This is a genomic window from Polaribacter sp. L3A8 (assembly GCF_009796785.1).
Classification (GTDB): domain Bacteria; phylum Bacteroidota; class Bacteroidia; order Flavobacteriales; family Flavobacteriaceae; genus Polaribacter.
On the sequence record NZ_CP047026.1, the window covers coordinates 3,615,933 to 3,673,603 of the forward strand.

The 57,671-nt window shown below is 30.7% G+C and carries 47 protein-coding genes and 1 tRNA gene (2 of these 48 cut by a window edge); 18 read left to right on the forward strand and 30 right to left on the reverse strand.

The window, feature by feature from the left end; all coding sequences use genetic code 11:
• On the reverse strand, positions 1–13 hold the 5' portion of the coding sequence (locus tag GQR92_RS14975) for a sensor histidine kinase (protein ID WP_158840920.1). It extends 1,199 nt beyond the left edge of the window; only the first 13 of its 1,212 coding nucleotides appear in the window; its start codon is at positions 11–13; its stop codon lies beyond the left edge, outside the window.
• 289 nt (positions 14–302) lie between these two features.
• Complete coding sequence (dnaK, locus tag GQR92_RS14980; protein ID WP_158840922.1) at positions 303–2,198, reverse strand: molecular chaperone DnaK; 1,896 nt, start codon at positions 2,196–2,198, stop codon at positions 303–305.
• A 249-nt stretch (positions 2,199–2,447) separates the two neighbouring features.
• Between dnaK and GQR92_RS14985 the strand changes: the two genes are divergently transcribed.
• Positions 2,448–2,786, forward strand: a complete 339-nt coding sequence (locus tag GQR92_RS14985; protein WP_105047671.1) for a DUF2853 family protein — start codon at positions 2,448–2,450, stop codon at positions 2,784–2,786.
• 85 nt (positions 2,787–2,871) lie between these two features.
• Positions 2,872–4,296 carry an L-serine ammonia-lyase gene (locus tag GQR92_RS14990; protein ID WP_158840924.1) on the forward strand — a complete coding sequence of 475 codons (1,425 nt, stop codon included), beginning with the start codon at positions 2,872–2,874 and terminating at the stop codon, positions 4,294–4,296.
• Between the two features lie 71 nt (positions 4,297–4,367).
• Here GQR92_RS14990 and yaaA read toward each other — a convergent pair whose 3' ends face one another.
• The 9 genes from yaaA to GQR92_RS15035 form a co-directional block, all read right to left on the reverse strand.
• Positions 4,368–5,126 (reverse strand): peroxide stress protein YaaA, encoded by a 759-nt coding sequence (gene yaaA, locus GQR92_RS14995; RefSeq protein ID WP_158840926.1) that lies wholly within the window; start codon positions 5,124–5,126, stop codon positions 4,368–4,370.
• Positions 5,127–5,373: 247 nt separating this feature from the next.
• Entirely contained in the window at positions 5,374–6,186 is an 813-nt protein-coding gene (locus tag GQR92_RS15000; protein WP_199269146.1) for an HAD family hydrolase, read from the reverse strand.
• 23 nt (positions 6,187–6,209) lie between these two features.
• On the reverse strand, positions 6,210–7,238 hold the full coding sequence (locus tag GQR92_RS15005; protein ID WP_158840928.1) for a LacI family DNA-binding transcriptional regulator: 1,029 nt from the start codon (positions 7,236–7,238) through the stop codon (positions 6,210–6,212).
• A gap of 62 nt (positions 7,239–7,300) precedes the next feature.
• Positions 7,301–8,698, reverse strand: a complete 1,398-nt coding sequence (locus GQR92_RS15010) for a mannosyltransferase (protein WP_158840930.1) — start codon at positions 8,696–8,698, stop codon at positions 7,301–7,303.
• Complete coding sequence (locus tag GQR92_RS15015) at positions 8,698–10,131, reverse strand: cellulose synthase family protein (RefSeq protein ID WP_441339131.1); 1,434 nt, start codon at positions 10,129–10,131, stop codon at positions 8,698–8,700. Before GQR92_RS15015 ends, GQR92_RS15010 begins: the two co-directional genes overlap by 1 nt.
• Before the next feature lie 56 nt (positions 10,132–10,187).
• Positions 10,188–10,883, reverse strand: coding sequence for a glycosyltransferase family 2 protein (locus GQR92_RS15020; protein ID WP_158840934.1), 696 nt, complete (start codon positions 10,881–10,883; stop codon positions 10,188–10,190).
• The gene (locus GQR92_RS15025) at positions 10,880–11,356 is read right to left on the reverse strand and encodes a toxin-antitoxin system YwqK family antitoxin (RefSeq protein WP_158840936.1); all 477 of its coding nucleotides are present in this window, start codon (positions 11,354–11,356) and stop codon (positions 10,880–10,882) included. The genes GQR92_RS15020 and GQR92_RS15025 overlap by 4 nt, the downstream gene beginning before the upstream one ends.
• Positions 11,357–11,449: 93 nt before the next feature.
• A complete protein-coding gene (locus tag GQR92_RS15030; protein ID WP_158840938.1) occupies positions 11,450–13,072 on the reverse strand; it encodes a 4Fe-4S binding protein in 1,623 nt (540 codons plus the stop codon).
• Positions 13,073–13,132: 60 nt separating this feature from the next.
• A complete protein-coding gene (locus tag GQR92_RS15035; protein WP_158840940.1) occupies positions 13,133–14,479 on the reverse strand; it encodes an NAD(P)/FAD-dependent oxidoreductase in 1,347 nt (448 codons plus the stop codon).
• A gap of 168 nt (positions 14,480–14,647) precedes the next feature.
• Between GQR92_RS15035 and GQR92_RS15040 the strand changes: the two genes are divergently transcribed.
• From GQR92_RS15040 to GQR92_RS15065, 6 genes are all read left to right on the forward strand, one after another.
• The gene (locus GQR92_RS15040; RefSeq protein WP_158840942.1) at positions 14,648–15,526 is read left to right on the forward strand and encodes a hypothetical protein; all 879 of its coding nucleotides are present in this window, start codon (positions 14,648–14,650) and stop codon (positions 15,524–15,526) included.
• A 23-nt stretch (positions 15,527–15,549) separates the two neighbouring features.
• Entirely contained in the window at positions 15,550–16,554 is a 1,005-nt protein-coding gene (locus GQR92_RS15045; RefSeq protein WP_199269147.1) for a glycoside hydrolase family 113, read from the forward strand.
• Positions 16,555–16,633: 79 nt separating this feature from the next.
• The gene (locus tag GQR92_RS15050) at positions 16,634–17,467 is read left to right on the forward strand and encodes a universal stress protein (RefSeq protein ID WP_158840944.1); all 834 of its coding nucleotides are present in this window, start codon (positions 16,634–16,636) and stop codon (positions 17,465–17,467) included.
• A 6-nt stretch (positions 17,468–17,473) separates the two neighbouring features.
• Positions 17,474–18,877: a hypothetical protein gene (locus GQR92_RS15055; RefSeq protein ID WP_158840946.1), complete on the forward strand. Its 1,404-nt coding sequence runs from the start codon at positions 17,474–17,476 to the stop codon at positions 18,875–18,877.
• Between the two features lie 47 nt (positions 18,878–18,924).
• Entirely contained in the window at positions 18,925–20,154 is a 1,230-nt protein-coding gene (locus GQR92_RS15060; RefSeq protein ID WP_368074163.1) for an outer membrane protein assembly factor, read from the forward strand.
• 69 nt (positions 20,155–20,223) lie between these two features.
• On the forward strand, positions 20,224–20,955 hold the full coding sequence (locus tag GQR92_RS15065) for a metallophosphoesterase family protein (RefSeq protein ID WP_158840948.1): 732 nt from the start codon (positions 20,224–20,226) through the stop codon (positions 20,953–20,955).
• Positions 20,956–21,044: 89 nt separating this feature from the next.
• On the opposite strand, the gene GQR92_RS15070 is transcribed toward GQR92_RS15065, so the two are convergent.
• From GQR92_RS15070 to GQR92_RS15155, 18 genes are all read right to left on the reverse strand, one after another.
• Positions 21,045–24,497: a pyruvate carboxylase gene (locus GQR92_RS15070; protein ID WP_158840950.1), complete on the reverse strand. Its 3,453-nt coding sequence runs from the start codon at positions 24,495–24,497 to the stop codon at positions 21,045–21,047.
• A 203-nt stretch (positions 24,498–24,700) separates the two neighbouring features.
• Entirely contained in the window at positions 24,701–26,794 is a 2,094-nt protein-coding gene (locus GQR92_RS15075; RefSeq protein WP_158840952.1) for a S46 family peptidase, read from the reverse strand.
• A gap of 38 nt (positions 26,795–26,832) precedes the next feature.
• The gene (locus GQR92_RS15080) at positions 26,833–27,717 is read right to left on the reverse strand and encodes a sterol desaturase family protein (RefSeq protein WP_158840954.1); all 885 of its coding nucleotides are present in this window, start codon (positions 27,715–27,717) and stop codon (positions 26,833–26,835) included.
• Positions 27,718–27,782: 65 nt separating this feature from the next.
• Positions 27,783–28,346, reverse strand: a complete 564-nt coding sequence (locus GQR92_RS15085; RefSeq protein ID WP_158840956.1) for a transposase — start codon at positions 28,344–28,346, stop codon at positions 27,783–27,785.
• Between the two features lie 113 nt (positions 28,347–28,459).
• Positions 28,460–29,275: a purine-nucleoside phosphorylase gene (locus GQR92_RS15090; RefSeq protein ID WP_158840958.1), complete on the reverse strand. Its 816-nt coding sequence runs from the start codon at positions 29,273–29,275 to the stop codon at positions 28,460–28,462.
• Between the two features lie 77 nt (positions 29,276–29,352).
• Complete coding sequence (locus GQR92_RS15095; protein ID WP_158840960.1) at positions 29,353–29,955, reverse strand: TIGR04282 family arsenosugar biosynthesis glycosyltransferase; 603 nt, start codon at positions 29,953–29,955, stop codon at positions 29,353–29,355.
• A 141-nt stretch (positions 29,956–30,096) separates the two neighbouring features.
• On the reverse strand, positions 30,097–30,582 hold the full coding sequence (locus GQR92_RS15100; protein WP_158840962.1) for a rhodanese-like domain-containing protein: 486 nt from the start codon (positions 30,580–30,582) through the stop codon (positions 30,097–30,099).
• Positions 30,583–30,674: 92 nt separating this feature from the next.
• Positions 30,675–31,643, reverse strand: coding sequence for an arsenosugar biosynthesis arsenite methyltransferase ArsM (arsM, locus tag GQR92_RS15105; RefSeq protein ID WP_158840964.1), 969 nt, complete (start codon positions 31,641–31,643; stop codon positions 30,675–30,677).
• Between the two features lie 13 nt (positions 31,644–31,656).
• A complete protein-coding gene (locus GQR92_RS15110) occupies positions 31,657–32,484 on the reverse strand; it encodes a metallophosphoesterase family protein (protein ID WP_158840966.1) in 828 nt (275 codons plus the stop codon).
• On the reverse strand, positions 32,469–33,803 hold the full coding sequence (locus tag GQR92_RS15115) for a sodium:solute symporter (RefSeq protein ID WP_158840968.1): 1,335 nt from the start codon (positions 33,801–33,803) through the stop codon (positions 32,469–32,471). Before GQR92_RS15115 ends, GQR92_RS15110 begins: the two co-directional genes overlap by 16 nt.
• A 6-nt stretch (positions 33,804–33,809) precedes the next feature.
• Positions 33,810–35,249 (reverse strand): SusD/RagB family nutrient-binding outer membrane lipoprotein, encoded by a 1,440-nt coding sequence (locus tag GQR92_RS15120; RefSeq protein WP_158840970.1) that lies wholly within the window; start codon positions 35,247–35,249, stop codon positions 33,810–33,812.
• A 10-nt stretch (positions 35,250–35,259) separates the two neighbouring features.
• Entirely contained in the window at positions 35,260–38,454 is a 3,195-nt protein-coding gene (locus GQR92_RS15125) for a SusC/RagA family TonB-linked outer membrane protein (RefSeq protein WP_158840973.1), read from the reverse strand.
• A gap of 143 nt (positions 38,455–38,597) precedes the next feature.
• The gene (locus GQR92_RS15130; protein ID WP_158840975.1) at positions 38,598–39,275 is read right to left on the reverse strand and encodes a DUF2064 domain-containing protein; all 678 of its coding nucleotides are present in this window, start codon (positions 39,273–39,275) and stop codon (positions 38,598–38,600) included.
• Positions 39,276–39,278: 3 nt separating this feature from the next.
• On the reverse strand, positions 39,279–40,334 hold the full coding sequence (arsS, locus tag GQR92_RS15135) for an arsenosugar biosynthesis radical SAM (seleno)protein ArsS (RefSeq protein WP_158840977.1): 1,056 nt from the start codon (positions 40,332–40,334) through the stop codon (positions 39,279–39,281).
• Positions 40,335–40,526: 192 nt separating this feature from the next.
• The gene (locus GQR92_RS15140; protein WP_158840979.1) at positions 40,527–40,862 is read right to left on the reverse strand and encodes an arsenosugar biosynthesis-associated peroxidase-like protein; all 336 of its coding nucleotides are present in this window, start codon (positions 40,860–40,862) and stop codon (positions 40,527–40,529) included.
• A 34-nt stretch (positions 40,863–40,896) separates the two neighbouring features.
• Positions 40,897–41,607: a DUF547 domain-containing protein gene (locus GQR92_RS15145; RefSeq protein WP_158840981.1), complete on the reverse strand. Its 711-nt coding sequence runs from the start codon at positions 41,605–41,607 to the stop codon at positions 40,897–40,899.
• Positions 41,608–41,920: 313 nt separating this feature from the next.
• The gene (gene folP, locus GQR92_RS15150; protein WP_158840983.1) at positions 41,921–42,742 is read right to left on the reverse strand and encodes a dihydropteroate synthase; all 822 of its coding nucleotides are present in this window, start codon (positions 42,740–42,742) and stop codon (positions 41,921–41,923) included.
• 1 nt (position 42,743) lies between these two features.
• Positions 42,744–43,325, reverse strand: coding sequence for a TIGR00730 family Rossman fold protein (locus tag GQR92_RS15155; protein WP_158840985.1), 582 nt, complete (start codon positions 43,323–43,325; stop codon positions 42,744–42,746).
• An 89-nt stretch (positions 43,326–43,414) separates the two neighbouring features.
• Here GQR92_RS15155 and GQR92_RS15160 point away from each other — a divergent pair, with 89 nt between their 5' ends.
• The 3 genes from GQR92_RS15160 (at position 43,415) to GQR92_RS15170 (ending at position 45,643) form a co-directional block, all read left to right on the forward strand.
• Positions 43,415–43,951 (forward strand): DUF1599 domain-containing protein, encoded by a 537-nt coding sequence (locus tag GQR92_RS15160; RefSeq protein WP_158840987.1) that lies wholly within the window; start codon positions 43,415–43,417, stop codon positions 43,949–43,951.
• A gap of 91 nt (positions 43,952–44,042) precedes the next feature.
• Positions 44,043–44,678, forward strand: a complete 636-nt coding sequence (locus tag GQR92_RS15165; RefSeq protein ID WP_158840989.1) for a hypothetical protein — start codon at positions 44,043–44,045, stop codon at positions 44,676–44,678.
• The gene (locus GQR92_RS15170) at positions 44,675–45,643 is read left to right on the forward strand and encodes a DoxX family protein (RefSeq protein WP_158840991.1); all 969 of its coding nucleotides are present in this window, start codon (positions 44,675–44,677) and stop codon (positions 45,641–45,643) included. The genes GQR92_RS15165 and GQR92_RS15170 overlap by 4 nt, the downstream gene beginning before the upstream one ends.
• 30 nt (positions 45,644–45,673) lie before the next feature.
• Here GQR92_RS15170 and GQR92_RS15175 read toward each other — a convergent pair whose 3' ends face one another.
• Positions 45,674–46,975: a voltage-gated chloride channel family protein gene (locus GQR92_RS15175; RefSeq protein WP_158840993.1), complete on the reverse strand. Its 1,302-nt coding sequence runs from the start codon at positions 46,973–46,975 to the stop codon at positions 45,674–45,676.
• Positions 46,976–47,310: 335 nt separating this feature from the next.
• On the opposite strand from GQR92_RS15175, the gene GQR92_RS15180 reads away from it, so the two are divergent.
• The 7 genes from GQR92_RS15180 to GQR92_RS15210 form a co-directional block, all read left to right on the forward strand.
• Positions 47,311–47,853: a 30S ribosomal protein S16 gene (locus GQR92_RS15180; RefSeq protein ID WP_158840995.1), complete on the forward strand. Its 543-nt coding sequence runs from the start codon at positions 47,311–47,313 to the stop codon at positions 47,851–47,853.
• A gap of 19 nt (positions 47,854–47,872) precedes the next feature.
• Positions 47,873–48,397, forward strand: coding sequence for a ribosome maturation factor RimM (gene rimM, locus GQR92_RS15185; RefSeq protein ID WP_158840997.1), 525 nt, complete (start codon positions 47,873–47,875; stop codon positions 48,395–48,397).
• A 54-nt stretch (positions 48,398–48,451) separates the two neighbouring features.
• Positions 48,452–48,538: transfer RNA gene (locus GQR92_RS15190), tRNA-Ser, on the forward strand.
• Between the two features lie 200 nt (positions 48,539–48,738).
• Entirely contained in the window at positions 48,739–51,762 is a 3,024-nt protein-coding gene (locus GQR92_RS15195) for a histidine kinase dimerization/phosphoacceptor domain -containing protein (protein ID WP_158840999.1), read from the forward strand.
• A gap of 2 nt (positions 51,763–51,764) precedes the next feature.
• Positions 51,765–52,436 (forward strand): LytR/AlgR family response regulator transcription factor, encoded by a 672-nt coding sequence (locus tag GQR92_RS15200; RefSeq protein ID WP_158841001.1) that lies wholly within the window; start codon positions 51,765–51,767, stop codon positions 52,434–52,436.
• 198 nt (positions 52,437–52,634) lie between these two features.
• On the forward strand, positions 52,635–53,663 hold the full coding sequence (locus GQR92_RS15205) for a phage tail protein (RefSeq protein ID WP_158841003.1): 1,029 nt from the start codon (positions 52,635–52,637) through the stop codon (positions 53,661–53,663).
• A gap of 33 nt (positions 53,664–53,696) precedes the next feature.
• Positions 53,697–57,671, forward strand: partial view of a LamG-like jellyroll fold domain-containing protein gene (locus GQR92_RS15210; protein WP_158841005.1) — the 5' portion only. It continues 4,635 nt past the right edge of the window; the window shows 3,975 of its 8,610 coding nt (coding positions 1–3,975); its start codon is at positions 53,697–53,699; its stop codon lies off the right edge, out of view.

The following is a 57,671-nucleotide window of genomic DNA, read 5'->3' on the forward strand; positions in this document are numbered from 1 at the left end:
TTTTTTTAAACATTTATTAGTTTTATATGTAAACCCCAATTTCTTTTTTATTTGTTGAAGTATTTAGATTTGTTTCCCAATGTAATGATATTATTTCCAAACAAAAAAAACGCAATCAAATGAATGATTGCGTTTTTATTATGTATAGAAAAGATGTTTTTTCTTTTTAGTATAAATCTCAAATCAAGTTTAGAAAACTTTTATGAGATCCCAATGAATATTCGGGGATTTCTTTATGAAGATCCCTCTTTCATCGGGATAAGCGATTCACTCAATTTTGTATTACAAAATTGGTTCTCTACTTACTTTACTTCTTCAAAATCTACATCTTCTACATTGTCTCCCTGAGCATCCGCTTCTGGTTGCGCTTGTTGTGCACCAGCATCAGCTCCAGCACCACTTTGTGCAGCCATTTCTTCAGATGCAGCTTGCCAAGATTCGTTAATTTTTGCTAAAGCAGTATCAATTAAAGTTAAGTCTTGAGATGCGTGAGCAGCTTTTAATTCAACTAAAGCAGCTTCAATTGGAGCTTTTTTATCATCAGATAATTTACCTCCAAATTCTTTTAATTGCTTTTCTGTTTGAAAAATCATAGAATCTGCTTCGTTGATTTTTTCTGCAGTTTCTTTTGCTTTTTTATCAGCATCAGCATTTTCTTCTGCGTCTTTCTTCATTTTTTCGATTTCTTCTTCAGATAAACCAGAAGAAGCTTCGATTCTAATCTCGTGAGATTTGTTTGTTCCTTTGTCTAAAGCAGAAACTTTAATAATACCATTTGCATCAATGTCAAAAGTTACTTCTACTTGAGGTACACCTCTTTGTGCAGGAGGTAAACCATCTAAATGGAAACGACCAATAGTATTGTTATCTGCAGCCATAGCTCTTTCACCTTGTAATACGTGAATTTCTACTGATGGTTGATTGTCTACTGCTGTAGAAAATACTTGAGATTTTTTTGTAGGAATAGTAGTATTTGCATCAATTAATTTTGTGAAAACATTACCCATTGTTTCAATACCTAAAGATAAAGGTGTAACGTCTAATAACAATACATCTTTAACATCTCCAGATAAAACTCCACCTTGAATAGCAGCTCCTAAAGCAACAACTTCATCAGGGTTTACACCTTTACTTGGCGCTTTTTTAAAGAATTTTTCAACAGCTTCTTGTACAGCAGGTATTCTTGTAGAACCACCAACTAAAATAACTTCATCTATTTCATCAATAGATAAATCTGCATTTTTTAAAGCAGTTTGACAAGGCTCTATTGTTCTTTTTACTAAATCGTCTATTAATTGTTCAAATTTAGATCTAGATAAAGTTCTTACTAAGTGTTTTGGTCCACTAGCAGTAGCAGTAACATAAGGTAAGTTAATTTCTGTAGATGCAGAAGAAGATAATTCAATCTTTGCTTTTTCTGCAGCTTCTTTTAAACGTTGTAAAGACATTGGGTCTTTACGTAAATCTAAATCTTCATCAGCTTTAAACTCTTCTGCTAACCAGTTAATTATTTTTTCATCAACATCATCACCACCTAAATGTGTATCTCCAGCTGTAGCTAATACTTCAAAAACACCATCTCCTAATTCTAAGATAGAAACATCATGTGTTCCACCACCAAAATCAAAAACAGCAATTTTTTTATCGTCGTTAGATTTGTCTAAACCATAAGCTAATGCAGCAGCTGTTGGTTCGTTTATCATTCTTTTTACTGTTAAACCTGCAATTTCACCAGCTTCTTTTGTAGCTTGTCTTTGTGCATCGTTAAAGTATGCTGGTACAGTAATTACTGCTTCAGTAACCTCAGTTCCTAAATAATCTTCAGCAGTTTTTTTCATTTTCTGTAACACCATTGCAGAAATTTCTTGAGGCGTATATAAACGACCATCGATATCTACTCTAGGTGTATCATTATCTCCTCTTACTACTTTATAAGGAACTCTTCCAGCTTCTTTAGTAGATTCAGAAAATTTGTTACCCATAAAACGTTTAATAGAATAAACAGTTTTTGTTGGGTTTGTTACAGCTTGTCTTTTAGCTGGGTCTCCAATTTTACGTTCTCCTCCTTCAACAAAGGCAACAATAGATGGTGTTGTTCTTTTTCCTTCAGCGTTAGGAATTACAACTGGCTCATTACCTTCCATTACGGAAACACAAGAGTTTGTTGTACCTAAATCAATTCCAATTATTTTACTCATGATAATCTATTTATATTAGTATTTTAAATTCAATTTTACATTTTACTATTAGTCAAATGGTGTGCCAACTGCTTTTTGACTAGGAAATGTCAGTTATTTTTTAAAAACTTTTTAAATTGATGTGACATTATGACATAAAATGTATCTAATATATTGAATAGGAAGAATATTAGAAATGATTTTTTATTTTCTTATATTTGGATAGTTCTATTCTAAATGAAATAAATTTAATATATTAAAAAAAAAATTATGAGTAAATTTGACGAGAAAGTAGCACAGTATTCTAAGTTTATGGATGAGAAAGGTTTAAAATACGATTCAGACTTATTAAAAGCGGTAACAAAAGGATTGGGGCCGTCTATTTATAAAAAAGATGCAGAAACGGTATCTGGTTCAGATGCAAAAGAATTGGCAACAGTTAAAAATAATTTTTTAATTAAAAAATTAGGTTTAGCAGACGGACCAAAATTAGATGAAGCAATAGATAAAGTGGTTACAGCAATCGGTAAATCTGAAAGAAATAAATATAGAGCTGTAGTATATTATATGCTTGCTGTTGAATTTGGTAAAGAATCTATATACAAATAAGATATCTATTATATTTTTCATAAAAAATCCAGCTCATTCAGTTGGATTTTTTACATTTACAGCTATTCTTAATTAAATCTTACGGATGTCGCAATTTATTAGTGTTTTTGATATGCTCAAAATAGGGGTTGGTCCCTCAAGTTCTCATACGCTTGGACCTTGGCGCGCAGCCGAACAATGGATACGTCAATTAAAAGAAAATAAAAAATTTCATTTAGTTGATGCTATTCGGGTTGATTTATATGGCTCTCTTTCTTTAACTGGGAAAGGACATGCAACCGATTTGGCAATTCAGTTAGGATTAACGGGTGCAGATCCAGAATATGTGCCTATTGAAACTATTGGAGGGATTATTAATGACATTAAAAATAATGAGTTCCTTAATTTTAATGGAGAAAGAAATGTATCCTTTCAGAAATCTTCTATCGTTTTTAATAGAGAGTTTTTACCTTTTCATGCAAACGGAATTACTTTTCGTGGTTTTTTAAAAGGCGAAGAAATATCTACTCAAACTTATTTTTCTATTGGAGGAGGTTTTATTGTGCAAGAAAATGATCATTTAGAAGAAGAAATAGAAATCAATAAAAAGAATTTTCCTTTTCCTATTAATAGAGCTATTCAATTAGAGGAATATTGTGAAAAAGAAAATTTATTAATTTCTGATATTGTTCTTTTAAATGAATTAGAATTAAACTCTGCAGAACATATAGATAAAGAATTACATAGAATTTGGGATACCATGTTAGAATGTATGTATACAGGCTGTCATACCAAAGGGATTCTTCCTGGTGGTTTAAATGTAAAAAGACGTGCTTTTGATACTCATCAAAAATTAATAAAAGATACCAGTTATACAAATCCAAAAGAGTGGCTTACTGCTATAAGAAGTACAGAAGTTAAGTTTAGAGAGATTTTAAAATGGGTAAGTTGTTTTGCCCTTTCTGTAAATGAAGTAAATGCAGCTTTGGGTAGAGTAGTGACCGCACCAACAAACGGAAGTGCAGGGGTAATTCCTGCAGTTTTAATGTATTATATGGTGATAGAAAACCATGAGGCAGATTTTAATCATGTTAAAAAATTCTTATTAACGGCGGGAGAAATTGGTAGTATTTTTAAGAAAAATGCCACAATTTCTGCAGCAATGGGAGGTTGTCAGGCAGAAATAGGTGTTTCTTCTGCAATGGCAGCAGCGGCTTTAACAGAGTTGTTGGGGGGGTCTGCAGCGCAGTGTTTATCTGCCGCAGAAATAGCAATGGAGCACCATTTGGGTTTAACCTGTGATCCTATTGGAGGCTTGGTGCAAGTACCTTGTATAGAAAGAAATTCTATGGGTGCCATAAAAGCGATTCATGCCGCAGAAATGGCGCTAGAAACAAATCCTAAAGAAGCTTTGGTACATTTAGATAGCGTAATTGATACCATGTGGGAAACCGCTAAAGACATGAACAAAAATTATAAAGAAACTTCCGAAGGTGGTTTAGCAGTTACAGTTAGAATTGTAGATTGTTAATCATATAGTTAGCAGTGTTCAGTAACAGTTAGTATGCAACTGTTTATTGTTACTGAACACTGCCAACTTTTTTACCTTGTAAAAACCAAATTATTTTCAGAAGATAATTCTTCAGAAAAACGATATTTATCAACATTAAAGCCTTTTAAATCTTCAATGGTTTTTACGTTATTCTCAATTATATAGCGTACCATAAGTCCACGTGCTATTTTAGCATAGGTCATTACAATTTTATATTCTCCGTTTTTAAAATCTTTAAAAATAGGAGTAATCATTGGTACTTTTAAAACCTTTTTAGGAATCACTTTAAAGTATTCTGTACTTGCTAAATTAACTAGTAATTCACCATCTTCTAATTCTTCGTTTAATGCATGTGCAACTGTGTTGTCCCAGAATTTGTACAGGTTTTCTGTTTTACCAACTTTTAATTTGGTTCCCATTTCTAATCGGTAAGGCTGAATTAAATCTAAAGGTTTTAACAAACCGTACAACCCAGATAAAATTCTTAAATTATTTTGTAGTAATGGTAGTTTTTCTTCTGCTATAGAGTTTACGTCAATTCCTTTAAAAACGGCTCCGGTAAATGCATAAATAGCTTGTTTTGCATTTTCGGTTGTAAAAGGCGTTTTCCAGGTTTGATTTCTATCATAATTTAAGGCAGATAAATCATCAGAAATTTTCATTAAATCAGATAAATTTTTCTTAGAAAGTGTTTTTAGCTTTTTATTTAGTTTTTCCGACTGTTCTAAAAAACGAGGTTGTGTATGTAAACTTGTTGCTACTTTACTTTCAAAATCTAAAGATTTTGCTGGAGATATAATGATTTTCATGTCTTGTTATTCAGAGATAATTAAAGTATAAATTTACAAATCATTTTGGCTGTTTAAAATATATTTTAAAAGTTATATGTAATACTACTATAAAAAATTATAATAGAATGTATGTAATTACTAATACCTTTTAGGTGTTTATTAAACGTGTTTAATTTGTTTTTAAAACAAAAAAAGAAGAGGCTAAATAATTATCTGTTTTATATAAAAAAGATAAAATTTCAGTATAAATAGTGTATCTAATAGATTATTTAGATTTGCTTTTTATCAAAAGAGATAATATCTTTTCTACGCCAAAATTATCGTTACTTTCTGTAGAATAATTCGCTATTTTTAGAATGTCTTTATGAGCATTTTTCATTGCAAAGCTAAAGGCTGCTTCCTTTAACATTTCAATATCATTATGGTAGTCTCCAAAAACAAGTGTTTGTTCTTTAGTGATGTTTAGTAGTCTTTGTACTTCTCTTAAAGCTGTACCTTTATTTGCTTTTTTGTCTGAAACATCTAACCAGTTTTTACCAGAAATTTTAACTAACATTTCGTCCTCAAAAGATTTTACTTTAGGGTAAATATAGTCTTCGGAAGAAGTAAAATGATATGTGGCAATTTTTAAAAATTCTTCAGAATCTGCAATGGCCATTAAATCGTCTACAACTTTATAACTACTATAATATTCTTGAAACAGTGTTATAAATTCTGTGTTTTTAGATTCGATAAAAGCACAATCTTTTCCGCATAAAACAATATTAGCACCTTCTATTGTTCTTAAAACAGGAATTAAGGTTTTTACTTTATCAGTAGAAAGTGAGTTTAAAACCAATACCTTGTCTCTTTTTTTTGCAATACCTCCGTTTTCTGCAATTACAAAAATTTCATCTTTTATGGGCGCTAGTTTGTGTACAATACTATTGTATTGTCTTCCGCTTGCTGCACAAAAAATAATGTCTTGTTTTTTTAATTGTTCAAATAGATCGAAGAATAAGTTGCTTACTTTTCCTTGAGAATTTAGTAGCGTTCCGTCCATGTCAGAAACTACTAATTTTACATTAGATAAATTCATTGTACTCTAAATATATTTGAAATTTATAAGATTTTTTTAGTAGAATTTCTTTCGACCAAATCAGTTTTAATTATGATGGTTTCGTGTTTTTTCTTAATTTTAGACTTATCTTCTAATCGGTTAATTAGCATTTCTGCAGCTGTTGCTCCCATAATTTCTCCATGTTGACTTACGGTTGTCATTCTTGGGCTAGAATGTCTTGCTAAAATTCCGTTAGAAAAAGAAATTACAGAAAAGTTTTCGGGTATTCTATGTCCTTTTTTAATAGCTATTTTCATAGCTGCAATAGCAGAAGATTCATCTGTAGCAATAACACTATCTATGTTGTTGTTTTTAAAGATTGGTTCTAAAATGGTCTCATAATTTTTATAGTTGTCATCTATGTTTATGATTAGATTTTTTTCAACTTTAATATTAAAATCTTCTAGACCTTTTAAATATCCTAATTGTCTTCTTCTTCCAGTTTCTAAATTATTCATGGTAGATATAAAGGCAATGTTTTCATGGCCAGATTTTACTAAATAAGATACGGTACTTCTAGCACTGTCAAAGTTATCAGTTACTACTTTGTCGCACTTTAATTTATCAGCAACTCTATCAAACATTACAATTGGCGTATCATTATCTAAGACTTCTTGAAAATGACTAAAATCTCCTTTAGAAATAGTTTCTTCTGCAAGAGATAAAATAAAACCATCTATACTTCCGTTAGAAAGCATTTCAATAGTTTCTACTTCTTTTTTAAAAGACTCATTAGAAATACATGAAATTATTTTATACCCTCTATCATTTGCTACTTTCTCTATTCCGTTAAAAACTTGGGCAAAGAAATAATTTAACATATTCGGTATTATAATTCCGATTGTTTTTGTTTGCCTATTTTTTAAGCTAAGTGCATTAAAATTAGGTTTGTAATTTTTTTCTTTAGCATATTTTTGAATTTTTTCTTTTGTACTTACACTGATTTCATAACTGTCATTTAGGGCTTTAGATACGGTAGAAATAGAAACATTAAATTCTTTTGCAATGTCTTTTATGGTAAGTCTTTTCATCTTTAAGTCAAAAATTAAACACTAAAGTACAAAATCCCCTCCATAGTAGAGTTATAAAATTATTATTTTACAATTTTATAATATTGAAAATTTTTACGAAGTTCATAAAAGAGGAATCCATAAAGGATAAAGTACTCTAAAGCAACAAACCACAAATTTTCTTTCCATGGATTGTTTGCATACGCTTGATAACTAAAAATAATTACAAGTGTCCAAATAATTGGGAAACGGTATTTTGTAAATACGGATAAAATTAAAGGAGTTGCCAAATACCAAGGATGTATTGTTGTTGATGTAAAATAATAAAAACACAAACCAAATAACAATGCTGTAATTAATTGAACCATTGATTTATTTTTTCTAAAAAAGGTGATAATTACCAAAAATAGAATTGTTAAAATAGGAACTATTTTGCCGATAATAGCAATTTCATTATAGCCTCTAAATTGGTAACCAATTTCTCTAAAAATGTAATAAAAACTGGCGTTAAATTCAAAATTTCGAAACCATAAACCTACCGAATTTGCATAATTTTCTATAAATTCTGATGAATAAAAAGGAAGAAATAAAATGATTATTGTTGCTAAAGTAATTGCATAAAATGCGATTAATTTAGCGAGTTTTTTAGGCTGTAATTTTAAACCGATCCATTTTAGTTTATTGGTACTGTTATTACTGATAGGTTGTATAAACCACTGAAAAAATAAGGGTAAAAACAGTAACGGAATTAACTTTACAGAAACAGAACATGCTAATAAAATTGCTGCCCAAGCCCATTTTTGTTGCTGTAGTTTGTAAAGACTCCAAATTAAGAAAAATAACATTACAGGTTCAAAGTGTAGATTGCCTGTCATTTCTATAATTATAAAAGGATTTAAAGCGTACCAAAAAATATTTTTTATAGGTAAGTTTAATTGTTCTAATAATTTTTTTCCAAAATAAAGAATACCAATATCAGCCAAAATAATAATGCTTCTTAATACAATCACAGATCCAAAGACACTTTTACTAGCAAATAATGCAGCAATTAAAAAACAAAGCTGGTTTATAGGTGGGTAATTGGTGTAATGACTTCCGTTCATTTCTCCCATACCGTTATACAAGTTGTTGGCATCTGCTATAGGATGAAGCCCTTGTTGAATAAAAGTTTCAGGTAGTGATAAATAAGGGTTGAGTCCTTCTAGAATCATACGTCCATCCCAAATAAATCTGTAAAAATCTTGAGATAAATTAGGGATAGCGAATAGAAAAATTAACCTAAAAAGGATCACTAATCCAATTAAAGTAGAGTTTTGTATGGTTTTGCTTTTTATCAAAAAATAAGAACAACCAAAAAGAGCAAACCATAAAAATAGTAGTTTGTTAAATTCTGTTCTCTCTAAAAAATAAGCAAAAATAAAATAGGCTATTGTACTAAGTAAAATTAGTAAAACGTCTTTATATTTTTTAAAAAATAACATTAAGCTTTAGAAAATATTGATTTAAAAAACACATAACTAAAACCAATAAAAAGCATAAAGTGAAAAGGGAATAAACCAAAATCTCCTCCTTGATTTCCAACAATAAATGCACTGTACATTCCAAATATAAAGTAAATTGCTAATAGGCCTTCTAAAATAACATGAAAAGATGGTTTTTTCTTAATGTATTTGTTGGTTTTCCAACCATCTTTTAGACCATTGATGTTAAATTTTGGCGTACGAACAAATTCGCTTTTCTTTCCAAAATGGCCTTCTAAAACAGCAATTGTATTGTGTAGCGAAAAGCCCATCGCAATAGAAAAAAAGGTAAAAAAGGATCCAATATATTTTATAAATCGTACAAATCCACCTCCGTAAATGTTTTTAAACATGTACCAATAACAAACAAAAAATATTAATGAACTAATTACAAAAAAGCTCATTACATAGAAGTATATTTTTAAGTGCTCGTATTCGTTTTTAATGTATAACATAGGGACGCTTAAAACTGCTACCAAAAATATACACGTAAACATAGAGCTGTTTAAAAGATGTAATAAACTATGAATCTTTGTTTTAAAAGAAACGTTTTTACTTGTAATAACGCGTCTCATCATTTTTTGAAAATTCTCAGCACCTCCTTTATTCCATCTAAATTGTTGAGATCTTGCAGCACTAATTACTACAGGTAACTCTGCAGGAGTAACAACTTTTTCTAAGTATTTAAATTTCCAATTTTTTAACTGTGCTCTATAACTTAAATCTAAATCTTCTGTAAGGGTATCACCTTCCCAATTCCCAGCATCATAAATACATTCTTTTCTCCAAACACCAGCGGTTCCATTAAAATTGATAAAATGACCTTGACTATTTCTCCCCACTTGTTCTAATGTAAAGTGTGCGTCTAAAGCAAAGGCTTGAATTTTTGTAAGTGTAGAATAATTTCTGTTGATATGCCCCCAGCGGGTTTGAACCACACCAATTTCTGAATCTTTAAAATACGGCACAGTTTGGTACAGCCAATCTTTTTGAGGTAAAAAATCTGCATCAAAAATAGCTATAAACTCTCCTTTTGCAATTTTTAAACCTTCTTTTAATGCACCAGCTTTAAAGCCTTGTCTATTGGTTCTTTTAATGTGTTGAATATCGAGTCCTTCTGCCTGAATTTCTTTAACGAGGTTTGCTGTCATTTCTACAGATTCATCTGTAGAGTCATCTAACACCTGAATTTCTAATTTCTCTCTCGGGTATTCTAATTTAGCAATGTTTTTTAACAAACGTTCCATCACATACAATTCGTTATAAACCGGTAATTGTATCGTTATAAAAGGAATTTCTTTTGTATTAGAGAAATCAAATTTCTCTGAATTATCAACTTTTTTTCTTGCTTTTAAATAGTTAAAAAGTAAGTTTAATTGTGCTAATGCATACATAAAAATGAGCAATAACGATAAAGAGTAAATTAATATAATTATGTATTCTATAACCACTACTTAAAACTGTATTTAAAAATCCAACCTAATATTTTTATTCCTGCAAAGATACTGCCTTTTACGGTACCAGATACTTTAGAAACGCCTATTCTATTTCTATATTTTACAGGTATTTCTATATAACTAAACTTTTGTTTTAATGCTTTTAATTGCATTTCTACGGTCCAACCATACGTCTTGTCTTCCATATTTAAGGCTAACAATTTATTGTATTTGATAGCTCTAAACGGTCCCAAATCTGTAAATTTTGCTCCAAAAAAAAGTTTCATTAAAAAAGTAGCCAACCAATTTCCAAAAACTTGTTGCGGAGTCATAGAGCCATTTTCTCTTAATTCCTTAACACGGGCACCAATTACAAAATCGATATTATCATTTAAAATAGGATGAATAAGTGCTGTTAATTGTTCTGGATAATCAGAATAATCGCCATCTAAAAAAACAATAATTTCTGGTGTTGTTTTTTGTTTACTAATGTAATCCATTCCTTTTAAACAAGCGTAACCATAGCCTTTACGATGTTCTTTAAGAACAGTTGCTCCTGCTTTTTTTGCATTAATTTCTGTATTGTCTGTAGAGTTGTTACTGATAACAATAATTTCATCAACAATTTTAGGAATATCATTAATAACATTCGCTATAGAATCTTGCTCATTATATGCAGGAATAATAACTTTTATAATCGGTTTCGTCATCTTAAATCATTTAGACTATTTTCACTTCTAAACGATGAAAAGTCTGTCCATTCTTTTATTTTTTTACCTTCTTTATATTTGGAAGCTTTTATCAACTTTTTATTCTTGTAAATTAAGCAATAGCCATTTTTTAGATTGTTTTCTAATTGACATTTATGGTTTACAAGCCCATTATTATCATAAAATAACCACCAATCATTTTTAATTCCGTTTTTAAAATGGCCTTCTTTCTCTTTAATTAAATTTGGGGTGTAAAAATACCAATATTTAGTCTCTAAACCATCTTTAAAATAGCCTTCTTTTTTGATGTTTCCATTTTTATAATAAAATTTCCAAAAGGCTGTTTTTTTATCATTTAAAATCCAGCCTCCATTTTTTAGTTGCCCATTTTTATAATATTCTTTATGATATTCTTTTTGACTGAATGACATCAAAGTAAGAAAGAGGAAAGAAATAATAAGGAGTTTTTTCATTGTTTAATTTTATACTTTAACAGGCACAGCATGACATTTATATTTTAACCTATAGTAAGTTTTAAACTGCCAACTGAAACTGTAAACTGAATACTACTTCTTATTCACTAAATCCATTAAATCTACATCATTACCTAATAAAATATCTGTAGGATTGATACGTCCGTCTTCTGGTCCGTTTTCTAATTTTAAAACTCCTCTTGGGCAAACTGCAGAACAAACTCCACAACCAACACAACTAGAACGTACAATGTTTTCTCCTTTTTGTGCGTATGCTCTAACATCAATTCCTTGTTCACAATAGGTAGAACAGTTTCCACAAGAAATACATTGACCACCATTTGTAGTAATTCTAAATCTAGATTTAAAACGTTGAATAAATCCTAAATAAGCAGCTAATGGACAGCCGAATCTACACCAAACTCTGTTACCAAAAATAGGATAGAATCCTGTACCAATTACACCTGCAAAAATAGCACCTATTAAGAAACCATAAATATCTTGTATGGTTTGTGTTTGAATACCTAAAACTTGACTCTCTTGCGTAAAGAAGGTGTACAAAGCAAAACCTGTCATTACTAGCACAAAAACTAAAACAGAATGAATTATAATACGTTCTGCTCTCCAAGAAAGTAACGTTTTACTAGAGTTTTGTCTGTATGGGTCTCCCAAAGTTTCTGCTAAACCACCACAACCACAAACCCAAGAACAATACCATCTTTTTCCGAAGAAATACACCATTACTGGTACAATAACAATTGTTAAAACAACTCCCCAAACCAAAATAAATAATCCAAAACCACCACTTGCAAGTAACTCATCTAAATTCCATCTAAAGAAGAAATCGTAATCTAACGGAAACGCATTTTTAAAATCGTACCAAGGTTTTTCGAAACGAACTAAAATTTCTGGAATTAAAAAAGCAAATACAATTTGAAAGAATAATACAGAAGTAGTTCTTAATATTTGGTATTTATTATGACGGTATTTTATATACATTCTTACTGCCATAACCGTCATAACAACACAGTATAAGAAACCATATAAAAACCATTGACCTGCTGGGTTTCCGCTAAGAGATTTACTAATTGGATCTACTAAATACACCCAGTTTACAATAAAATCTGGATAAAAGTAAAGTAGAATATAAAAAGTAACTAAAAAGATAAATGTAAACCAACCAATCCAACCACGGTTGGTAACTGCGCTTAAGAAAATTCCATCGTTTTTAATTCCTGGTTTACCAAGTAAAATTACATCTGGTACAATAAACATTAGTGCACCAATTATACCTAAACCAAAGGTTAAAAACCAAGCCAAACCTGTATTGTCTGCAGCAAAACCTTTACCAGATTTTTTTGCTAGTTCAAAACTGACACTATGTGGTTTTCCAGAGATTTTATATTGAAATTGTTTCCCTTTTGCGTCCCAGTTTTTTTCTGAATTATATTTAGCAATTAATGCATCATAATGATTGTTAGAAGTTTTATAAGCACCTATAACTGCACTAGAAAATTGAAAAATATTTAAAGCTTTATCGGTTACGATTGCTTTAGAAAGTTCTTCTTTTATAATTTCACTTTTATATCCTTTTTCTTTAATAAAAGTATCTAATTCAGGTTGAGTTAAATTAAAAGAGCCTGTAAAAATTGTTCCAATAAAGAATGTTAATCCTAATAGAAAGATAATTAATCCTGTTTGTTTTATGAGTTTCAAAATAATTATGGGGTATTATATGTTTTTAATGAAAGTTTTTTTTGAGATGCTTAATATCAATTAGATACTGAAAATTCTTTTCCAGCTTTTCTTTTTTAATTGGATATTCGTATTGTTTTCTTGATTGAATTTTGCTACAATTTCTGCTTCATGTAATTTGAAAAATTCTGGATCAAAATTAGCATCAGACAAAAATTCTAAAACATATTCTACAGATTTATTTTCTGTTAACCATTTATCAAAAATTTCGTGACGCATTCTAATTCCAAAGGTATTAATCCCTATAAATTGCCTTGTATTTTTATCAAAAGAAATAGTGATACATTTATGCTCGTTTGGGTGCTTCCATTGAAAGTAAATTTCATTTTCTTTCATGCCTCTTTCACTAAAAACCCAACCATAGGTTTGGTATTCTATATCTAAAAATTTAGCAGAATTAAACCAATGTCCTGGTTTATATGCTGTTTTGTTGCCACAAATTGTTTGTGCCAAAGTTTCTCCCATCATTCTACCCGTGTACCAAACAGCTTCAATATTTCTACGTTGTCCAATAGCTTCATGTTGCTCTGCACAATCGCCAATGGCATAAATATTAGGGATGTTGGTTTCTAAAAAACGATTTACTTTTACACCACGACCTAATTCTATACCAGATTCTTTTAAGAAATCTATATTTGGAGCAACACCAGCTGTTAAACCAACAACATTACACGGAATTTCTTCGCCTGTTTCTTCAATAATTATCGATTTTACGCGCCCATTTTCATCAGATTTAATTTCTTTTAAATTGGTGCTTAATCGTAAATCTATGTGATGTTCCTTAATATGGTCATTAATCATTGCAGATTCTTGTGCTGGTAAAACTCCATTCCAAAAACTATCTTCACGTACTAAAAAAGTAACAGGTATTTTTCTACTTCTTAACATTTCTGCTAATTCAATACCAATTAAACCACCACCAACAATTACAGCTCTATTACAACTCTTATTGTCTGGAGCATATTTTTCTAGTTTCTCTAAATCTTGTTTATGGTACATACCTAAAGTGCCCTCTAAATCTTGCCCTGGCCATCCAAATTTATTTGGTTTAGAACCTGTAGCAATAATTAAACGATCAAAAGAAAGTGTTTCTCCATTTGTAAAATCTAATTGTTTTTTGTCTGTATTTACTTTTGATACCAAACCTTCTTTTAAAGAGATTCTGTTTTTCTCCCAAAACCAATTTTCATAAGGTTGCGTATGTTCAAACTTCATGTGCCCCATGTACACATACATAAGAGCAGTTCTAGAAAAGAAGTATTTAGTTTCTGCAGAAACAATGGTTATTTTGTTATCAGAATTTTTTCTGATATGTCTTGCAGCTGTAACGCCAGATATTCCGTTACCGATAATTACAATATGTTCCATAGTTGATTGATTGTTGGGGTTCTGTCGAAGCTAAAGTTAAGAACTTAATTATTAATCTTGAATTTAATTGAATTTAGAATGATTATAAATAAAAAATATATTAGTAAGTATCTATCAATAGATTAGACTTATCTAAAAATTTTTATCAATAAATAGAATCAACCAATAATGAAAAAAAATATATCAAAAGCTATTTTAGCAGCGGTTTTAGTTTTAAATTTAAGTGTCTTTGCACAAGAAGAAGACACTTCTAAAAGTAATATACAAACCTATACACCTTCTAAATTATTAAATAAAGGCCAGTGGGATGTTAAGTTTTTTAACGGTTTATATACGCAAACAAGATCTGCAAATTCTAACGGAAAGAGTTCTTTAGATGCAAGCGGACGATCTAACTTTTTTACAAGTACTTTAGATATTTTTACAGGTGTATCAGACAACAATCGTTTAAATGTTGGTTTATTATTAGAATATAGATCTAATACAAGAAACGGTAAAAGTGCAACGTCTGTTTTTAGTTTAGGAAACGATGCTAATTCTAGAAAAGGACTTTCTTCTTTTGCGCCTGCAATAAAATGGCAGCCGATTGAAAGTGTAGGTAATTTCTCTATACAAAGTGCTTTTCATATCCCTATTAATAAAGAAGAATCTGATGGAAATGGTGTTTATTTAGATCAAACGGCTTATATGTTTCAAAATAGATTTTTCTACGATTATACTTTACCAAGCGGAAAATGGCAATTGTTTACAGAATTAGCAACAGAGTATAATTTTGGGTCAGAAGATAGTTTTGCGAATGATACATTTGTAGTTGCTCCAGGTGTTTTTATGAGTTATTTTCCAACAGATAAGTCTACCATTTTAGGTTTTGTACAACATTCTCAACGTTTTGGAGATTTTACACAAGATTATACCGCTTTAGGTTTTGGTGGAAAATATCAATTAAACAACACCTTAAATATAGAGGCTTTATATAGCAAGTTTGTAAGAGGTAATGATACTGGGTTAGGGCAAAGTTTTAACATTGGTTTAAGAGCTTTATTTTAATTAAAAGCTATTTTTAGGACTTTATGAAAACATATAAAATCCTTTTTTTATTGCTGATATTCATTCAGTTATCATGCAATAGTCAACAGAAAAAAATAAACGGAATTAGTTTTGTCGCATCAAGAGACAAAATTGATACAACACATACAAATTCAGTCTTAAGGGCACAAAGCAACTATGTTGCATTGATGCCCTTTGGTTTTATAAGAGATTTGTCATCGCCAAAAGTACTACACAATACAAGCAGACAGTGGTTTGGTGAAACCAATAAAGGTTTATTACAATATGCCAACGAATTTCAGAAAAACGATGTAAAGATTATGGTAAAACCTCAAATTTGGGTTGGTCATGGGTTTTTTACTGGGCATATAGAAATGGATTCTGAAGAAAAATGGGCTGTTTTAGAAAAATCATATTCAGAATTTATATTAACATATGCAAAATCAGCACAAGAAATTAATGCAAATATTCTTTGTATAGGTACAGAATTAGAAAAATTTGTAATGAAGAGGCCAACCTATTGGCAAAATCTAATTAAAGAAATAAAAAAAGTCTACAAAGGGAAATTAACGTACGCTGCAAATTGGGACGAATATAAACGGGTGCCTTTTTGGAGTGAGCTAGACTTTATTGGTGTTGATGCTTATTTTCCGGTAAGTGATAAGAAATCGCCAACGGTAGAAGAGTTAGAAATTGGTTGGAAACTACATAAGGAAGAAATTAAAAGCGTACAGAAAAAATTTAATAGACCTATTTTGTTTACTGAATTTGGATATAGAAGCGTAGATTTTACAGGAAAAGAACCTTGGGATGCAAATAGGGTAGAGGGCAAAGTAAATTTACAAGCACAAGTAAATGGCTTACAGGCAATACACAACCAGTTTTGGAAAGAAGATTGGTTTGCAGGAGGTTTTGTTTGGAAATGGTTTCATAGATACGATAAAGTTGGTGGAGAAAACGATAATAGATTTACACCTCAAAATAAGCCAGCAGAATTAGTTCTTAGAAAGTTATATGAGCAAAAATAGATTTTAAAATATGACGAATGTCCTATATCTATTTAAGTTTAGATCTTAAATTTGTAACTATAACCAATAAACCACTAGCATGAAAAAAATAATTGTACCCATAGATTTTTCTAAACACTCTGAGTATGCGTTAAAAACGGCTGCCTTATTAGCTAAAAAATACAATGCTACTGTGTATGCTTTGCATATGTTAGATATGCAAGAAGTGTCTTTAACAGAAAGTGAAAATAACCAACAAGAAAAAGCAATATATTTCTTAAAATTAGCGGAAAAAAAGTTTAAACATTTTTTGGTAAAAGAATATTTAGAAGGCGTAAAATTGGTGCCTATTATTAAGCATTTTAAAGTTTTTAGTGAAATAAATGCTATTGCAGAAGAAGTAAAAGCAGATTTAATTATTATGGGGTCTCACGGAGTAAGTGGGCTTAAAGAGTTTTTTGTAGGTTCTAATACAGAAAAAGTGGTAAGGTTTGCAAATCTACCAGTTTTAATCGTTAAAAATGAAATGATTAATACAGATTTTTCTGACATTGTGGTAGCAACAGATTTTTCTGAAGAAAGTATTCCTGCTTTTAAAAGCATGTTAAAAGCAGTAGATTTTCTAAATGCACGTAAGCATATTTTATATGTAAACTTACCAAATGAAGAATTTAAAACAACTTCTGAAATGGAAGCGTTGGCAAATAATTTTTTATTAAAAGCAGAAGGAAACATTGATAGAATGATTAATGTAAATTATGTTTGCGATAGATCTGTAGAAAAAGGAATTCTAAATTTCTCTAATGCAGTAGGTGCAGATTTAATTTCTGTAATTACGCATGGTAGAAAAGGAATATCTCATATTTTTGCAGGAAGTATTGCCGAGGATATTGCAAATCATTCTACCTTGCCAATTTTGACTATTAAAATTTAAGAATACATGACTATTAAAAACTTGTTGCTCACATTTTTTTGCTCTTTTTTTCTCTTTTCTTGTACCCAAGATACTGATATTACTGTACCAAGAAATTTACAAGAATATATAGATGCCTCATCAAATAATTTAGGAGAGACCTTTGCTTATGCAGCAAGTGCAAGTGGTAGCGCAAGTACTGTTTATATTTATGCAGCACCAGAAGATGGCGCCACAGATCTTAGATATTATGAAGCAGATAGTTTAAATGTAGATGATGAAAATGATTTTACAAATTATAGAAGACAAAACTTAACGGTAACAGGTCTTTTTGATGGAAAATTACAACGTTTTACGAGGTTGGGTGAAGATGAAAATTGGTGTTTGGTTACGTATATGTTAGACGGAGAATTGAAAAAGTCTGCGCCAATTCGTTTAAAAAATGCATCAAAATTAACAAGTTGGACCAATAACGTAACCATTGAATTTACAGAAACCTTAAAACCAAAGTTTACCTGGACAGATATAGTAGATGCAGATGATGCTATTTATTTTGCAGCAATATCTAAAGTAGAAGACAACTCATTTGTTTCTGGTACGTATACTTTAGATAAAACATTCCAATATTTTGATACCTCAAATGTAGAAGTTAATATAAACACTCCATTAACGCCAGATGATTTAGTAGAAGATACAGAATACCTTTTTACCATGATGGCTATTAGTGCAGATAATTGGGTTAATACTGTAATCGAAGAAACATTTATTCCAAGAAATTTACAAGAATATTTAGATTTTAATTCAGAAAAAACGCTAGAAAAAGCAACTGCCTTTGCAGCAAGTGCTAGTGGCTCAGAAAGTCTTACTTATATTTATTACGATCATCTAATAGGAGCCTCTGCAATGCGATATTATGAAACCGATAATTTAGATGTAGATAAAAACGATTTTTCTAAATATAGAAGAAAAAGTTTGACGGATGCAGCTGTTTATGGAGGAGAACTTAGAAGGTACTCTAGAACAGATACAGAAGAAAGTTGGTGTATTGTAACATTTGTTGTTGGTGATAAATTATACAAATCTGCTCCTGTAAAAATAAAAATTTTAAACAGACCTACAGAATGGTTAACGGAACTTTCTGTTGATTTTCCAGAAACCTTAAAACCAAAGTTTACTTGGCTAGACGGAAAGTATTTAGAAAGCACTAATTATTTACAAGTAATTACAGATAGTGAAAGCAACTTTTTGTCAGGCACATTTACAGAAAATAAAACATTTCAATACTATGTAGACACTAATGTAATTGCAAAAATTAATCTAGAAACTCCGGCAGATTTAATTTTTGATGACGAATATAATGTAACTGTGATGGGTATAAGTGAAGATAATTGGGTAAATTTGGTTATTCAAGAATCTTTTATTGTAGAATAGTGAACTCTAAAAACTGTGTTTTTTTTCTTTTTTTATCCATAACGTCTTTGCTGTTTTCGCAAGAGAACACAATTGTTGATGTTGAAATTAAAGGAATAAAAAGGTTAAAGGAATCATTTGTTCATCAGATTATACAAACAAAAAAAGGTGTTGTATTAGATTCTGCTGCTATAGAAAAAGACATCATTCTTTTAAAAAGGTTACCTGTAGTTGGGCATGCATATTATCAAGTATTTCGTACCAATGATCATCTTTATAAGGTATCTATAAATATAGAAGAAAACTTTACCATTTTACCCGAAGTTAATTTTTGGACCACTACAAATCAGCAGTTTTCTTATAAATTAGGGTTGTATGATTATAATTTTTTAGGAAGAAATATCACCTTTGGTGGATTTTATCAAAACAACGGTTTCGATTCTTATGCCATTAACTTTAAAGCACCCAATTTATTTTCTAAAAAGTGGGGTTTAGCATTAAATCATCAAAACTGGAAAAGTGAAGAGCCTTTGTATTTTGGAGAAAAAACTGCAAATTACTTGTATAACAACATTTCTTTTGAAGCACTAGGCTTGTATCAAATCAACCTAAAAAATCAATTTAATTTTGGTGTAAATCTTTTTAATGAAAAATATCAATATTTATCAGGAGCAACAGATCCTTCAATTCCACAAAATTTAGATTTAGATAAAAGGTTATTCAAATTAGTGTACACGTATAATAATTTAGACTACTATTATCAATATGTAAATGGTTTTAAGAGTGTTTTATATGCCCAATATGTTATTTCTAACAATAATGCTTTTCAAGAAGATTTTTTAATTGCCTGGAACGATTTTTTCTATTACAAAAGACTCGGAGAAAAAGGAAATTGGACGAATAGAGTTCGTTTTGGTTTATCCTCTAATCAAGAAACACCTTTTGCACCTTTTGCTTTAGATAACAATGTAAACTTACGGGGAGTAGGTATTTTGGTTGATAGAGGGACAGGAGTAGTTGTTTGGAACACGGAATATAGACATACTGTTTTCGATAATAAAAGGATGGCAATTCAGACCAACGTTTTTACAGATTTTGGTTCTTGGAGAAACCCAGGAGGTGAATTAAATGACTTTTTTGAAAGTGAAAATGTAAGAGTGTATTCTGGTTTTGGTTTGCGTTTTATCAGTAAAAAAATATACAATGCTACTTTTAGAATCGATTATGGTTTTCGAATTTCTAACAATTCTGGGCAATCTAAAGGAGGTTTAGTATTTGGAATTGGGCAATATTTTTAATTTTAATTTAATATTAGTTTCTTACTACTTAAAGATAAACCCTTAGTTTTGCCTAAAAATAAAATTAAGATGAGAACTTTTGCAATTGGAGATATTCATGGTGGATTAAAAGCATTAATTCAGGTTTTAAATAAACTAGAATTAAAAGAAGATGATAAAATTATTTTCATGGGAGACTATGTAGATGGTTGGAGTGAATCTGCACAAGTTGTTCAACTTTTAATTGATTTGTCAAAGAAATTCAATTGTATTTTTATCAAAGGAAACCATGATGTTTGGTGTGAAAATTGGTTAAAAGATGAAAGCGATGTAAATTCTTCTTGGTATTTACACGGAGGTAAAGAAACTATGGAAAGTTATGAGGGCTTTTCTGTGGATGAAAAACAACAACATATTACATTTTTCGATAGTTTGCCGTTATACCATATAGATACAGAGAACAGGTTGTTTTTACATGCAGGTTTTACTTCTATGCACGGAGTAGAAAGAGAGCAATTTGAAGCATTATTTTATTTAGATAGATCTTTGTGGGAAATGTTGTTAGCAATGGATAAAACGATCGGAAAAGACTCTATTTTTTATCCTAAAAGAATACAACATTATAAAGAAATATACATTGGTCATACGCCAACAACTAATTATAACGAGCCCAACCCAATGAATATTGCTAATGTTTGGAATGTTGATACAGGTGCTGCTTTTAAAGGAAGAGTTACAGGGATAAATATTGATACCAAAGCGTTTGTGCAAAGCGATAATTTACCCGATTTGTATCCTGATGAAAAAGGGAGGAATAAATAAGAGAACAGTTATTCTTAATCTATCATAAATATAAAGCCCAAAATAATCAACAAATTATTTCGGGCTTTAAAATAAATTACATCTATTTATCAATCAATAGTTAATACTAAATCTTCAGAATTTACCATTCCTCCAGCCTTTAAGACTATTTTTTTAATAGTTGCATCTTCTACAGCTGTTATTGTTGTTTCCATTTTCATGGCTTCTATAATAAATAAAGGTTGATTTTTAGTTACTTTTTCACCCTTTTTAACCAAAAGAGTAGATAGCATTCCTTGTAAAGGTGCTCCGATTTCTTTCGGATCATTTTTGTCTGCCTTCATGTTTTCTACGGTATTTACTTTAACAGATTCGTCTTTTACTTGTACAGATCTACCTTGTCCGTTTACTTTAAAATAAACAGTAACCATTCCTTTATTATTTGCTTCTCCAACAGAGTCTAACGTAATTAATAAGGTTTTTCCTCTGTCTAATTCTATAATAATTTCTTCACCTCTTTCCATTCCGTAGAAGAAATTTTTAGTTGGTAAATTAACTAAACTATCATATTTTAAATGTTTATTATAAGCATCTGTAAATACTTTCGGATATAATTTATACGATAAGAAATCTGTAAAATCTATTGGTCTGCTTAAATCATTTTCAAAGATTTTTCTAAAATCTTTGTAAGCTGCATCAATATCTAAAGGTTTAATATGTGCATTTGGTCTGTCTGTATATGGTTTTTGATCTTTTAAAATTAATTTCTGCAAATCTTTAGGAAAACCACCAACTGGCTGACCTAAATCTCCTTTAAAGAAACTCACTACAGATTGCGGAAATGAAATGGTATCGCCACGTTCTAACACATCTTGCACGGTTAAATTATTGCTCACTAAATACTGCGCCATATCTCCAACTACTTTAGAACTCGGAGTTACCTTTACAATATCACCAAAAAGAAGATTTACATCTCCATACATTTTTGTAATTTCATGAAAACGATCTTCTAGGCCTAACGCTTGTGCTTGTGGTTTTAAGTTTGAATATTGTCCTCCAGGAATTTCGTGTTTAAAGACTTCTCCAGAACCTGCTTTTAAACCAGATTCAAACGGATAATAGTATTCTCTTACTGTTTCCCAATAGTTAGAATATTCATTTAACGAATCGATGTTTAAATTGCTTTCTCTATCGTTGAATTTCATCATTTCTACCACTGAATTAAAATTAGGTTGCGATGTTAAGCCAGATAAACCACCTAAGGCAACATCTACCACATCAACACCGGCTTCAATTGCTTTTAAATACGTTGCAGATTGTATTGATGAAGTATCATGTGTATGTAAATGAATAGGGATATTTACTTCTTGTTTTAAAGCTGAAACTAATTCGAAAGCAGCATAAGGTTTTAATAAACCAGCCATATCTTTAATAGCCAAAATATGTGCTCCAGCATTTTCGATGTCTTTAGCTAAATTGGTATAATATTTAAGATTGTATTTTGTGTTCTTTGTATTTAAAATATCTCCCGTATAACAGATAGAACCTTCTGCCAATCCGTTTGTTCTAGTACGAACATGTTCTATACATGGGGCAATAGATTTCATCCAATTTAAAGAATCGAAAATTCTAAAAATATCGACACCATTTTCCCAAGATTTTTCAACAAAACTTGCTATTAAATTATCTGGGTAGGCAGTGTATCCAACTCCGTTGGATCCTCTAAGTAACATTTGCAGCAATACATTTGGCATTGCCTTGCGTAATCGTTGCAGTCTTTCCCAAGGGTTTTCTTGTAAAAATCGCATACAAACATCAAAAGTTGCGCCTCCCCAAACTTCCATACTAAAAATATCTGGATTGTTTTTTGCATAGCCTTCTGCCACTTTTATCATATCAAAAGTTCGCATTCTGGTTGCGAGCAAACTCTGATGTGCATCTCGCATGGTGGTATCTGTAAAATGAATTTTCTTTTCATTTTTTAACCATTCAGAAAATTTATCGGGTCCTAGTTCGGTTAATAAATCTTTTGTCCCTTTGGGGTAGCTTGCTTTTTTATCAAACTTAGGCACAATGGGTTTTACAAACGTTTTTGTTGGATCTAATTTTTTTACATCCGGATTTCCGTTCACAACAACATCACCTAAATAGGTAACCAGTTTTGTAGCTCTGTTTCTAGGCGCTTTAAAAATAAATAAATCAGGATTTTGTTTGATGAAATTAACTGTTACTTCTCCTTTTCTAAAAGTTTCGTGCTGTAAAATATTGTCTAAAAAAGGCATATTTGTTTTTACACCTCTAATTCTAAATTCTGCCAATGCTCTACGAACCTTTCTACAAGCGCCATCTAAAGTTCTACTATTTGCAGTAACTTTTACCAACATAGAATCGAAAAAAGGTGAAATAATAGCACCTTGATACACACTACCTGCATCTAAACGAATTCCGAATCCAGATGCACTTCTGTAGGTTGTAATTTCTCCGTAATCGGGTTTAAAATCGTTTTGTGGATCTTCGGTTGTAATTCTACATTGCAATGCATAACCGTTTACTTTTACAGCTTCTTGATTTGGTATTTTTATTTGTTGATCGGCTAATTTATAACCGCCAGCAATAAATAATTGTGTTTTTATCAAGTCGATGTTGGTAACTACTTCGGTAACGGTATGTTCTACTTGAACTCTTGGGTTTACCTCAATAAAGTAGATAGAATCGTCATCATCAACCAAAAACTCTACCGTACCAATATTATTATAATCTACTGCTTTACAAATATTAATTGCGTAGGTGTAAAGCGCATTTTTTATTGTTGGTTTTAAATCGAAAGAAGGCGCAAATTCAATTACTTTTTGATAACGACGTTGCACAGAACAATCTCGTTCAAAAAGATGTACTGTGTTTCCGTAATTATCGGCAACAATTTGTATTTCTATGTGTTTTGGGTTTTCTACAAATTTTTCTAGAAAAACAGTATCATCGCCAAAAGCATTTAAAGCTTCTCGTTTACTTTCGTTAAAAGCACCTTTTAATTCATCTGCTTTTCTAATAACACGCATTCCTCTTCCGCCACCACCAGAAGCAGCTTTTAACATAATAGGGTAGCCAATTTTTTCAGCTTCGCTTAATGCTATTTCAATGTTCTCTAAAGGCTTTTCGTTACTTTTAATAACAGGAATGTTATTAGCCACAGCGACCTCTTTAGCCATAATTTTATCACCCAAAGATTTTAAAACAGATACTTTTGGACCGATAAAAATAATGCCATTATCTTTACATTTTTGTGCAAAGTTTGCGTTTTCTGATAAGAAACCATATCCAGGATGAATAGCGTCTGCATTATTTTCTAAAGCAACTCTAATAATTTCATCTATATTTAAATACGGTTTTAAAGGCTCTTTATCTGCGCCAATTTGATAAGATTCATCAGCTTTATATCTGTGTAATGAGTAACGGTCTTCAAAAGTGTAAACACCTATTGTTTTTACGTTTATTTCTGTACAGGCTCTAAAAATTCTAATAGCAATTTCTCCTCTGTTGGCAACAAGTACTTTTTTGATTTTCATCTTACAAAATGTATTTTAGAAATTAATAAGAAACTTTATTGCTAAAGATACTAAGCTAGAAGTATTCTGTCAATGTTTTTAGGTGAATTTTTTATGAAAAGGTTTAACTCTTGCTTATAAAGTTAAAAGGATTCAAAAAAAAAAGGTTTAAGAAACATTTACTACAATGTATCTTAAACCAATTAAATTTTAAATAAAATATTTTATTTACTTTTCTTAGGATGTACTAATGTCATTTCATCAATTAAATGAGTTGCACCAGCATATTTATCAACAATAAATAATACATATCTTACATCTACCATAATATTTCTACAAATTTCAGGGTCGTAGTTCATGTCACTCATGGTGCCTTCCCAAACTCTATCAAAATTTAAACCAATTAAGTTTCCTTCGGCATCTATTGCAGGACTTCCAGAGTTACCACCCGTGGTGTGATTTGTACCTAAAAAACAAACAGGTACTTTTCCATTTTTATCGGCATATTGCCCGTAGTCTTTAGTTTTATGAAGTTCACGTAATTTTTCTGGAACATCAAACTCATAATCTCCCGGAATATATTTTTCTATAACCCCATCTAAATAACTAACAGGATTATAGTATACTGCATCTTTTGGAGAATAGCCTCTAACTTGACCGTAAGTTACACGTAAAGTACTATTTGCATCCGGAAAATAACGCGTATTTGGTAACGCTTCCATTAATGCTTTCATATAGGTTTTTTGTAAAGCTACAATGGGTTCATTTTTTAGTTGATACTCATTGTTAATGGCATTGTAAAAAGCAGCAATCATTGGTTTTGCATATTGATAAGCAGCATCATTATTTAATTTTTTAAGCACTTTTTTAGTGTTTCCATCAAATAATTTTAAAGCAGTATCTAAGTTTGTAAACGCCGTTTTTTCATAAATAGTAGCATCTACATTTTCGTTAAAAAATGGCATTACATTTTCAAAAACACCTTTGTCTACACCTACATCATAATTTTTATGAATCCCTTTTAATGTGTTTTCTATGTATGCTTTTTCTTCGTTAAAAGATTTTGGGTCTTTAGTAATGGCTTGCTCAAACTGATATGCTCTAAAAGTCATTGTCATCAGTTCATTTGTAACTAAAAAGACTTCAATAAAATTTCTTCTTTTAATATTAATAGGAGCAAAATATTTATACAATCTATCAAATTCAGGAAGAATCGTACCATATTTCTCTAGTAAGTTTTTTTCTGCTAAAGCCTTTGTAAATGAAGCTTCAAAGGCTTGCCTTTTTTCAACAGCATCACTTTTTTTGATACCTAAGTTTTCCCCAATCCATTTTTTCCAAGCATTTGCAATTCGTGTTTGTTTAGAGGCATATTTAATACGAATAGTATCACTTGTTTTCATTTTAGCATCAATAACCTTTAATGCAGCTTCTCTAATGGCAATATTTGTTGGGTTATATTCTTCTGTAATATGCTTAATTGCAACAGCTGGTAAATACTCGTCAGTGGTTCCAGGAAAACCAAAAACTAAGGTGAAATCACCTTCTTCTATACCATCTATAGAAATTGGTAAAAAGTGTTTTGGTTTATAAGGTACATTGTCTTTACTGTATTTAGCCGGACGATTATTGGCATCAGCATAAATTCTAAACATAGAAAAATCTCCAGTATGTCTAGGGAAAACCCAGTTGTCTGTGTCGCTACCAAATTTACCAATACTAGTTGGTGGTGCACCTACTAAACGAATGTCTTCGAAACGTTCTGTAACAAATAAAAAGAATTGGTTTCCTTGAAAAAAGGATTTTACTTTGGTTTGTTGCCAAGCTTCTTTGGTAATTGTTTTTTGTAAAGTGTTACTGTTTTTTGTAATGATAGATTGTTTTTCTTTTTCAGTCATTGTATCAACAACACCTTTAAGAACCTTGTCAGTTACATCTTCTATACGCACAATAAATTCAACATATAAACCTGGGTTTGGTAGTTCTTCTTTTAGGTTCATAGCCCAAAAACCATTTTTTAAATAATCGTTTTCTAAAGTAGAATGAGCTTGAATTTGACCAAAACCACAATGATGGTTTGTTAATATTAATCCTTTCGGAGAAATAATTTCACTAGTACATCCTCCGTTAAAATGCCCAATAGCGTCTTTTAAACTAGAGTTGTTTACATCGTAAATGTCTTTTGCACTTAACTTACTTCCTAAAGAAGTCATTTCTTGTTCATTCATTCCTTCTAAAAGAGAGGGAATCCACATACCGCCTTGTTGTGCAAAAACTTGTACAGAAAGTAGTAAAAATAGTATTCTTAGATATTTCATATTTATAATTTTAACAAGGTATAAAAATACAAAAAGAGTTACTTTTTACCTAAGGGATATGCTTCTTGTTCAATAAAGTTTTTAGGGAATTCTTCATCACCTTCAAAACCTAATTCGATATCTCTACCAGAATACGGAATGTAGTTTGTTTTAAAAATATAATCCCAAATACTTAATGTAATTCCGAAATTTACACCATTTTTTCTTTCTTCGGGCAATACTTTAACGTGATGCCAAATATGCATTTTAGGATTGTTTAATATGTATTTTAACCAACCATAATCCCAATTAATATTTGCGTGATTTAAGTGCCCAACCGTAATATTAAAAAAGTGAACTATAGCAACGTCTTGAGCAGAAAAACCACCAATAATTGCCAACGGAATGTATTTTAAAGAACTGTAAACTACAGGTTCCATCCAATGATAACGCAAGTGTGCGGCAAAGCCCATTTCTTTTACAGAGTGATGTACTTTGTGAAAATTCCATAAAAATTCATATTGATGCAGTAATCTATGTGTCCACCATTGTACAAAATCAACCACAATAAAAAAGATGAAAATTCTAGCTAAATATGGTAAGGTATTTATGTCTAATAGTTGAAAATTAGCAATTGATAAACCTACAATACCTAAAAGATCATTAAATAATTCTGCAACCGAATTAGACAAAGCAATTAGCACAATTAAATTTAATAAAAAGAAATTGAAAAACATGTAAAACGTGTCTAACCAAAAATCCTTTCTAAATAATGATTGATTTTTTCGCCAAGGAAAAATAGCCTCTAATGCCCAAACAATTAGTGAAATAATAATTAGGCCATAGAAATAGTTCTCCCAGTTTAACTCCATTAAAACAGATTGTTTTACGTAGTTCCAATAATCAGAATAGGAGTTTTTTATAATGTCTAGGTATTTGTTCATTTTACTTTATGTTGATGAGAAATCCTCTTCAGGTTTTTAAAACCTGTTAGAGTTCTAAATTAATATCATTCTAGATAAATAGCTTTGTTTTTTTCGTTTATTAAAATCCTTTTCACTAAATGAGTTTCATTAAAATTTTCTTTTCCATCAAAAAATATTAGTACATCTTCTCTTGCAATATTTGTTTCTTTTGATGATAAACAAGTTTTAAAAGTCGAATATTTATAGTTTGTGAAATTATTGGTAATTTGATGATGTTCTGGGTTTAAGTGAATGTATAAAATCAAGTTTTTTAAATAACTTTCATCATCAATTTTAATTCTTTTAAAAGGTTTTTCTAATAAACTACCAGTTCTTGCGTATTTTTTATTTATTGCTTTTGTATAAGCATTAAATAGATTAGAGAAATATTTAGACGGGTTATTTTCATCGTCATTTATTCTTAAAAGAATATGAAAATGATTTTTAAGTAGGCAATACGCATAGATTTTTGAAATTGGAACAAGATATTTTTTAATTAAATTAAAAAAATAATAATAATTCATTTCTTCAAAAAAAATATCTTGACCATTATTACCTCTATTGTATATATGGTAATAATTTCCAGAAGCTATTTTTTCTCTTTGCATATCTTTTTCAGTGTCTTTACTAGTTTTTTATAAGGTGATTCATATATGGTATACTGTTTTATTAGACCCTTCAGGTTTTAAAAACCTGAAGGGTCTGAACTTTATAATTAAGCTTACAACACCTTAATAACCTCTTTAAATAATGCAATCATTTTAGGTTCTGCTTTACTGGCAACTGCAATAATTTCAGCAATATCTACAGGTTGTAAATTTTTAGGATCACATTCATCCGTTAACACAGAAATAGCAGCACAAGGTAAGTTTAATTGCTTGGCAACAATAACTTCTGGTACCGTACTCATACCTACAGCATCGGTTTCTAAAATTTGCAACATTCTATATTCTGCTCTAGTTTCTAGTTGAGGTCCTAAAACACTAGTGTAAACACCCTCGTGTAATAAAATATTTTGTTCTTTGGCAATTGCACTAATTTTAGAATTGATTTCTTTAGAATAGGGCTCTAACATATCGGCAAAAATATTACCAAAATTGTTGGCGCCTTTAAAAGCTAAAGGAGAACTTCCTTGTAAATTAATATGATCGTTTATCAGCATTAAATCTCCTTTTTTATAAGTAAGATTAATGGCTCCTGCTGCATTAGAAACTAATAAATTTTTAATACCTAAACCTTGCATCGTTCTAATTCCGTAAGTAACTTCCCAAGCATTGTAACCTTCATATAAATGAAAACGGCCTGCCATAACCACTACTTTTTTCCCTGATAATTCTCCGTAAATTAATTTACCAGAATGAAACTCTACCGTTGCCACAGGGAAATTTGGAATATCTGAATAGGCAATTTCTTTTTCAATTGAAATTTCATCAACTAATTTACCTAATCCTGTTCCTAAAACAATTCCTATTTCTGGGTTTGTAATTCCGTTTGATTTTAAAAAATCGATGGTTTCTTGTAATTGTTGTTTTTTCATAATCGTTATTTGTCATTATGAATGAGGAACAAATGAAGTAATCTATAATCAGCTTGCTTTATGCCTCTCAATGACGTTTATTTTAAAAAATGTGCAAATGCAGAATGATGCTCAATATCTTCATAAACATCAACATCATTTAGTTCTTCTAACAAAAATACAGCTTTATCTTGTAAATCTGTTAATGTGTCTTTTCTAACTGAATCCGTTCCCCAGTCTTTATTTTTGAAGATATGTTCTTGCAAAGAATTCATGCCTAAAAGATAATAACCACCATCTATTGCAGGTCCAATTACAACATCATTTTTATCTAATGCTGTAAATGCTTTTTCTATATTTTCTGATGATAAATCGTACAAATCGCTACCAATAATCATTACTTTTTTATAACCAGCATCAAATCCGTTTTTAAACGCATTTAGCATTCTAATACCTAAATCTTCTCCAACTTGTTGGTGTTTTTGAAAAATGTTTTCGCTCCAAATATCGTTTTCTCTAATTTTTACGGAATAATAAACCGCTTTGTCAGAAGAAACTTCTGATGAAACATTTTTGGTTTTTTCTAGTAAAAATTTATAAATTTCTAGAGCAGTTTCATCTCCAACAGTTTTTGCCAAACGTGTTTTTGCTTTTCCTAATTCAGGGTTTCTAGTAAAGATTAATAATAGGTTTTTATTCATTTTTTTTAATTTTGTCATTCTAAAATGAGGAACGATTGAGGAATCTTTGGATTGAAAATAGATTTCTCCTATCGTCGAAATGATATTTGTGTTTTTTAATTGAGCTGGTACTGAATACTGCAACTGCCTACTGTCACTCTTTTAATAAACTTTCTCCCCTTTTTTAAGCCATTTACCCCATTCTTTATTAAAAGCGTGGACTTTTTCTGTCGTATTACCCAAGGTATCCATTACTTTAAAATTGTTGTTTTTCCACTCGAAAATTCCACCGTATAGATTAAAAACATTGGTGTAACCTTCTTTAATCAATTTGTCTGCAACAATTTCAGAACGAATTCCAAGAGAGCAATACACTACAATTTTAGCGTTTTTATCCGTTGGTAATTTCTCTAAAGTTTTATTGATATTAAAATCATCAAAACCGACACAAATAGCATTTTGTAAATGACTTACATTAAATTCTTTTACTTCTCTAGCATCTAATAAAATAGCTTTTGTTGTCGTTAAACTATCCACAGAAATATAAGGAACATTATTCTTGTTGAATTTATTCAGTAATTTATCTAACTTCTTTTGTCCGAAAGAAACTGAGCTTATTAAAAGAAAAAGAAATGTTATTTTATTCATAATTTAAATTTTACAACGTTGTCATTGCGAGGTACGAAGCAATCTCTTTGGCATAAAAAGATTGCTTTGTGCCTTGCAATGACGTTTCTTAATTAACAACATCCTCCGCCATCATAATGAAACGTAGATTCTGAAAAGAAAATATCGTCTCTACCTAAATTTTTAAGTGCATTTGCCGTTTTATCACAAATAGCCAAAGGCTGATTTTTTAATAAAGTATGCCCCAATCCGTCATCAAAATAATCTTCATCACCATAATAAATAGCAGCTTTTCCTGTAAAAATACAAGGTCCGTCTGCTGGCATTGGGTCTTTAATAGCGGCAACTTCTATAGATTCTATATAAATTAATTCGTCCGTTGGATAATTTTTAGGATCTAAAATTCTGTAAGGTTTTCTAGCTCTAATTTCAATCGTTCCAAAACCTGCATCCGTTAACGCTTTTACATAATCTGCAATAGATAAACTTCCACTTAAACACAAGGCACGTAAACGTTCATCATTACGTAATTCGTCATTCATTTCTTGCTCACAAGTTGGGTCGCTCATTACCAATTTTCCATGAGGTTTTAAAACTCTGTACATTTCTGCAATCGCTTTTTTCAAATCATCAGACTTAAAAATATTGAACAAACAATTTTGTGCCGCCACATCAATAGAATTATCTTCTACAGGTAAATCCATTGCATCACCTTTACGTAAATCAACAAAATCAGATTGAAACCATTCATTCTGTTCTTCTGCAATTTTAAAGTTTTTTCTGGAAGCTTCTAACATTTCATCAACTACATCTAAACCAATAACGCCACCTTTATTTCTGTTAAAATAGGCAAATTGAAGTAATTCCATTCCGCCACCAACACCAACATATAGCATTTTAGGATTGTTGGTTAAATCACGAGCATGCACAGTAGAACCACAACCGTAATTCATTTCTTGCATAATTCTTGGAATTTTTAAACCTGGTAATTCCCAAATAGGGTTTGTTGTACAACATAGCCCAACATCTGGTGTTAATGCTGCTTCTTTATATACATTGTGTGTAGTTTCTAAATAACTCATGATTTTTTTTATTTTATAATTGAATTCCGAATCCTTGTAAACCTGTTTCTAATGGCGGTAAAATCTCTGTATTATCCCAAATTCCTGTAATAATTGTTCTAGAATATTCTTCGGGTAGTAAACCGTTTTGCATTAATTTACTAGTTAATTTATAATTGTAATCTAACGTGTAATGTGTAAAGTTAAAGTTTTCTTTCGAATCGTCTAAAATAGCATACCAAACAGATGGAGTTCCGTTATTTGCAGGCATTCCAATAACTCCAGGATTTAACCAAAGTTGTTCTTTTTCTTGATGATAAAAAGGCAATCCACAATGGCCTGCAACAATTACATCGCTATTTGTAGCTTCAAAATTTGGTTGTTTTATTGCCCAATCTGTAGACTTAAAAATAAATTCTGATACATTAAAATAAGAACCATGTACTACAGTTACTTTTTGTTTAGCATATTCAAAACGGATATTATTTGGTAATGTTTTTAGAAAATCTAAAGAGTTTTCAGACAATTTACTTTGTGCATACGGATACCAAAGTTGAGAAAAACCATCGCAACGAGAACCTTCTCTAAAATCGCAACCGCAGTCTTCTGCATTTTCTCTTAACTGAATTTCTACATTACCAACAATGCTTTTTGCTCCCCACAATTTAAATAATTGTACGGTTTCTTCTGGTTGTGCACAGTAACCCACAATATCTCCAGTACAAAAACAATTTTCTGGACTGATATTTTCTTTTTCGGCAATTTGTTTTAAAGCTTCTAAAGCTTGTAAATTGCTGTAAACTCCACCAAAAAGTAAAGTTTTACCTGATATTTTACCTAAATCGGCTATTTTTTGATCCATGTTGGTATAAAATATAAAATGATACAACTTAAAATTCCCCAAATATTTACCCACAATAATGAGGCGTATTTTCCTTCTGTAAAGATGAATGCTTCCGGAAAAATATCAAAAATGAGAAAAAAACCGAAAACTAATCCGCAGAAAACACTTAAATAGAAACTGATTCTTGGCACTTTTACTTTCCAAAATATAAAAATAGGAGTGAGGCCAATAACCATGGTTCCAGAGATGGTAGTTGCTGATAAAATTTCAGCATTTAAAAACACCGGAACTGTTCCTAAAACAGCAACGATTATCATGGTAATTCTTCCGAAGGAAACCGTTTTTTTGATATTTAAATCAATAGCGATTAACTTAGAAAAAGACGAGAATGTAGAATCTAAAGTAGAGGCTGCAGAGGTAATCATAATAAAGTTAATGACTAATAAAATAACCACTCCAAACGCTTTACCAACTTCTACAGCTGCTTGTCCAGACATTCCTTTTGTTTGCGCATACACACCAATTAAACTGAATAAAACAATACAAATTGGACCTAAACCACTTGCCCATAAAAAGCTTCTTCTGGTTACTTTAGGGGATGAAATAAAACCTCTGTCCGTTAAAACAGGATCGTGAAAAGGGTAACTAAAAGATTGTATAATTGCAGCAAAAAAGAGGTTTAATCCTAACTCGAAACTCCAAGTTCCTGAACTAACAATTTGTGCTGTAGAAAAATCATCCGTAGTAAAAATTGTTCCTAAAATAATGAGCAATAAAACAGAAAATAATACCATTTGTATGACGTCTGTAAAAATAGAACTACTCAATCCGCCTTTTAAAGCGTAGGATAATGTTAATAAAGTAAAAACGATAATTGCCCAATAATAACCGCTAGTTCCTTGTGCTCCAAAATAACTTCCAATAACCATCGTATTACTCCAAACTTCATTAAACAGCCTAAAAGCAATCAATACAGAAAAGATAGCCATGGCATTTTTACCAAACTTGGTCGTTAAAAAATGATGAATACTTTTAAAATTTCCTTTGGTTCTTAATTGATAAATAATAATACCTGCAACGGCAAATGATAGGTAATAACCAGCATACGCTACACCACCAACCAACCCAAAAGACAAGCCTAAATTTGCTGCGTTGGTAATGCTTTTCGCAAAAATCCAAGAGATAATTAAGCTACCCGTTAATACCAAAGTATTGGGCGCTTTCTTTTTGTGCACAGCTTTAAAAAACTGATCTGTGGTTTTTGCGAGCGGCGATAAAAAGTACAAGGTTAGACTTGAACAAATTATTAAAACCCATTGCCAATTAATTACATCCATATTTTTCTATTCGTTCCACCAAACTTTTACGTCTAGACTGTTTCCGTTTGTTGCTGTTTCTGCCACTTTATAATTCTCTATATTTAAGGATGCTGCTTCTGCAGGATATGGCATCCTAACAGGAATTAAATCGTTATTTAAACTTGCAGATATTGTTTTTAAAGCAGGAAAACCTGTTCTTCTATATTCTGTCCAACCTTCATATCCGTTAATAAGAGAAGCAATCCATTTTTGAGTGATAATTTGTTCTAAAGGTGATTTTCCTACAGCGTTATAATTTGCATTTACAGTTAAATACGTTGCAGGTAAATTGGTGTTCCAATATTCAAAAGCTTGTGTAACGCCAGTATTGTATAATGTTTCTGCATTAGCTGTAATGAATCCTTTTTCAGCAGCTTCGGCTAACAAAAAATTAGTTTCCCAAGCAGTCATAAAATTAGCATCTAATGTAGAAGTGTCTTCTCTAAAAATGGTTCCTGCTAAAGAATAGTCAGACAAAGCAACTGATGTTGATGATGCGTCAATTCCGTTTAATAAACCATTAAATTCATTAGAAGTCGAATTAGAAAAAGGTCTGAAAAAGGTTTCAATTCTAGCATCATTTAAATCAGTCAGAATTTCTTCCATGGTTTCAGAAAGCACAAAATTATTAAAATCACCAACTCTTAATTGTGCCAATCTAAAACTGTTTGGTTCTGAATTTGTGAAATCGAAAACCGCATTTTCTGTATTATTTTTCATGTAATTACCTTCGGTAAATACCGTTTGCAATTGTGTAGCAACATCAACTTTACCAGAAATACGAACTAAATATTTAATTTTTAATGAGTTTGCAAATCGTATCCAAGAGTCTAAATTTCCATTATATAAAATATCGCCCTCTAAAGGAATAGAACCAGTATAGGCTTTTATAGCAGCAATTCCTTTGTCTAGATTGTCTAAAATTCCGTTTTCATTTAGATAAATGTCTTCTTGTAAATCATATTTAGGAGTAACCGTTCCATCAATTCCATTAAAGGCTTCAAAATACGGGACATCACCAAACAAATCTGTTAAACCTGCAGTCATATAAGCTTTTAAAATTAATGCAGGACCTTCATAAACTGAAAATGCAGCTGTTTCTTGAGCTTGCTTTAAGATGATTTCATTATCACGCAAATTCGTATAAAATATTGGCCAAGGATTTCCGCCTAATTGTGGACTTTTTAAATCGTGTCTGTCAAATAAATTAAAATCTAAAGCGGTTCTGTGTTGTGCTAATAAATCTCCAGCAACAAAACCTTCATAGCTCATGTTTTCGCCAAAGTCGTAAATAACTTGTCTTAACAACAAACTTGGTTGCACAGCAACAGGTGCGTTTGGGTTGGTATTTAAATCTTCAAAACCATTGGTGCAACTTGTAGCTATAAAAACAAAAATTGCAATTGTATATATAATTTTTTTCATTGTCTTTTTTTTAAAAATCAAAACCTACTTTAAAACCTAAACTTCTGCTAGAAGCATAACTTAAATCTTCAACTCCACTTACAAAACCATTTCCTTGAACAGCTAATTGTTCAGGGTCAAAATGTGGGTTTTCGGTAATTACAAATAAGTTATTTCCAATAAAAGAAAAGTTCATTGTAGAGGTGTTTTTTAACCCTAAAAAACCTTCGTTCAAATTTAATGTGTAGCCAATAGAAAACTGACGTAACTTTAAATAAGAAGCATCATATACATTGTTTTCTTCGTGATTTCTGTCGTAAAATTGTCTGTAATAACTTTCTGCAGAAACTGCAACAGTGTTTCGTTGGCCAGTATTTACATTTACACCTTGTGCAATAATTCCTTCAGTTGGTCTGTTTGCAGTTTCTGCTAATTGACCGCCAACGTTACCTAAAGCACGTGTTCTAGAAACAATTTCACCACCTTGTCTCCAATCAAATAAGAAGCTTGCGTTCCAATCTTTGTATTTAAATGAGTTGTTCCATCCTAAAGTAAAATCTGGATTGTAATTACCAATTTTAACCAAATCATTATCGGCAATAAAACGGCCATCATCATCTAAAAGAAATTCTCCGTTTTCATTTTTTTGATATCCTGTTCCGTATAAATCTCCAATTTGCCCGCCTTCTTCTACTTGAAACCAAACAGTTTGGTTTGCGCTATCGTAAATTCTACTATACGCTAAGGTTAAACGACCATCATCTTGAGGTAAATTAGTAATAACAGACTTGTTGGTTGCAAAGTTAAAAGTAGTATTCCATTTAAAATTAGATGTTTTAATAGGTGTTCCTCCTAAAATAATTTCAACACCCTTTGTGTTTATTTCTCCGCCATTTACAACTTGTTGGTTGTAACCAGATGAAATAGGAATTGGTAATGAAATAATTTGATCTTTAGTTGTTGCATTATAATAGGTAAAATCGATATTTAAACGGTCTTTAAAGAAGCGAAGATCTGTGCCAAACTCATACGAAGTGGTTAATTCTGGTTTTAAATTTTCATTCGGAATAAAATCTTGATCACTAAAAGTAGGTTGTCCGTTAAATGTTGTTTGTGATACAAAAGCACCCGATGTTTGATATGGATTTGTGTCATTACCAACCTGAGCAATACTTGCTCTTATCTTAGCAAAAGAAATAATTGCTGGTAATTTTGTGTAATTTGATACAATAAAACTAGAAGAAATAGACGGATAAAAGAAGGATGTGCCGTCTACAGAAAATGGAGTTGCCAATGCACTAGACCAATCATTTCTTCCTGTAATATCTACATATAAATAGTTTTTATAACCCAGTTTTGCAATTCCGTATAAAGAGTTAATTCTCTTTTTAGAATCAAACTGAAAAGCTTCTATAGGAGAAGCAGCGTTGTTTAAACTAAAAATTCCGGGTTGTGCTAAATTGGTAGTTTGTAGTTGTTTTGTGGATGCCGTTTGGTCTAATCTATTTCCTCCAAAAGAAGCATCAAAAGAAAAAACGCCAAAATTGTCTTTATAATTAATTAAGAAATCTGTATTTATTTCTCTGTAAAAAACATCGTGTTCTGCATACGCTCCGTTTTGAAAACGGTTAGAGCTAAAATTACGTTTAAAGATTCTTTTTTCTGATGAATAATCCATTCCAGAACGTAAAGAAACACTTAGTTTATCTGTAAATTTATGATTGATAGCAATGTTACCAAAAACACGATCTCTGTTAAAAGAGTTGGTGTTTTCATTTAATATAAAATACGGATTATCGAAAAAAGTATAATTAAAAGAATATTGTTGCAGACCTTCTAAACCTGGTTGCCAATAGTTTTTTAAGTTATTAATATCTAAAGATCTTGGTCCCCAAGCAACCAAAGAATAATTTACATTTTCGCTTCCATAACCATTTGCTGGTCTATTATCGCTACTAGAATTTACATAGTTTAAAGAAGTAGCAATTTTTGTTTTTTCAGTCGGATTAAAATTCATTTTTAAAGCCGCCGTTTTTCTATTTAAATTTACACCCGGAATGATAGATTCGCTATCTAAATTGGTTAATGATAATCTGTAAGAACCTCCAGCAAAAGTATCTGTAATAGATATATTATTAATGGTTGTAACACCTGTTTGATAAAAATCTTTTAAATTATCTGGGTTCGATTTAAATAAAGTTGGAGTAATCGATAGGTCATTATATAAAGCAGTATCTCCACCACGAACTACTGTTCCGTTTGGTAAAGTTACAGGAGAATCAAATTGCGCAACTAAGTTTCCTGCGTCTAATTTTGGCCCCCAAGAATAAGTAATATTATCACTTGTTCCGCCACCTAAACCATCTACATATTCAAAAATACCACCTTGCCCTTGTCCGTATTCATTTTGAAATTCTGGCAAACGAAAAGCAGTATCAAACGTAATAGAAGAATTCATACTAATTCCTAATCCTTTTTTCTTGCTTCCGTCTTTTGTTTTAATCACAATAACTCCGTTAGAAGCTCTCGTACCATACAAAGCCGCAGCACTTGGTCCTTTTAAAACAGTTACAGATTCAATATCATCTGGGTTTACTTCCATAGCACCGTTTCCAAAATCTATTTCTTGAAAACCAGCAGCAGCTTCATTTGTAAAGTTAAAAACAGTGTTGTTGTTTATCGGAGTTCCATCAACCACAAAAAGCGGATTGTTGTTAGAGAAAGAAGCTTCTCCACGAATGGTTATTTTTGATGATGAACCGACTCCGGTTGCTCCCTGAGAAATAGTAACACCTGCTAATTTACCCGATAAATTATCTAAAAAGTTAGGTGTCTTTACTTCGGATAATTCTTTGGCTTTTATTTCTTGAACTACATAACCTAATTCTTTTGTCTTTCTATTTACACCTAAAGCAGTAACAACAATTTCATTTAAACTAGTTTCTAATTCAGTAAGTTGAATGTCTATTATTGTTTTATTTTCTATTTTTATCCTTTGGGTTTTATAGCCTAAAGAACTAAAAGTTAAAAACTGATCATCTTCTAAAATAGCAATAGAATAAAATCCGTCTAAATTAGAAGTTGTACCATTTTTGGATGATGAAGAGATACTTATGTAAGGTATTTCTTTTCCTGTATTTTTATCTGTAATGGTACCTGTAATTGTTGTTTGTGAAAAAGTGATGCTCGTAAACAGCAACAAAATCCACATGTAAATGTGTTTCATTTAGTGATAATTTTTGTGTAAAAATATTTTTAGCCTAAACTGTTGTCAGTTCGAGCGGAGTCGAGAATCATTTTATTTAATAACGAAATCTTATAACTTTGTTAAAAGAGATCTCTGCTATTAAGAATGATTCTGAAAATTTATTACGCAAAAATAATTGGTGAACCTTTATTAAAGTTCTTAGAAAATGAAGTTTTTAATATTGAAAAATCAGCTTCAAAAAAAGCGATTTTAATTGCGAAGAATAATTTTTGTAGAAGTTTTAATATTGATAAAGGAATTGCTTTAAAGCTGTCTAAGATAAATTGAATATCTTCCTTTGAGTCAATATCATTTAGCAATTCTAAAAATTGAATTTCTAAATTTTTACTAGTTGCTATATTAGCAATACTTTTGTGCAAACGATTGGTTTGCCAAGGTAATTTGATGAAACTTTCTTTATCAAAATGAGCTTTTTGAATTCCCATTAAATAAAAACCTCCATCTCTAGAAGGGCCTAAAACTAAATTGTTGGTTTCAAGTTGCTGTAAAGTATCAACTAAATGGTGTGTTTTTAAATGTGGCGTGTCATTACCAATGGTAATTACGTTATCAAAACCTTTGTTAAAAACACCTTGAATAGCATTGGAAAAACGGTCTCCAAAAGAAGTTCCTATTTGTTGTTTTTCTGAAATAAGAAAATATGCTATTCCAGATTTTTCTACCAATTTTAAGGTTTGTGCATTTAGTGCAGAAAAAACATCCGCAGAAAGAAACGATTTTCTTTCTACTTCTTTTTCCGCAGAATTTGCAAAAATTAATATGGCAGTTTTTTTATTCATAAATTACGCAACAACGCCTTGACAGCTACTTCCTGCGCCAGCAGTACATCCGTAACAATGTTGGTTTATAATAATATTTCTGTCTTGTAATAACTCTTCGTTATAATCAGAAATGTGTTTTACTTTACTAGCAACTTTTAAATTTAGCATTTGGTTAAAATCGCAATCAAATAACCAACCATCCCAACTAATAGAAATTGTATTTGTACACATTACATTTTCTACAGCAGCCGGATTGTATGCGTCTAATAAAGAATGCATGTAATCTTCATAATTATCTGATGCGATTAAATAATCTAAAAAGCGACTAATTGGTAAGTTTGTAATTGCAAACAATTGATGAAAATCGATGTCAAATTCAGATTTCAAAGCCTTTTTAAAATCGTTCTGTAAAGCCATCTGATCTCCAGGTAAAAATGCGCCAGAAGGATTATAAACTAAATCTAATTTTAAGTCAGAACCTTCTAAACCATAACCAATAGCATTTAATTCTTGCAATGCTTTTATCGATTTATCGAAAACACCATTTCCACGTTGTTTATCTGTTTTTCCACGCGTCCAGTGCGGCATAGAAGAAACCACATGCACTCCGTGTTTCTTAAAGAATTGGGGTAAATCGTAATATTTTTTGTTAGCTCTAATAATTGTTAAGTTAGAACGCACAATAAAATCTTTAATTCCTGCTTTGGCAGCTTCCTCTACAAACCATCTAAAATTTGGGTTCATTTCTGGCGCTCCACCTGTTAAATCTAAGGTGTGCGCTTCTGTTTTTTTAATAACATCTAAACATTGTTGCATGGTTTCTTTGGTCATGATCTCTTTACGATCTGGACCAGCATCTACATGACAATGTTCGCAAACTTGGTTACACATGTAGCCTAAGTTTATTTGTAGAATTTCTAATTTTTTAGGACGTAAAGGAAAATGACCTGTTTCTTTTATTTTTGCAGCAAATGTTGGTAGTTCTCCGTTTGCGAAAATTCCGCTAGAAAGAATTTCCATTTGACGAGACGTATTTGCAATATCGTTATTTCTTGCTTTTAATGATTTTGTAGCCATATATTAATTCTGTCAGGTCGAGCGCAGTCGAGACCTAAATATTACCTCTCGACTGCGCTCGATGAGACATTTATTTTATTAAAGAGCTTTTTTAAGGGAAGGCGATTTACGCCATTTTGATTCTTGAAACCTTCGTGAAAACTCAGGATAAGCGATCTCTAAAATTTTGCTAAAAGCAAAATTAGAGCCTGCTTACATCTCAAGTTTATTTACTTTATTCATCATTTGAACTCCATGAACTAAAGTTGCTCCACTTTTAATTGCAGCTCCAACATGTATTGCTTCCATCATTTGTTCTTTGGTAATTCCGCGTTGTAAAGTGTCTTTTGTATAGGCATCTATACAGTAAGGACATTGTTCTGTATGGGCAACAGCTAAAGCGATTAAAGATTTTTCACGAGCCGTTAAAGCGCCTTCTTCAAAAACTTTTCCGTAATAGTCAAAGAACTTGTTTCCAAGCTCTTCGTTCCACTCTGTAATTTTACCGAATTTTCTTAAATCGGCTGCGTCATAATAGTTTTTAGACATTTTTTTGTTTTATTTTGATTGAAAAATAAAAGTACTATTTTCCGTTTAAAGTCCAATCGTATTTTAGGTAACTAATTTTAGCTTTTGGGCTAATTTTAGTTGTAGCGTATTTATTTAAAAAGTCGATAACAGAACCTTTTTTAGTGAAATCTACTTTAAACCAATCGAAAATTGAAGAAATTTGAACTTTATTAGCAGAGATTTTATTTCTAGTAGTATCGTTCACAAAGTCTTTCATTAGTTTGTCTAAAGTTGCTTCTATGTTTTGTTCTGTAAAAGCTACATTTCCTAATTTAGGGCAAGAGCCAGAAGCGCAATTTACACCCACATGAATTCTTGCATCAAATAAGTTTTTACGTAAAATATTGTGTTCGATATGATCTAACGTATATGTTTTTCCGCCCACTTTCGCAAAAGGAATTTTCCAAGCAGTTTTTCCATCTTGTTTAATGTCTGTAATGCTTTTTAGAGGATAGTTTTCTAAAATTATTTTGATAGTATATGCATTGTAAGCATTAATCCAAAAAGCTTTTTGTTTATTTTCTGACCAAGAACTCGCTGGTGTCGTTTTTTCTAAATAAGAAAGGTAGCTGTCTAATTTAGCTTCATCGCTTTTTAATGATTTATAATCTACAACACCACTTTTGGTAACGTGTTTTTGTAATAAGTTGTTAAAAATTGATGTTTGTGCATTTACTTGCGATAAAGTAAAAATAGCTACTAAAGTTAAAAGTATTTTTTTCATTGTTCTGTTATTTCTATAAGTATAGACGAAACCTTTTTAAGTTGATTACAAAAAACACTTCGAATTTTGTTAAATTAGAGTTAAAGCAATTTTTTGTTATTTTAAAAGAAAGTAAGTTGTTAGGGAATTGTCTGTTTTTTAAACTAGTTTAGCTTCTATTGATTCTTTCTAATTCGCTTAAGACAGGTTAATTACTTGATGTTTCTTTATTTATTTTTTGAATAAAAAAAGGGAGTAATTAAAGAAGGAAATAGCTTCTAAAAATTATTAAGTCTAGTTTGCTGTAAGATTGCTTCGTTCCTCGCAATGACGATTAACGAATCTGATTTACAATTTTTACAGCCTCAATTGCTTCTTTTACATCATGCACACGTAAAATATGTGCGCCATTTAATAGTGCAATTGTGTTTGCGGAAGTAGTTGCATTTAAGGCTTCTTGGGCAGAAATATCTAAGGTTTTGTACAACATAGATTTACGAGAAATTCCTGCTAAAATTGGTGCGTCTAAACTGTTAAAAAGTGATAAATTCTTTAAGATTTCAAAATTATGAGCGTTGGTTTTTCCAAATCCGAAACCAACATCTATAATAATGTCATTTAATTTAAGTTGATGTAGTTTGTGTATTTGTGCTGCAAAAAAGGAAATAATTTCTTTGGTTACATCCGTATAAATAGGGTTTTTTTGCATGTTTTGTGGCGTACCCAACATGTGCATTAAAATATAAGGAACTTGCAAATTGGCAACAGTTGTAAACATTTTATCATCCGTTTTTCCACCAGAAATATCATTTACAATTGCTGCACCTGCATTTATGGTTTCTTGCGCAATTTTGCTTCTAAAAGTATCTACAGAAATAATAATTTCAGGGAAATTTTGTACCAATAAATTGATAACAGGCACAATTCTTTGCAACTCTTCTTCTTCTGTAATATGTTTTGCTCCAGGCCTAGAAGAATACGCGCCAACATCTATAAAAGTAGCACCATCTAAAAGCATTTTTTCTACTTGAAAAAGAATATCTGCTTCGTTTTTATATTTACCTCCGTCAAAGAAAGAATCTGGTGTAATGTTTAATATCCCCATTACTTTTGGTGATGATAAATCTACTAAAGTACCTTTGCAATTTATGGTCATGCTAACTAACTACTTTATTAATTATACTTGTAATTTTTGGTACTTGGTAAGCGTTCATTTTTTGCATTAAATCTTCTACAGAAGTGCCAACTAACAACATGTTTCTGTTGGTTTGTTTTAAAAAACCTTCTTCCACCATTTTATCTAATTGTAATAAAACAGCATCAAAAAAACCATTTATATTTAAAATACCTACTGGCTTTTGTTCTATATATAATTGTCCTAAAGTAAGTGCTTCAAACAGTTCATCTAAGGTTCCAAAACCACCAGGAAGCGTAATATAACCATCTGCTAATTTGCTAATGATAACTTTACGTTCGCTCATTTTTTTACAAACAATCATTTCTTCAACTTCAGAATGAACAACTTCTTCTTTTTCTAGTAATTGAGGAATTACCCCAATAACTTCGCCATTATGAGCTAAAATAGCATCGGCAAGAGCGCCCATCATTCCTATTTTTCCTCCACCATAAACCAAACCTATGTTATGCTCAGCAAAATGATTTCCTAATGTTACGGCAAGTTCTTTATAAATAGGGTTAAAGCCTAAGCTTGAACCGCAAAAAACAGCAATTTTTTTCAATGTATGGGGTTTTAAAATTCTTTTGTAAAAATAAATGAAATGCCTATAGGATTTAGTATTTTTGAGCAAATACTTTTTAACAATAGAAAATGCAAGATACATCTAAACAATACGATGCTGTAATTGAAGAATGCAGAAGTTTATTTATAAAAAAAATGAGTGATTATGGTTCTGCGTGGCGTATTTTGCGCTTACCATCTTTAACAGATCAGATTTTTATTAAGGCACAAAGAATTCGTCAGTTACAAGAAAATGAAGTTAGAAAAGTTGATGAAGGGGAAAAATCTGAGTTTATTGGTATTATTAATTACTCTATAATGGCGTTAATTCAGTTAGAAAACGGTGTTGTAGATAATCCAGATTTAAACACAGAAGAGGCAACTATTTTATACGATAGACATAGTAAAATTACCAAAGAATTAATGATGAATAAAAATCATGATTACGGTGAAGCTTGGAGAGAAATGCGTGTTTCTAGTTTAACCGATTTAATTTTACAAAAATTATTACGCGTTAAACAAATTGAAGACAATAAAGGAAAAACAATTGTTTCTGAAGGGATAGATGCTAATTACCAAGACATGATTAATTATGCCGTTTTTGCAATGATTCATTTGGCGGAGTAAGGTTCATAAAGTTACAAAGTAAAATAATTTAGTCATTGCGAGGAACGAAGCAATCTGTTTAATTATATTGAGAAGTTTTTATAATAAATTTATGAAAAAGCTGGTTTATTTAATTGCTGTTTTGCTTTTTGTGAGTTGTGCTAAGGAAGAGACTACAACTTATAAAGAAATGAAGTCTGATGAATCTATGTCAGAATTTTTTACAGATTCTGATTTACAAGATTTAGCTAAAATTGTCAATTTTTTTGAAAGTGAAATTCGTTTAGATAAAAGTAAGCCTAAAGATGATGCTTATTTTGAGTTCAATAAAAATAGCATTGAGGGATTCTTTAAAGACACTAAGGGGTATAAAATTCCTGTAAATTATAAACTTCAAGAAGAAATGTATTTACAAATTGATACTTCTTTTTTTAAAGAAATTTGGGTGCATAAAACTTTTTATGAAACATTAGATAGTAAAACAGCAATTGTTAACAAAGCTTATGATTTAAATTTATTTGGAAAATATATATTGTTTCTGAAGAGTTTAAATAACGAAGATGTTTTATTTAGAGACTTTTATGAAATGTTTAACGTGTTTAATGCAATTTCTTTTAGTATTCAAGCGTCAGCATTTAGTAAATTTGAATTTAAAGAATTTAAAGGAATAAAAAGAAGATTGTTTTTTGCCATTTATTATTTAACGATAAATGATAAACAGCATAATTATATAAACAAAAAATCATGATATTAAAACTGATTACCCAAATTTCAAGAATATTAGTCGGAGCCTTATTTATTTTTTCTGGCTTTGTAAAATTGGTAGATCCAATTGGTTCTCAATATAAGTTTCAAGAATACTTTTCTGAAGGTGTTTTAAACATGGAGTTTTTAATTCCCTTTGCATTGCCTTTTGCAGTACTATTAATTGTTGCAGAAATATTATTAGGAGTAATGATTTTAATTGGATACAAACCAAAGTTTACCGTTTGGAGTCTCTTTTTATTAACGCTTATTTTCTTGTTTTTAACCTGGTATTCTGCCTATTACAATAAAGTAACCGATTGTGGCTGTTTTGGAGATGCTATAAAATTATCTACTTGGGGCACTTTTTATAAAAATGTTATTTTAATTGGGTTAATTATTATTTTGTTGATAAAAACAAACCTGATTAAACCAATTTTTGGAGGTAAAATTCCAAAGGTGATTACCTTTTTATCATTAGGTATTTTCTTATTTATTGTACAGCATGTTTTAACACATTTGCCAATTATAGATTTTAGAGCCTATGCAGTTGGTAAAAGTATTCCGGAAGGAATGAAATATAAAGACGATGGAGAAATACCCCCAGTGCACGATTTTATGCTAGAAGATGAACAAGCAGATTTAGCGCCAGAATTATTGAAAAAAGAAAAAGTAATGTTGGTTATTATCTATAATTTAGATAAAGTTGATAAAAGCGGATTTCCGGCAATTAAAGATGTTACAACAAAAGCCAAAGAAAAAGGATACACAGTTTACGGAGTTTCAGCGTCTTTTACAGACGATTTAATTCTTACTAAAGAGAAATACAATTTGCCTTTCGATTTTTTATTCTGTGATGAAACTACGTTAAAAACAATAATTAGAGCAAATCCCGGGGTTGTTATTTTAGATAAAGGAGTTGTTGTGCAAAAGAAAAACTGGATAGATGTAGACGAGTTAGAATTGTAACTTATGTACCTTTTATAAAGTTCTTAAGGACTAATTTTTACGACGTTTGTTATCTACGTCGGTAAGAGTTAGTCCTTTTTCGTTGTTATAAAATACATGTTTAGGACTTCCTATAATTTGAGCACTGTAAATACCAGAATGCCCAGAAAATAGATAAGAAGTTGTACACGCCAAGGCGATAAAAATTCCAGATTCAATTCCGAATAATTCAATACCCATAATAGTACAAGCAATTGGTGTGTTTGTTGCACCTGCAAAAACAGCTACAAACCCCATACCTGCTAACAAAGGCATTGGCAAAGGAATAAACCAGATTAGAACATTACCTAATGTTGCACCAATAAAGAATAAAGGAGTTACTTCTCCACCTTTAAAACCAGCACCTAAAGTAAAAGAGGTAAATAATAGTTTTAGAATAAAATCATAAGAATTTAAATCGATATTAAAAGCATCTACAATAGTTGGTACACCAAGTCCCATGTATTTTGTTGTTCCAATTAAATACCAAGTAAGGGCTAAAATAATACCACCAATTACAGGACGAAGTGGTGGGTATTTAATAAGTTTTTTAAATGTACTTCCCCAAAAATGTGTAGATTTAGAAAATAATAGACTTACCAAACCAAAAATAATACCTGCTAATAAAGCCCATAAAATGGTTGCTGGTGTTAACGCTGCAACTGTAGAAATGGTATAATGTGTATGGTGAGAAATTTGCCAAACATCACAAAAATAGTTGGCAAAAATAGCCGCTAAAAAACTAGGTAAAATAGCCTCAAATTTTATGCGACCAATAACCATAACTTCTAGAGCAAAAATTGCACCCGCCAAAGGTGTTCCAAATACAGAAGCAAAACCTGCACTTATACCAGCAATTAAAACAATTTTTCTATCGATATTAGAAAGTTTAAATATTTTGGTAAACTGATCTGCAATTGCACCACCAACTTGTACGGCAGTTCCCTCTCTACCAGCAGAACCACCAAATAAATGAGTAAGCACGGTTCCTAAAAAGACCAAAGGAGCCATTTTAAAAGGGATTATTTTTTTAGGAGAATGGTATTCTTCTAAAAGTAAATTATTTCCCTTTACAACACTTTCTCCATAATAATGATAAGACAAACCAATGATAAGACCTGCAATAGGTAAGAAGGCAACAATCCAAAGGTTTGCTTCTCTGTAGTTTGTTGCCCATTCTAAAGACCATAAGAAAACGGCAGAAGTACTACCTGTAAGCGCTCCAATAAGTAGGCAGATAAAAGTCCATTTTAATAAAAATAGTAAAGAAAAGCTTTGCTCAAATGAAAGAAATAATTTTTTAATTGTATTCATATATTTTACTTCCACTTAAAAAAAGATATTGTTAGGTTTTGTAGTTCAGAAAACCATTTAATACGTCTTTGGTTTGCTTTAATGGGCAAAAATAAACAATTAATAACTAATTATTGAATTTAGGTTGTTGATGTGCAGATCATGTAAGTGGTTGAAGTGGAAATCTTTTTTTGAGGTACGAAAAAAGTGAGTAGTAAAAGCCCTTTCTAACGATATAAAAAATATTGAAAATTAGCGTTTTAGTTAAAAAAGGTTTTGTATTTTTGCGCCCACTTACTACGTGATAGTAAGATTTTTAATAATAAAGGTCGAGAACCTTAACAAATTAACAAATTATGTCTGTAAAGATTAGATTACAAAGACACGGTAAAAAAGGGAAACCATTCTATTGGATCGTTGCCGCTGATGCTCGTGCAAAAAGAGATGGTAAATACTTAGAAAAAATAGGTACTTACAATCCAAACGTTAACCCTGCAATTATTGATTTAGATGTAGATTTAGCTGTAACTTGGTTACAAAATGGTGCACAACCAACTGATACTGCAAAAAACATTTTATCTTACAAAGGTGCAATGTTAAAAAACCATTTAGTTGGTGGTATTAGAAAAGGTGCATTAACGCAAGAACAAGCAGATGCTAAATTTGCAGCTTGGGTAGAAGCTAAAGAAGCTAAAATTTCTGATAAAGAAGCTGGATTATCTAAAGCAGAATCTGATGCGAAAGCAGCAGCATTTGCAGCAGAAAAAGCAGTAAATGAAGCTAGAATTGAAGCAGCTAAACCAGTTGTTGAAGAAGTAGCAGCAGTAGAAGAAGTAGTAGCTGAGGCTGAAGAAGCTCCAGAAACTATTGATGATGCACAAGCAAAAGCAGCAGAATAAATTATAAATTTATACGAAGATGCGTAAAGAAGATTGTTTTTATTTAGGCAAAATCGTTACAAAATATAGTTTTAAGGGTGAAGTTGTTATCAAATTAGATACCGACGAGCCTGAGTTGTACACAGAGATGGAATCAGTTTATGTCGAATTCGGCACAAACTTGGTTCCATTTTTTATTGATAAAAGTTCACTACATAAAGGAAACCAGTTGCGTGTTCAGTTTGAAGATGTTTATTCTGACGAAGAAGCGGATTCTATTTTAAAATGTGGCGTTTATTTACCTACAACGATGTTGCCAAAATTAACTGGTGATAAATTTTACTATCATGAAGTAATCGGTTTTACTGTTGTGGATGCTAATTTTGGAGAAGTTGGGCAAATTGTTCATATTAACGACAAAGCAGCGCAACCTCTTTTTGAAATTGATAGAGACGGAAAAGAAATTTTTATCCCTATGGTTGATGATTTTATTAAGAAAGTAAATAGAGAAAACAATACAATTGAAGTTGATACTCCAGAAGGATTAATAGAATTGTATTTGTAATAATTATTGTGTTAAATTTAAGTATCAATAGATATTTAGAAATATTAAACATCTAGAAAGGTGTCTGAGTGGTCGAAAGAGCTACCTTGGAAAGGTAGTGTACTGGCAACGGTACCGAGGGTTCGAATCCCTTCCTTTCTACGAGAAAGTATTTAAGTATGAATATTACACCCAATTCTTTTAGAATTGGGTGTTTTTATTTGGAATAACAATAGATATTGAGCTATAAAATATTGCTTACCATCGATGGAATTGTTTTTTTTATCAATAATTTTTATAAAAAAGGTGGAAAAATAAAAATACTTGTCTACATTTGATTACCCCCAAATTGTAGTTAAGTTTTGAAAAAACTCCTTTTTATTTTTTTTCTTTCCCATAGCATATTATGGTCACAGCAGGAGACTTCTTCAATTACTAAAAAAACATTTTCATCGAGAGAAGGTTATTTAATTTCTGAGCCTTATAGTTCTTCCTACGATAGCAATGGCTGGTTTTGGGTTTTAGGTGAAGATTTGCGGTCTAACGAATATGTTTTTGGAGAAAAAAAAGTAATTATACAGCGTTTTGATGGCATACATTTCTTTTCGGTAAAAATGCCAGAAACTGGCGATAAAAGAATAAAGGAAGGAAGCCTTTTTAAATACAAAAAAGAAGGGTTTTATTTAAGGTTACTTTACAGTAATTACCCGAATGCAGAATTATTTTATATAGATACAGCAACCTTAGAAATTACCAATGTAACGGAATTTAATTCTCTGCCAAAAAAATATACGCTTGCAGCACAATATTATGTAAAAGATGCAACACGGATATTAGTAACATCTTCAGATAAACTTTACAGTGGAGAATTAAATGGTTTAAAGTTTAATTTGTTAGATTCTATTCCTTTTAATAAAAAATTAACTTCCCCTTTTTTATCAGTTACAAACGTTTTAGAAGATTTTTCTATTGTAAAGTTACAATTAGAAAAAGATTATTGCTTGGTAGATCATAATGGAAAAATCATAAAAAAGCTACATAAAGAAGACTTTGTAGATTTAAAAGGCAATCATTTTTTACCAGTTTATATTGATAATGTTTTTAAAAATAGTAATGAATATTACTTGTATTTTAATTCTTACAAAAATGTTTTTAGGTTTGATAAAAAGGAACAGAAGTTTAAAGAAATACCTAAAACCAGTAAAGGCAATCAAATAATTAAAGCCTTAGATTTTAAAAATGATTTTAAAAGAGGTATCAAAACTGAACTTATTTCTGATTATACGAAACTTTCAATCTATCATTTTAAAGATAAACAGGATAATTTAATAGCAGACATTAAAATTAAAAATTTTTCTAAATATTCATATAATGAAGTTGATGAAAACTTAGTTGTTTTAAACGGAAATACATTAGACCTTTATTATATTACAGATAGTAATATTAAAACTTTTTTAAAAGAAAAAAGCGTAAGAGCTATAAATAAGTTAAATAATAATAAATACATTGTAGCAACGGATGCAGAAGGTTTTTATGAAATTAATGTTGATAGAAATACAGAGGATAAAATAGCAATTTTAGACGGTGGTAAAGAAATTTCTATCAATTATTCTAGAGATATTATTGTGCAAGATAATGGCGCAATAATTACAAACGACTCTGAAAACTTATTTACGTTAGATTCCGCTTACAATATTATAAGAGATAAAAGTTTTAAGATTCAAAGAGAAGAAATTATAAAAATAGGAGACACTATTTTTAATGGGTATAGGAATGGGTTTATGCACAAATATTCTTACTCTAAAAAAACACACAAAAATATTAAAGTAGATGAAGACTTATTGGTTAAAGAATTTGCTACAGATGGCAATAAGTTATATGCCACAACTAATAAGGGGTTTTTAGAATATAAAAATGGAAAACAAAAAATTTACAAATTCGAAAACGAAGAGGCTAACAATTTACTTTCTGTAACTTATAGTAAGTTTTATGGAGTTTTAGTTTCTACTAAATTTGGAAAGGTTTATGAATTTAATACCGCTACTAAAAAGCTAAGCCTTATTTATAAAGACGATTTAACGGTGTCTATTGTTGGTATGATCATAGATAACAACAATAATTTATGGTTAAACACTTATGCAGGTATTGTATCTATAGATTCAAAAACAAAAGTAGTAAATAGGTACACGCAAAAAGACGGTGTTTATGAGCTAGAGGGCAATCGATTTAGCATGTACAAAGACGGTAAGGGTAATATCTTTGTTGGAAGCTATAAAGGGTTAAGTTATTTTAATCCAAAAAAGTTAATAAAAAATAATAAGCAGGTAAAGCCAAAGCTAACGTCTATTTCTTATTTTAATGAAAAAGCTGGTAGATGGAAAATAAATAGCGAGCCTGTTTTTTTAGAAAACGTACATACAATTACCTTGCCGTCTTTGTATCAAAGATTTTCTGCAACTGTTTCCTTAACAGGCAATATAAACCCAAGTGACGTAAAATATAGATATCGTTTAATAGACGAAGAAAACAGGTCTGAATGGTTTTTAAATCAATTTGGTAACGAAATTCTGTTCGCAAACTTAGCTGCAGGTAAATATGTACTAGAAATAGAAGGCTTAAATATAGTCAATGAAAAAATAGGTGAAACGATTGTTTTAAATATTATTTCAGAAATTTTTTTTTATAAAACTTGGTGGTTTATAGGTGGACTTGTTTTATTGGTTTTAACAATTATTGGTTATATGATATATCAATATATAACAAAACAAAAATTGTTTACAGAAAGTAAAATCGCTTTAAATGATGCCAAAGTAAAAAGTGAAATGATGTTAGAAATTCATCATCGAATTAAAAATAATCTTCAAATTATTTCTGGCTTATTAGGTTTGCAAATGCTTAAAAGTAATAATGCAGAATTAAAATCTAAACTACAAGAAAGCCAGGGAAGAATAGAATCTATTGCTGGTATTCATGATGTTTTATACACCCCACAAAGGTTAGATGCTATTTCTGTTAACGAGCATGTTAAAAAAATTATAAGTTATTATAAGAAGTTGTTTTCTGTAAAAGTAGATTATAATTTAACGGTAGATGATTCCTTTTTAACTATGGATAAAGCAACACCATTTGCACTGTTGTTAAACGAATTAATTAACAATTCTAATAAGCACGCTTTTAATAATATTAAAACCCCAGAAATACACATCGTTTTTAAGAAAAAGAACGGAGGATATCTATTTGAATATTCTGATAATGGGAATTTTAAAAATGAAAAAAACAGAAAGGAATCTTTAGGGATGAGAATTGTAGATATGATGAATATACAATTAAAAGGAAAAATGACAATAGAAGAGTCAAACGGCTTTAAATTAACTTTACGTTTTTAATAATGAGCAATAATTTAAAAATTTACATTTTAGAAGACGAAATAATAACTCAAGAACTACTAAAGGAAACTTTAGGTACGTTTAAATATAGGGTTTGTGGATCAGCAACAAATGCAGAAACTGCGTTAAAAGAAATAGCTTTGCTAAAACCAGATATTGCTATTTTAGATATTAGAGTAGAAGGAGTAAAAACAGGTATTTGGTTAGGAAATCAAATAGAAATACCTTTTATATATTTAACTGCTTTTAATGATATGGATACCATAAAAAAAGCAATAATAACAAAACCAGTTAGTTATTTAGTAAAACCTTTTAATGATAAAGATTTATTTATTGCAGTAGAATTGGCAATAAGTAAAATAAATAATGCAAAACAAATTACTATAAAAGACAGAGGTGATAATGTAAAAATATTAGTAAAGGATATATTATACGCTAAAAAAGAAGATAAATATGTAAGTATATATTTAAAAGATTCTACAAAGTTAATACGTTCTAGTATTAAAGAGTTTATAGAAACGGTAGATTGTGACTCCTTTATACAAGTACATCGTTCTTATGTTGTTAATAAAAAACATATTGTTCGTTTTAATGGTAAAGAAATAGAAATAAATAAACAATTAATTCCTATTTCTAGAAGTATTGTTAAAGAAGTTATGGCACAAATTTCTTAAAAATTATTAGACGTATTTATTTCTGTTTTATTGAAGAACCCCATTATTTAAATAAAATAATGGGGTTCTTAAGTTGAAAGTGACCGTTCGCGCCGAATATGTGACCACTCGCGACATTTTTTTTTTAATATGAGGTTTCTGTAATATTTTTGTTAACAAAAATTTAACGAAACGAACTACAACTTAAAACCATATCTTATGAAATCACTAAAAATTACATTCATCTTATTATTTATCAGTTTAGCAAGTATTGCACAATCTGGGGTAGTTTTCCAAGGAATTGCCAGAGACAATAACAGTGCAGCTATTGTAGATAAAACAATGATTTTTACATTTAGAATTACATTACAAGATGGAACTGATTTATACAATGAAACACAACAAATTAAAACCGACAATTTTGGTGTGTTCTCGCACGTAATTGGTACAGGAAATGCCGTTACTGGTACTTTTGGAGGTGTAGATTTTAGTCAAGGAAACTTAAAAGCAATCATAGCAGTAAATAATGATGGTACAGAAACACAAATTTACGATCAAAAATTTGAGTTCGTACCTTATGCAAGACACGCAAATACCGCAACAAATGCAACAAATGCAACGAATGCAAAAAGTGCAGATAATGGTGTGCCAATAGGTACAATTGTATCTTTTGCAGGTGATGTAGTTCCAAAAGGTTGGGTAGAATGTAACGGACAAGACTTAATGGGATTTGTAGATGGAGTTGATGTTTATTACGATTTACGTGTTCTTCTTGGTTTCGTTCGAAATGCCCCAAATCTTGGTGGTGTATATTTAAAAGGAGTTGGTGCACCTAGTAATTCAAATTATACACACGAAATAGGTTTACGTACATATCAAGATCCATCTACACAAACTCATACTCATCAATTGTTAGGTAATTTTGATACAAATGTAACCGGAGATCACGTACATGGTTTAAGATTTGCTAATAGCCAGAATAATGATAATGGAGGACAGGGGTATCCAGCAAATAATAATCATCAATCTTTTAAGAGTTCTGACAGAACTGATAACGATACACAATGGTATTATGATAATAATCATGCTCAAAGAATGGAGGAAACAAAGGGTAACCATAACCATACTGTAAACATTGAAAGAACAACAGGTCATGGGGGTATTTTAGGTAATGCTCAAGTAGATGGTAATCATGAGAAAGAAAATCGTCCGTATAGTTATGGTGTACGTTATATCATAAAATACTAATACAAACCCTAATTAAAACAAAAACAACATATTATGAGAAAATTACTAATTTTCTTGTTGTTTTGGGTGGGTATAACTCAAGCACAAGAGCAAAGCGACCATAAAGGATCTTTCCTTTCTGGTGCGGGCAAAGTACAAAATACAAGTAATAATTTACAAATTCAGTTTCAGATTGGTGCTACTTTTCAGTATCCAATGGCAACAGAAGATAAAACCAAGGCAGGTTTCCCTTTTGGAATTTTATACGTGCCAAATACTTTTAGTGATAAAACGTATGAGGTTTCTAAAGGCTATTATCCAGATAAAATTAGATTAAGCTGGTCTATTGGTGCTAATGAAGAAAATATTACTAAGGTAAAAGTTTTTAGAAAACCATTAGAAGGACAGGCTCAATATAACTTAATAGCTACAGTGGGTAAAGATGTATTTGAGTTCGAAGATACTCAGGTAGAAGGCGGTGTTTTATACCAATACAAATTACTTGCAGAAGGTATAAACTCTATAGAGCAAAAATATGTAAATTTTATAGAGGGCATTGGGTATAGAAACCCAACAGCATTTGTGTCTGGTACCATTAGTTTTGAAGGTGGTAGCCCCGTTAAAGATGTTAAAGTTTTAGCAGAACCAATTGGTGCAGAAGGAGCCGTTGGTAAAGGAACATCGATAGAATTTAAAAATGAAACAGAGCATTTATATTTAAGTGAAAACTTTGAGTTGATTAGTGCTAAAAATATAACGATAGAAGGTTGGTTTGCTCCAAGAGCAGAAAATTTACTATTAACACCGTATTCAATTTCTTTACAAGATGGTAGAGAATTAGAGTTAGAGTATCATTATTTTGGTGAGAATAAACAAGTGATTTTTTCTTTTAAAGAAAAAGAAGCTTCTGGCAGTTTACTTAGATTTAATCTTTCTGGTTCTTACCCAACAGGAGAAGTAGACGCTTCTGGTAAAGATGTATTTGCTAATTTAAGCACTATTACAAGTCAAACTTTTGTGCATTTAGCGGTTGTTTTAAAGGACGGAACAGTTCCTACAGTTTTCTTAAATGGTAGAGAAATTAATCAAAATTATTTTGATAATGCAACGGTTCCAGAAGGAGTAGCTGCACCAAGTTATAGTATTTCTCAAGAAACCATTTATAATAGTGACGAAACAGAGTTAAGGTCTGTTAGAGTTGGAGCTGGATATGTTGGTTATGTAGATGAATTTAGAATTTGGAGTAAAGCATTGTCTTCAGAACAAATAAGAAGAGATTACAAACGTTATTTAGATGGTAGTGAAACTGGTTTAGAAATGTACACCAGAATGGATGAAGCTTATGGAAATTTCGCATACGACTTGTCTAAATCGGGTTTTAATTTTCATAAAAACGATTTAATTACATCTAAAATTAATTCTACAAACACGGTTTTTTCATCAGTAAAACCAACAAAAGAGCAATTGGGGGTTTTTGGTATTACAGATAAAGATGGTAATTATGCTATTTCTGCAATTTCTTATGCAGGTTCTGGAGAGCAATTTAAAGTAACACCAAGTTTTGGTGTTCATAAATTTAAACCAGCAACGCAAACTTTATTTTTAGGTAAAGAAGAATCTGTAGTAAACAAAGTAGATTATGAAGATGTTTCTTCATTCAAGTTTAATGGTAGAATTGTCTATGATACAAGAAATGTATTTGCAACAATTCCTATTTCTGATCCAGCGTTAGAAACGATAAATGAAATTAGAGAAACTGGGTACAATTCGTACTTAGTAAATGGTACAATTACACTTAATAAAGGACAATATTTTTATGACGGTGGAGAAGTAGATGCTGCAAGTGGTAATTTAATTAACGGAGAATTAAAACAATACCCAGTTATTGGTATTGAAGGAGCTAACTTGTATATTGATGGACAAGTAGTTTTTGATGAAGATAACCAACCTGTTGTTACAGATGTAGATGGTAAATTTGCAATTAATGTTCCTATTGGTAATCATAAAGTAGAAATTACTAAAGAAGGGCATAAATTTGCATATGAAGGTAGATTTCCAGAGAAAAAAACAAGTACAGGCGGTAGCTTATTCGATTTTTATGAAGACCAAATACAAGAGCGTTGGTTTTTAGATGAAACTCGTGTAACTGTTGTTGGTAAGGTTGTTGGAGGTAGAATACAATCAGAAAAAGAAATTGGTTTTGGTTTTAATGGTCTTAAAGAACATGCAAATGAAGTTGGTGAAGGAGAACCAGAAAATAAAGAAGTTTATTCTGCTGTAAATAATATAGGGCAAGCAACTGTTACTTTTAAAGGAGATTTGAATACGAATGAACTAGATTATATTGCAACTACAAATGCTGCAACTGGTGAGTTTAAAATAAAATTAATTCCTTATAAATATACAGTAAAAGCAAATGGAGGTATTAATATTGCAAGCAATCCAGAGATAGGTAGTAAATTTTTAGATGCAGATGATGAGTTCGATGTAACAGAAATAAAAGAACTTATAACATCTAGCTTCGTTGCTGTAGATGGTAAAGAATTTACATCAGAAAAGTACCAATACGTGAATAATTTTAGATACAACTCTAAGATTAATGTACGTTTGGTAGAACAAGAGTATGAGCAAAAATTTCCTTTAACGAATGATAGTAGTATTACTATTGATATATCTGAACTTGAAGTGCCTTTATACAAGCAAAAAGAAGAATACAGACTTGCTTTTGAAGTTACACAAGATTATGTAAATAAAGATGATTCAGAAGAAGATGTTATAGTAAAAGAATACTATAATGAAGGAGCTTTTAATATTACAAATAATTTTGCAAGTTCTAATCCAGATGATAATTCTGTACAACTAGTAAAAAAATCTGGTAAAGAGGTTTATGTATATTCTTTTAGAGCTGGTGTGCCAAATATTACACAAACGGATGGTTTTAAAAATGCCATGAATATAGAGTATAATGTTTCTGGTTTAGACCCTATTTCAATTTTAAACCCTGAAGATTTAAAAGCAGAAGGAATTGTAATTGGTGGTAAATCTGCGGATGGTACAACGTTTTCTACAGTTGCTCCAGAAGTGCCAGATATTATTTTAAGAGATCCTCCAGGATCTAATAGTTTTGCAAGTATAGAAAAAGGAACTTCTATTTCTTTTGAAAAATCTAATAGCAATTCTAGTACTAATACATTTGGTGGTGGTTTGTATGCAAGTATAGGTCCAACTTTTACTACCAAAGCTGGTACTCCTTTTTTCGCTATTGAATCGGAACTAAATATTGTAGCGGATTTAGAAGCAAATTTTTCTAAATCTCAAGAAATAAATACGAATGGGAGCACAACAGAAACGTATGAGTTTAACGAAACTATTTCTACAAGTGATGACCCAGAATATGTGGGGGCAGATGGAGATTTATATATAGGTAATGCAAAAAATGTATTTTATGGCTTGTTTAACAATATGTTTGTAACGAATATTATTCCTAAACTAGCAAATGGTTCAGTAGTTCCTCATATTATTGTTGCTGCTAAAGACAAAGATAATGTTCTTGTAAATGTATATATTAGTTCTAGAAAAGATTATTTTATTGCAGAACAACCTACAAATACATTTTTCACGTACTCTCAAAAACATATTCTAGAGAAATTAATTCCAGATTTAGAATCTTTGGTAAACAATTTAGAAGATGGTATAAAGCCAGATCCAGATAAAGAATACCAATCTCCTAATTTTTATCAAAAACAAATTGAATTATGGCAAAAAATAATTCAAGATAACGAACGAGATAAGTATAGAGCATTAGAATCTAGAGCAGAGTTAAAAACAGTAATTCTCGCTAAAATTAAAAAAGATAAAGAAAATTTAAAATTAGAAGAAACAGAATTAACATCTTCAGATTTTGCGAATTCTATACTGTCATTTATTTATGGATCTGGTACTAGTACAGAGTTTAATAACTATATGAATAGTTTAAATAATTTAGTTTCATCAAATTTTGAAAGTAATAAATCGTTTGACGCTGGTGTT

Coding starts and splice junctions, on each gene's coding strand:
- dnaK (WP_158840922.1), bottom strand. CDS start 2,198: ATGAGTAAAATAATTGGAATTGATTTAGGTACAACAAACTCTTGTGTT.
- GQR92_RS14985 (WP_105047671.1), top strand. CDS start 2,448: ATGAGTAAATTTGACGAGAAAGTAGCACAGTATTCTAAGTTTATGGAT.
- GQR92_RS14990 (WP_158840924.1), top strand. CDS start 2,872: ATGTCGCAATTTATTAGTGTTTTTGATATGCTCAAAATAGGGGTTGGT.
- yaaA (WP_158840926.1), bottom strand. CDS start 5,126: ATGAAAATCATTATATCTCCAGCAAAATCTTTAGATTTTGAAAGTAAA.
- GQR92_RS15000 (WP_199269146.1), bottom strand. CDS start 6,186: ATGAATTTATCTAATGTAAAATTAGTAGTTTCTGACATGGACGGAACG.
- GQR92_RS15005 (WP_158840928.1), bottom strand. CDS start 7,238: ATGAAAAGACTTACCATAAAAGACATTGCAAAAGAATTTAATGTTTCT.
- GQR92_RS15010 (WP_158840930.1), bottom strand. CDS start 8,698: ATGTTATTTTTTAAAAAATATAAAGACGTTTTACTAATTTTACTTAGT.
- GQR92_RS15015 (WP_441339131.1), bottom strand. CDS start 10,131: ATGTATGCATTAGCACAATTAAACTTACTTTTTAACTATTTAAAAGCA.
- GQR92_RS15020 (WP_158840934.1), bottom strand. CDS start 10,883: ATGACGAAACCGATTATAAAAGTTATTATTCCTGCATATAATGAGCAA.
- GQR92_RS15025 (WP_158840936.1), bottom strand. CDS start 11,356: ATGAAAAAACTCCTTATTATTTCTTTCCTCTTTCTTACTTTGATGTCA.
- GQR92_RS15035 (WP_158840940.1), bottom strand. CDS start 14,479: ATGGAACATATTGTAATTATCGGTAACGGAATATCTGGCGTTACAGCT.
- GQR92_RS15040 (WP_158840942.1), top strand. CDS start 14,648: ATGAAAAAAAATATATCAAAAGCTATTTTAGCAGCGGTTTTAGTTTTA.
- GQR92_RS15045 (WP_199269147.1), top strand. CDS start 15,550: ATGAAAACATATAAAATCCTTTTTTTATTGCTGATATTCATTCAGTTA.
- GQR92_RS15050 (WP_158840944.1), top strand. CDS start 16,634: ATGAAAAAAATAATTGTACCCATAGATTTTTCTAAACACTCTGAGTAT.
- GQR92_RS15055 (WP_158840946.1), top strand. CDS start 17,474: ATGACTATTAAAAACTTGTTGCTCACATTTTTTTGCTCTTTTTTTCTC.
- GQR92_RS15065 (WP_158840948.1), top strand. CDS start 20,224: ATGAGAACTTTTGCAATTGGAGATATTCATGGTGGATTAAAAGCATTA.
- GQR92_RS15070 (WP_158840950.1), bottom strand. CDS start 24,497: ATGAAAATCAAAAAAGTACTTGTTGCCAACAGAGGAGAAATTGCTATT.
- GQR92_RS15075 (WP_158840952.1), bottom strand. CDS start 26,794: ATGAAATATCTAAGAATACTATTTTTACTACTTTCTGTACAAGTTTTT.
- GQR92_RS15080 (WP_158840954.1), bottom strand. CDS start 27,717: ATGAACAAATACCTAGACATTATAAAAAACTCCTATTCTGATTATTGG.
- GQR92_RS15085 (WP_158840956.1), bottom strand. CDS start 28,346: ATGCAAAGAGAAAAAATAGCTTCTGGAAATTATTACCATATATACAAT.
- GQR92_RS15090 (WP_158840958.1), bottom strand. CDS start 29,275: ATGAAAAAACAACAATTACAAGAAACCATCGATTTTTTAAAATCAAAC.
- GQR92_RS15095 (WP_158840960.1), bottom strand. CDS start 29,955: ATGAATAAAAACCTATTATTAATCTTTACTAGAAACCCTGAATTAGGA.
- GQR92_RS15100 (WP_158840962.1), bottom strand. CDS start 30,582: ATGAATAAAATAACATTTCTTTTTCTTTTAATAAGCTCAGTTTCTTTC.
- arsM (WP_158840964.1), bottom strand. CDS start 31,643: ATGAGTTATTTAGAAACTACACACAATGTATATAAAGAAGCAGCATTA.
- GQR92_RS15110 (WP_158840966.1), bottom strand. CDS start 32,484: ATGGATCAAAAAATAGCCGATTTAGGTAAAATATCAGGTAAAACTTTA.
- GQR92_RS15115 (WP_158840968.1), bottom strand. CDS start 33,803: ATGGATGTAATTAATTGGCAATGGGTTTTAATAATTTGTTCAAGTCTA.
- GQR92_RS15120 (WP_158840970.1), bottom strand. CDS start 35,249: ATGAAAAAAATTATATATACAATTGCAATTTTTGTTTTTATAGCTACA.
- GQR92_RS15125 (WP_158840973.1), bottom strand. CDS start 38,454: ATGAAACACATTTACATGTGGATTTTGTTGCTGTTTACGAGCATCACT.
- GQR92_RS15130 (WP_158840975.1), bottom strand. CDS start 39,275: ATGAATAAAAAAACTGCCATATTAATTTTTGCAAATTCTGCGGAAAAA.
- arsS (WP_158840977.1), bottom strand. CDS start 40,334: ATGGCTACAAAATCATTAAAAGCAAGAAATAACGATATTGCAAATACG.
- GQR92_RS15140 (WP_158840979.1), bottom strand. CDS start 40,862: ATGTCTAAAAACTATTATGACGCAGCCGATTTAAGAAAATTCGGTAAA.
- GQR92_RS15145 (WP_158840981.1), bottom strand. CDS start 41,607: ATGAAAAAAATACTTTTAACTTTAGTAGCTATTTTTACTTTATCGCAA.
- folP (WP_158840983.1), bottom strand. CDS start 42,742: ATGACCATAAATTGCAAAGGTACTTTAGTAGATTTATCATCACCAAAA.
- GQR92_RS15160 (WP_158840987.1), top strand. CDS start 43,415: ATGCAAGATACATCTAAACAATACGATGCTGTAATTGAAGAATGCAGA.
- GQR92_RS15165 (WP_158840989.1), top strand. CDS start 44,043: ATGAAAAAGCTGGTTTATTTAATTGCTGTTTTGCTTTTTGTGAGTTGT.
- GQR92_RS15170 (WP_158840991.1), top strand. CDS start 44,675: ATGATATTAAAACTGATTACCCAAATTTCAAGAATATTAGTCGGAGCC.
- GQR92_RS15175 (WP_158840993.1), bottom strand. CDS start 46,975: ATGAATACAATTAAAAAATTATTTCTTTCATTTGAGCAAAGCTTTTCT.
- GQR92_RS15180 (WP_158840995.1), top strand. CDS start 47,311: ATGTCTGTAAAGATTAGATTACAAAGACACGGTAAAAAAGGGAAACCA.
- rimM (WP_158840997.1), top strand. CDS start 47,873: ATGCGTAAAGAAGATTGTTTTTATTTAGGCAAAATCGTTACAAAATAT.
- GQR92_RS15200 (WP_158841001.1), top strand. CDS start 51,765: ATGAGCAATAATTTAAAAATTTACATTTTAGAAGACGAAATAATAACT.
- GQR92_RS15205 (WP_158841003.1), top strand. CDS start 52,635: ATGAAATCACTAAAAATTACATTCATCTTATTATTTATCAGTTTAGCA.